The 57391-nt window shown below is 56.8% G+C and carries 52 protein-coding genes (2 of these 52 only partly in view); 36 read left to right on the top strand and 16 right to left on the bottom strand.

Annotation, left to right across the window (positions count from 1 at the left end; translation table 11 throughout):
- From Q6A51_RS08880 to Q6A51_RS08865, 4 genes are all read left to right on the top strand, one after another.
- Positions 1-450, top strand: partial view of a sugar ABC transporter ATP-binding protein gene (locus tag Q6A51_RS08880; RefSeq protein ID WP_304574597.1) — the end only. Its footprint begins 1110 nt before the window's first position; only the last 450 of its 1560 coding nucleotides appear in the window; its start codon lies off the left edge, out of view; the stop codon is at positions 448-450.
- A 19-nt stretch (positions 451-469) separates the two neighbouring features.
- Positions 470-1468, top strand: coding sequence for an ABC transporter permease (locus Q6A51_RS08875; RefSeq protein ID WP_374063356.1), 999 nt, complete (start codon positions 470-472; stop codon positions 1466-1468).
- Between the two features lie 27 nt (positions 1469-1495).
- Entirely contained in the window at positions 1496-2551 is a 1056-nt protein-coding gene (locus tag Q6A51_RS08870) for a substrate-binding domain-containing protein (RefSeq protein WP_025260133.1), read from the top strand.
- A gap of 320 nt (positions 2552-2871) precedes the next feature.
- Complete coding sequence (locus tag Q6A51_RS08865) at positions 2872-5259, top strand: TonB-dependent receptor plug domain-containing protein (protein ID WP_304574596.1); 2388 nt, start codon at positions 2872-2874, stop codon at positions 5257-5259.
- Between the two features lie 158 nt (positions 5260-5417).
- Here the strand turns inward: Q6A51_RS08865 and Q6A51_RS08860 are convergent, their stop codons facing one another.
- From Q6A51_RS08860 to Q6A51_RS08850, 3 genes are all read right to left on the bottom strand, one after another.
- The gene (locus Q6A51_RS08860) at positions 5418-5879 is read right to left on the bottom strand and encodes a DUF3574 domain-containing protein (protein WP_304574595.1); all 462 of its coding nucleotides are present in this window, start codon (positions 5877-5879) and stop codon (positions 5418-5420) included.
- 387 nt (positions 5880-6266) lie between these two features.
- Positions 6267-7703, bottom strand: coding sequence for a hypothetical protein (locus Q6A51_RS08855; protein ID WP_304574594.1), 1437 nt, complete (start codon positions 7701-7703; stop codon positions 6267-6269).
- Positions 7704-7816: 113 nt separating this feature from the next.
- Positions 7817-8728 (bottom strand): AraC family transcriptional regulator, encoded by a 912-nt coding sequence (locus Q6A51_RS08850; RefSeq protein WP_201017039.1) that lies wholly within the window; start codon positions 8726-8728, stop codon positions 7817-7819.
- Positions 8729-8831: 103 nt separating this feature from the next.
- On the opposite strand from Q6A51_RS08850, the gene Q6A51_RS08845 reads away from it, so the two are divergent.
- The 6 genes from Q6A51_RS08845 (at position 8832) to Q6A51_RS08820 (ending at position 14233) form a co-directional block, all read left to right on the top strand.
- Positions 8832-9392: a carboxymuconolactone decarboxylase family protein gene (locus Q6A51_RS08845; protein WP_201000507.1), complete on the top strand. Its 561-nt coding sequence runs from the start codon at positions 8832-8834 to the stop codon at positions 9390-9392.
- 22 nt (positions 9393-9414) lie between these two features.
- A complete protein-coding gene (locus Q6A51_RS08840) occupies positions 9415-10494 on the top strand; it encodes an acyl-CoA dehydrogenase family protein (protein WP_304574593.1) in 1080 nt (359 codons plus the stop codon).
- Positions 10491-11336 carry an ABC transporter ATP-binding protein gene (locus Q6A51_RS08835; RefSeq protein ID WP_304574592.1) on the top strand — a complete coding sequence of 282 codons (846 nt, stop codon included), beginning with the start codon at positions 10491-10493 and terminating at the stop codon, positions 11334-11336. The genes Q6A51_RS08840 and Q6A51_RS08835 overlap by 4 nt, the downstream gene beginning before the upstream one ends.
- Complete coding sequence (locus tag Q6A51_RS08830; protein ID WP_304574591.1) at positions 11302-12501, top strand: ABC transporter substrate-binding protein; 1200 nt, start codon at positions 11302-11304, stop codon at positions 12499-12501. Before Q6A51_RS08835 ends, Q6A51_RS08830 begins: the two co-directional genes overlap by 35 nt.
- Positions 12502-12506: 5 nt before the next feature.
- Positions 12507-13262 carry an ABC transporter permease gene (locus tag Q6A51_RS08825; protein WP_304574670.1) on the top strand — a complete coding sequence of 252 codons (756 nt, stop codon included), beginning with the start codon at positions 12507-12509 and terminating at the stop codon, positions 13260-13262.
- A 131-nt stretch (positions 13263-13393) separates the two neighbouring features.
- Positions 13394-14233 (top strand): transporter substrate-binding domain-containing protein, encoded by an 840-nt coding sequence (locus Q6A51_RS08820; protein WP_304574590.1) that lies wholly within the window; start codon positions 13394-13396, stop codon positions 14231-14233.
- 162 nt (positions 14234-14395) lie between these two features.
- Here the strand turns inward: Q6A51_RS08820 and Q6A51_RS08815 are convergent, their stop codons facing one another.
- A complete protein-coding gene (locus Q6A51_RS08815; protein WP_304574589.1) occupies positions 14396-15787 on the bottom strand; it encodes an MmgE/PrpD family protein in 1392 nt (463 codons plus the stop codon).
- A 200-nt stretch (positions 15788-15987) separates the two neighbouring features.
- Between Q6A51_RS08815 and Q6A51_RS08810 the strand changes: the two genes are divergently transcribed.
- From Q6A51_RS08810 to Q6A51_RS08795, 4 genes are read left to right on the top strand one after another with little or no spacing between them, the layout of a single operon-like run.
- Positions 15988-16650 (top strand): amino acid ABC transporter permease, encoded by a 663-nt coding sequence (locus tag Q6A51_RS08810; RefSeq protein ID WP_201017045.1) that lies wholly within the window; start codon positions 15988-15990, stop codon positions 16648-16650.
- Between the two features lies 1 nt (position 16651).
- On the top strand, positions 16652-17314 hold the full coding sequence (locus tag Q6A51_RS08805) for an amino acid ABC transporter permease (protein ID WP_304574588.1): 663 nt from the start codon (positions 16652-16654) through the stop codon (positions 17312-17314).
- A 15-nt stretch (positions 17315-17329) separates the two neighbouring features.
- The gene (locus Q6A51_RS08800; RefSeq protein WP_304574587.1) at positions 17330-18100 is read left to right on the top strand and encodes an amino acid ABC transporter ATP-binding protein; all 771 of its coding nucleotides are present in this window, start codon (positions 17330-17332) and stop codon (positions 18098-18100) included.
- A gap of 11 nt (positions 18101-18111) precedes the next feature.
- Positions 18112-19017 (top strand): aminotransferase class IV, encoded by a 906-nt coding sequence (locus Q6A51_RS08795; protein WP_304574586.1) that lies wholly within the window; start codon positions 18112-18114, stop codon positions 19015-19017.
- A gap of 69 nt (positions 19018-19086) precedes the next feature.
- Here Q6A51_RS08795 and Q6A51_RS08790 read toward each other — a convergent pair whose 3' ends face one another.
- Together Q6A51_RS08790 and Q6A51_RS08785 are read right to left on the bottom strand one after the other, a co-directional pair.
- Positions 19087-19911: a class I SAM-dependent methyltransferase gene (locus tag Q6A51_RS08790; RefSeq protein WP_201017048.1), complete on the bottom strand. Its 825-nt coding sequence runs from the start codon at positions 19909-19911 to the stop codon at positions 19087-19089.
- Positions 19912-20137: 226 nt separating this feature from the next.
- Positions 20138-20992 (bottom strand): SDR family oxidoreductase, encoded by an 855-nt coding sequence (locus Q6A51_RS08785; protein WP_201017049.1) that lies wholly within the window; start codon positions 20990-20992, stop codon positions 20138-20140.
- 126 nt (positions 20993-21118) lie between these two features.
- Between Q6A51_RS08785 and Q6A51_RS08780 the strand changes: the two genes are divergently transcribed.
- Positions 21119-21520, top strand: a complete 402-nt coding sequence (locus tag Q6A51_RS08780; protein ID WP_304574585.1) for a winged helix-turn-helix transcriptional regulator — start codon at positions 21119-21121, stop codon at positions 21518-21520.
- A 67-nt stretch (positions 21521-21587) separates the two neighbouring features.
- Here Q6A51_RS08780 and Q6A51_RS08775 read toward each other — a convergent pair whose 3' ends face one another.
- Entirely contained in the window at positions 21588-22391 is an 804-nt protein-coding gene (locus Q6A51_RS08775; protein WP_304574584.1) for a hypothetical protein, read from the bottom strand.
- A gap of 101 nt (positions 22392-22492) precedes the next feature.
- On the bottom strand, positions 22493-24607 hold the full coding sequence (locus Q6A51_RS08770; RefSeq protein ID WP_304574583.1) for a TonB-dependent receptor family protein: 2115 nt from the start codon (positions 24605-24607) through the stop codon (positions 22493-22495).
- Between the two features lie 510 nt (positions 24608-25117).
- Here Q6A51_RS08770 and Q6A51_RS08765 point away from each other — a divergent pair.
- From Q6A51_RS08765 to Q6A51_RS08730, 8 genes are all read left to right on the top strand, one after another.
- The gene (locus tag Q6A51_RS08765; protein ID WP_304574582.1) at positions 25118-27229 is read left to right on the top strand and encodes a TonB-dependent receptor family protein; all 2112 of its coding nucleotides are present in this window, start codon (positions 25118-25120) and stop codon (positions 27227-27229) included.
- A gap of 31 nt (positions 27230-27260) precedes the next feature.
- Positions 27261-28526 carry an acyl-CoA dehydrogenase family protein gene (locus Q6A51_RS08760; protein WP_304574581.1) on the top strand — a complete coding sequence of 422 codons (1266 nt, stop codon included), beginning with the start codon at positions 27261-27263 and terminating at the stop codon, positions 28524-28526.
- A gap of 28 nt (positions 28527-28554) precedes the next feature.
- Complete coding sequence (locus Q6A51_RS08755) at positions 28555-29967, top strand: LLM class flavin-dependent oxidoreductase (protein ID WP_304574580.1); 1413 nt, start codon at positions 28555-28557, stop codon at positions 29965-29967.
- Positions 29968-30192: 225 nt separating this feature from the next.
- Entirely contained in the window at positions 30193-31791 is a 1599-nt protein-coding gene (locus tag Q6A51_RS08750; RefSeq protein WP_304574669.1) for an ABC transporter substrate-binding protein, read from the top strand.
- Positions 31788-32780 carry an ABC transporter permease gene (locus Q6A51_RS08745; protein ID WP_304574579.1) on the top strand — a complete coding sequence of 331 codons (993 nt, stop codon included), beginning with the start codon at positions 31788-31790 and terminating at the stop codon, positions 32778-32780. Before Q6A51_RS08750 ends, Q6A51_RS08745 begins: the two co-directional genes overlap by 4 nt.
- A complete protein-coding gene (locus Q6A51_RS08740) occupies positions 32777-33640 on the top strand; it encodes an ABC transporter permease (protein WP_201017056.1) in 864 nt (287 codons plus the stop codon). The genes Q6A51_RS08745 and Q6A51_RS08740 overlap by 4 nt, the downstream gene beginning before the upstream one ends.
- Positions 33637-35358 (top strand): dipeptide ABC transporter ATP-binding protein, encoded by a 1722-nt coding sequence (locus Q6A51_RS08735; protein WP_304574578.1) that lies wholly within the window; start codon positions 33637-33639, stop codon positions 35356-35358. Before Q6A51_RS08740 ends, Q6A51_RS08735 begins: the two co-directional genes overlap by 4 nt.
- 15 nt (positions 35359-35373) lie before the next feature.
- The gene (locus tag Q6A51_RS08730) at positions 35374-36585 is read left to right on the top strand and encodes an acyl-CoA dehydrogenase family protein (RefSeq protein WP_201017058.1); all 1212 of its coding nucleotides are present in this window, start codon (positions 35374-35376) and stop codon (positions 36583-36585) included.
- Between the two features lie 70 nt (positions 36586-36655).
- On the opposite strand, the gene Q6A51_RS08725 is transcribed toward Q6A51_RS08730, so the two are convergent.
- The 6 genes from Q6A51_RS08725 to Q6A51_RS08700 form a co-directional block, all read right to left on the bottom strand.
- A complete protein-coding gene (locus tag Q6A51_RS08725) occupies positions 36656-37396 on the bottom strand; it encodes an ABC transporter ATP-binding protein (protein ID WP_304574577.1) in 741 nt (246 codons plus the stop codon).
- Positions 37393-38235: an ABC transporter permease gene (locus tag Q6A51_RS08720; RefSeq protein WP_201017060.1), complete on the bottom strand. Its 843-nt coding sequence runs from the start codon at positions 38233-38235 to the stop codon at positions 37393-37395. Before Q6A51_RS08720 ends, Q6A51_RS08725 begins: the two co-directional genes overlap by 4 nt.
- Positions 38235-39161: an aliphatic sulfonate ABC transporter substrate-binding protein gene (locus Q6A51_RS08715; protein ID WP_304574668.1), complete on the bottom strand. Its 927-nt coding sequence runs from the start codon at positions 39159-39161 to the stop codon at positions 38235-38237. Before Q6A51_RS08715 ends, Q6A51_RS08720 begins: the two co-directional genes overlap by 1 nt.
- An 83-nt stretch (positions 39162-39244) precedes the next feature.
- On the bottom strand, positions 39245-39439 hold the full coding sequence (locus Q6A51_RS08710) for a hypothetical protein (protein WP_201017061.1): 195 nt from the start codon (positions 39437-39439) through the stop codon (positions 39245-39247).
- Between the two features lie 4 nt (positions 39440-39443).
- Complete coding sequence (locus tag Q6A51_RS08705; RefSeq protein WP_201017062.1) at positions 39444-40550, bottom strand: sigma-54 interaction domain-containing protein; 1107 nt, start codon at positions 40548-40550, stop codon at positions 39444-39446.
- Between the two features lie 12 nt (positions 40551-40562).
- Positions 40563-41756, bottom strand: coding sequence for an acyl-CoA dehydrogenase family protein (locus Q6A51_RS08700; protein WP_304574576.1), 1194 nt, complete (start codon positions 41754-41756; stop codon positions 40563-40565).
- Positions 41757-41762: 6 nt separating this feature from the next.
- Between Q6A51_RS08700 and Q6A51_RS08695 the strand changes: the two genes are divergently transcribed.
- Positions 41763-42092, top strand: coding sequence for a hypothetical protein (locus Q6A51_RS08695; RefSeq protein ID WP_304574575.1), 330 nt, complete (start codon positions 41763-41765; stop codon positions 42090-42092).
- Between the two features lie 80 nt (positions 42093-42172).
- Here the strand turns inward: Q6A51_RS08695 and Q6A51_RS08690 are convergent, their stop codons facing one another.
- Positions 42173-43102 (bottom strand): LysR family transcriptional regulator, encoded by a 930-nt coding sequence (locus tag Q6A51_RS08690; protein WP_304574574.1) that lies wholly within the window; start codon positions 43100-43102, stop codon positions 42173-42175.
- A gap of 437 nt (positions 43103-43539) precedes the next feature.
- Between Q6A51_RS08690 and Q6A51_RS08685 the strand changes: the two genes are divergently transcribed.
- From Q6A51_RS08685 to dapF, 11 genes are all read left to right on the top strand, one after another.
- Positions 43540-44964, top strand: coding sequence for a coproporphyrinogen-III oxidase family protein (locus tag Q6A51_RS08685; protein ID WP_304574573.1), 1425 nt, complete (start codon positions 43540-43542; stop codon positions 44962-44964).
- A 19-nt stretch (positions 44965-44983) separates the two neighbouring features.
- A complete protein-coding gene (locus Q6A51_RS08680) occupies positions 44984-45238 on the top strand; it encodes an acyl carrier protein (RefSeq protein WP_304574572.1) in 255 nt (84 codons plus the stop codon).
- Between the two features lie 11 nt (positions 45239-45249).
- Positions 45250-46185: a chlorinating enzyme gene (locus Q6A51_RS08675; protein WP_304574571.1), complete on the top strand. Its 936-nt coding sequence runs from the start codon at positions 45250-45252 to the stop codon at positions 46183-46185.
- Positions 46186-46243: 58 nt separating this feature from the next.
- The gene (locus tag Q6A51_RS08670) at positions 46244-47398 is read left to right on the top strand and encodes a chorismate transformation enzyme, FkbO/Hyg5 family (protein WP_304574570.1); all 1155 of its coding nucleotides are present in this window, start codon (positions 46244-46246) and stop codon (positions 47396-47398) included.
- Positions 47399-47403: 5 nt separating this feature from the next.
- On the top strand, positions 47404-48744 hold the full coding sequence (locus Q6A51_RS08665) for a hypothetical protein (RefSeq protein WP_304574569.1): 1341 nt from the start codon (positions 47404-47406) through the stop codon (positions 48742-48744).
- Complete coding sequence (locus tag Q6A51_RS08660; protein WP_304574568.1) at positions 48728-49972, top strand: pyridoxal phosphate-dependent aminotransferase; 1245 nt, start codon at positions 48728-48730, stop codon at positions 49970-49972. Before Q6A51_RS08665 ends, Q6A51_RS08660 begins: the two co-directional genes overlap by 17 nt.
- On the top strand, positions 49969-50892 hold the full coding sequence (locus tag Q6A51_RS08655) for a beta-ketoacyl-[acyl-carrier-protein] synthase family protein (protein ID WP_304574567.1): 924 nt from the start codon (positions 49969-49971) through the stop codon (positions 50890-50892). Before Q6A51_RS08660 ends, Q6A51_RS08655 begins: the two co-directional genes overlap by 4 nt.
- Complete coding sequence (locus Q6A51_RS08650; RefSeq protein WP_304574566.1) at positions 50889-52442, top strand: amino acid adenylation domain-containing protein; 1554 nt, start codon at positions 50889-50891, stop codon at positions 52440-52442. The genes Q6A51_RS08655 and Q6A51_RS08650 overlap by 4 nt, the downstream gene beginning before the upstream one ends.
- A complete protein-coding gene (locus Q6A51_RS08645) occupies positions 52439-52669 on the top strand; it encodes a phosphopantetheine-binding protein (RefSeq protein ID WP_304574565.1) in 231 nt (76 codons plus the stop codon). The genes Q6A51_RS08650 and Q6A51_RS08645 overlap by 4 nt, the downstream gene beginning before the upstream one ends.
- Positions 52670-52706: 37 nt before the next feature.
- Positions 52707-53912 carry an MFS transporter gene (locus tag Q6A51_RS08640; protein ID WP_304574564.1) on the top strand — a complete coding sequence of 402 codons (1206 nt, stop codon included), beginning with the start codon at positions 52707-52709 and terminating at the stop codon, positions 53910-53912.
- A 72-nt stretch (positions 53913-53984) separates the two neighbouring features.
- Positions 53985-54782 (top strand): diaminopimelate epimerase, encoded by a 798-nt coding sequence (gene dapF / locus Q6A51_RS08635; protein WP_304574563.1) that lies wholly within the window; start codon positions 53985-53987, stop codon positions 54780-54782.
- Positions 54783-54970: 188 nt separating this feature from the next.
- Here dapF and Q6A51_RS08630 read toward each other — a convergent pair whose 3' ends face one another.
- Positions 54971-55765, bottom strand: a complete 795-nt coding sequence (locus tag Q6A51_RS08630; protein ID WP_201017066.1) for a helix-turn-helix transcriptional regulator — start codon at positions 55763-55765, stop codon at positions 54971-54973.
- 349 nt (positions 55766-56114) lie between these two features.
- Here Q6A51_RS08630 and Q6A51_RS08625 point away from each other — a divergent pair, with 349 nt between their 5' ends.
- Positions 56115-57391: the beginning of a non-ribosomal peptide synthetase gene (locus Q6A51_RS08625; protein WP_304574562.1), read on the top strand. Its footprint extends 8221 nt past the window's final position; only the first 1277 of its 9498 coding nucleotides appear in the window; its start codon is at positions 56115-56117; its stop codon lies beyond the right edge, outside the window.

The following is a 57391-nucleotide window of genomic DNA, read 5'->3' as shown; positions in this document are numbered from 1 at the left end:
CGTGGCGGTTTTATTGATGCTGGCGCAGAGCGCGAAGCGGTGCAGGAGCAAGTGCAAACTCTGGGCATCAAGTGTGCGGGCCTTGATGTGCCGATGGAGACGCTTTCTGGCGGCAATCAACAGAAAGTGGTGCTGGCCCGCTGGCTGCTGGGTAATGCCCATCTGCTGATTCTCGACGAGCCGTTCCAGGGTGTGGATATCCGCGCTCGCCGGGAAATCGGTGCGCGAATTCGTGCCAGCGCCGGGCAGCGCGCCACGCTGGTGATCTGCTCCGATCCCGACGAAGCATTGGAAATCGCCGACCGGATTCTGGTGGTGCGTGACGCCAGTGTGGTGGCCGACTACCCGCGTGCCGGTCTGCAACGCGAGCAACTGGTCGCGCAAATGGCGGGCGTCGCCCCGCAACCTGACATCAACCCTCTGCATCGCCAAGGAGCCACGCTTGCCTGAGTCGACTTCTTCACATTTCCTGAAGCCACGGCCATGGGAGCCATTGCTGCGCTTCACTATTCATTACGGCCTGTTGTTGCTCCTGGCGTTGGTGGTCGTGCTGTTTTCGGTACTGGAACCTGCGTTTTTGCGGGTCGGCAACCTGTTCATCATTCTTCAGTCGGTGTCCATCGTCGCGCTGCTGGCTCTGGGTGTGACCCTGAGCATGTCGGTGGGCGGGCTCGACTTGTCCATCGGTGCGGTGGCCGCCATGAGCCTGATGTGTGCCAGCTACGTAATGGTGGTTCTGGACTGGGGGCCGCTGCCGGCGATTTTCATCAGTCTTGCCTGTGGGGCGCTGGTGGGGTTGCTCAACGGATTTCTGATCGTACGCATGGGCGTTCCGGACATTCTGGCGACCTTGGGCAGCATGTTCCTGATCATCGGCCTGCAACTGATTCCTACCGGTGGCCGCTCCATTGCGGTCGGCATGACCTTGCCCAACGGCGACGAAGCTTCCGGCAGCTTCAGTGCGGCTTTTCTGGCGATTGGCCGTGCGCGGCTATGGGACACGGTGCCGGTTCCGGTGCTGGTCATGCTGGTGGTCGCGCTACTGGTCTGGGGCTTTCTTGAACTGACCCGCTTTGGCCGGGTGTTCTACGCCATTGGTGGCAACGAGCGGGCGGCGCGGCTGGCCGGTGCGCCGGTGGAAAAATACAAACTGCTGGCCTATGTGCTCTCGGCGTTGCTGGCTTCACTGGGCGGCCTGTTGCTGGCGGCCCGGCTGGGACGTGGCGATGTCAGTTCCGGTAATGGTCTGGTGCTGGATGCGCTGGGTGCGGCACTGATCGGTTTCGCCGTGCTCGGTGCCCGCAAGCCCAATGCCTTTGGCACTCTGGTGGGCGCGTTGCTGGTTGCAACATTGCTCAACGGCCTGACCATGCTCAATGCCCCTTATTACACCCAGGATTTCGTCAAGGGCGCGGTACTGGTCCTGGCGCTGATGTTTACCTTCGGCCTCGCGCAACGGGCGCGCTGAGCCTCACTGTCAGAGAAGGAACACTCGATGCATCGACTCATCACACGCGGGCTGCGACGCCTGCTCGCCGCCACGCTGGTCGCTTCCCTGGCCACCGGTGCCAGCGCGGCCGGAATTGCCGGTGCGCCAGCGCCATTCGACAAGGGCGGAGTCAATATCGCGCTGGTGGGGTATCTGTTCTCGGGGGACTTCCCCGAGGCTTACCTGCGTGGCGTCGAGAAACAGTCGGAAGCGCTGGGCATCAATCTGCGCCTGTTCGATGCGCGACAACAGGCGGCGACCCAGCGTGAGATGCTGGAGCAGGCCATCGACCTGGGCGTCGATGGCATCATCGTGCAACTGGGCCTGGCCGAAACCCTCAAGGACACCGTGGCCAAGGCCGTCGCCAAAGGCATCAAGGTGGTTGCCTTCGATATCGACCTGGGCAATCCGCAAGTGACCCAGATTGAACAGGATCACCATCAACTGGCGCGTCTGGCTCTGGATCAGGCACTCAAGGACAACGGCAACGCATTCCAGGCGGGTTATGTGTTCATCGGTGGCTTTACGCCGATGGAGCGTCGCGATGAAATCTGGCGGCAGGTCAAGGCGGATAATCCCGGTATCGTCGAGAAGGCACGTTTCGGCACCCTCAATCCGCCCATCGCCAACTCGGTCGCGGATCAGGCCAGTGCGGTGCTGCGGGCCAATCCCGGTTTGCAGGTGATCTTCGCGCCCTTCGACGAGTTCGCCAAAGGGGCCAAGATCGCAGTCGATGAGGCTGGCCTGGGCAAGCAGATCAAGATCTACAGTGCCGACATTTCCACGGCCGATATCCAGATCATGAAAGAGCCCGGCAGCGCCTGGGCTGCCACGGCTGCCGTAAACCCTGAGGTGGCAGGCGCAATCAGCGTGCGCAGCCTGGCCATGCGTATTGCCGGTGAAGATCCGGGAGCCCGTGTACTGGTCCCGCCAACCCTGATTACCCGCCAGCAGTTGCTGGATCTGGATGTGAAGAATGTCCGCGACCTGGCCAAGAAAGTACCTGCGTTCGGTGAAGCAGCGGGTGTAGCGCGTTCGGCCTGGATTCCGTTGGCTAAATAAAATGAATGTCTTTCGCGAATGAATTCGCTCCCACAGAGTAGGAGCGAATTCATTCGCGAAAAAACCCATGTAACTGTTGCTTTGCCAACAACTAATGTTGAATAAGCAACAGTGTTGAAGGCCGATATAACCTAAGTATTATTGGTTCTTTGGCATTGATTGCCGCCTCGTCTAATGTCCTGTCCTCAAAGGGTTTTATTGGCTCTTTGTGTCTTTTTTGCATTGATCTCGCTACTTGCCAGAATTTAAAAATTACAGCAGAAAACCGCCGCAACTCTTGCTTGTCGGCAGGTATTTTTGCGACTCAAAGGAGCCGTTCCATGTATTACCGTTCACGGTCACTGCTGGCTGCCGCTGTCGTGGCGGCAATGACACAAGTTCCCGCGCAAGCCGAAGAAGCGTCCCCGAGTGCGGACGAGGACACACGCCTTGGCGCCGTACTGGTGACCGGCACGCGAGGCAAGGCCCGTACTGTGCTGGATTCGCCCGTGCCGGTAGACGTATTGACCGCCGATGACCTCAAGTCCGCCGCAGCCGGTGGGGGCGAACTGGGGCAGGCGTTGCAGACGCTATTGCCGTCGTTCAGTTTTCCCCGCCAGTCCAACTCCGGCGGTGCCGACCATGTACGGGCCGCGCAACTGCGGGGCATGAGTCCCGATCAGGTGCTGGTTCTGGTCAACGGCAAGCGTCGGCATACCTCTGCGCTGGTCAACGACTCCTCGAAGATCGGTCGCGGCACCGCGCCGGTGGATTTCAACTCGATCCCCGTCAGTGCCATCAAGCGCATCGAAGTGCTGCGCGACGGGGCCGGTGCGCAATATGGTTCTGACGCCATTGCCGGGGTGATCAATATCATCCTCGACGATGCTCCCGAAGGCGGTGAAGTCTCGACCACTTATGGCGCTTTCCACACGCGCCAGGATGCCATCGGCAAGACCACGACCGATGGCCGCAACTCGCTGACGACGGCCAAGATCGGTGCCCGTCTGGGCGACGAGGGTGGTTTCATCCGTGGTGGCACCGAATACAAGGATCGCGACCCGACCAACCGCGCCGGATTCGACGGTTTTTCCGACACGCCGGGCCAGCGCAACTATGTAATGGGCGACGGCGTGGCACGGGACATCAATGCCTGGTTCAACAGCGAGCTGCCGCTGGGCAACGGCAAAGCCTATTCATTTGGTACTTACAACGAACGGCATACCACAGGTGCCGAGTTCTATCGCTATCCCGGCGATCAGCCGCAGTTTTATCCAAACGGCTATCTGCCGCAGTCACTGGGCGATAACAAGGACCTGTCGGCCACCGTAGGCTTCAAGGGCCTGATCGGCGAGCAATGGGATTTCGACAGCAGCCTTACCCATGGCCGCAACCATTTTGAATCGGCGACCCAGCGCACCCTCAACGTTGCCTTGGGGGCTGATTCGCCGACCCGTTTCGATACCGGAACCTACGAACTGCGCCAGACCACCGGCAACCTGGATTTCACCCGTGAACTGCGCCTTGCCGGCCGCCCGTTCGTGCTGGCGCTGGGCGGCGAATACCGCTACGAAAACTACCTGACCTACGCGGGCGACGAAGCTTCGTATTTCGGCACCGGAGCCGATGGTGCCAACGGCCTGCGCCCGAGCGAAGAAGTGGACCTGGACCGTAATGTCTTCGGCACCTACGCCGAATTGTCCGGCGACCTGACCGACCGGCTGTTTGTCGATGCGGCAACTCGCTGGGAGCGTTATGACGATGCGGGCAGCAAACTCACCGGCAAGTTGAGCGGGCGCTATCGCCTGACCGAGCAACTGGCCTTGCGCGGTGCCGTCTCGAACAACTTCCGGGCGCCGTCGCTGGCGCAGGTCGGCTTCCAGAACACCACCAGCAACTTCGGTACAGGCGGCACGCTGACCGATATCCGGGTGCTGTCGGTCAATGACCCGATTGCCCGCGCGCTGGGTGCCGAGGACCTGAAACCGGAAACCTCGAAGAACTTCAGCCTCGGCCTGACGGCGCAATTGAGTGAGCGTTTCGATGCGTCCTTCGATGTGTTCCGCATCGACGTCAAAGACCGCATTACCCTGTCCCAGCGCATCGGCAGCGACGCGCTGGAGCAGTACATCAACGATAACCTCGGCGTTGTCGGGGTCCATGATGTGAACTTCTTCACCAACGCCGCCGACACCCGCACCGACGGTGCCGAACTGGTCCTCAATTACCGCCAGCCATGGCTGGACGGGCAACTGGGCCTGACCACGGCTTATACCTGGAACCACACCAAAGTCACCAAGACCAAAGGCACGCCGTCACAGCTCAGCAATCTCGGGATCGGCAGCGATGCGCTGGTGGGTGTGGAAGAGCGCAACACCCTGACCGATGCTGCACCCAGGGACCGTTTTGTGCTTTCCGCCAACTGGGCCAGCCAGCACTGGGGCCTGCTTGGCCGCCTGACGCGCCAGGGCAAGACCACCCGTGTGTTCGATTTCGGGGACTCCCAGCCGGAACAGACCTATAACGCGGTCTGGCAACTGGATGCCGAGGTGCAGTACAAATTCACGCCCAGGTTCGATATTGCCCTGGGCGGCAACAACCTGACCGACAATTATCCGGAGCGCTCCAACTCCGAGATCAACTACGGCGGCAACCTGCCGTATGACGTGCTGTCACCGATTGGTACCAATGGCGCGTATTACTACGCTCGGGTGACCTACGGGTTCTGAGCCGCCCTACAGGAGTAATGCAAAAACTGGTGGCCAGTGTGAAAACCGTAGGAGGGGCCTTGGCCGCGACGGTCATGCATCAGAGTTGAGTGTATGAGTGTCGTCGCGGCCAAGGCCTCTCCCACAAGTGAATATGTACGTTGATACGAGGCGATCGCTTAAAAGGAAATTTCTGCCGGTTGTGACAGGCGCAACACTGAAAGATCGCCTGTGATGCGCTTCCAGGCCAGGCGGATAGCCTCGATGTTCTCGCGGTTCTTCGCCGTATTTTCATGCAGGATCACGATTACCCTGGTGTTCAGCCGCTCTGGCTGCGTAGCTCCCTTGTCGCGCCACTGGCCATAGGCATCGAGGGCAGTGAAACCATCAGGGAAACGCGGCGTGACCTCCTTGTCGAGAAACTCCCGCCAGCGGGCCACATTGGCCTGATCCTTCTCGCTGTCCAGCAACCCCAACGAAAAATACAACTCCGTGCGCAGCCAGGTCGCTTGCGGTGGACGGCCACTGTCGCCCTGCAAGGTGGAAGTGCTCGGATTGGTCGTATGAACGGGAAGTGTGGGGGAGGCAGTGCAACCGACCAGCAACATCAACAGGCCAGGTAGTAACAAGCGTGGCAACATCAGGGATTCCTGTAGTGGCATCAATAAAGAGGCTCACTATAAGAAGCGGGGGTAATGGTTAGAAATAATAAAAAACCTGTTTCCTGAATCAAAAAGAATAAGCGAACCAGACTACCTCCCGATTACCAGCGCTGCGCCAGGGACACCGCAATACTTGAAAGGAGCGTAGTGTTTTTCTGCCACGGCAGCGGCGGCAACAAGGACCTATGGCGTAAGCAATGGCAAGTGCTGGTTCCATCTGGTGGCCTGGCACAGGCTCGGACATGGCGTCAGCGACAAACCAAGGCAACCCGAAGCCTGCGCCTGGAACGAACGGCACCTGCCTGACCCTCAGCGTACTGGCAAAACTTCAGCAGACCGGCACCTTTGCCGCACACCATCGCCGTTTCATGCGTTTCTGGAGTAGATATTGAGTAATTTATCTTTGTCGGTGGGTTCAAATTCATCAAGTTTTATGGCTGCAAGATCAGGAGAGAGGACTTTATTGGCCAATTGATACGCATTGTCGGCGCTTGCAATGGAGGTGAAACGGTAGAACGTGTAGTAAAAGTTATGCCAGCTGTAGCTCAGCGTTTCAGTTTCCAATGCCGCTACGTCGATACCTTCGTCAGCCCATTTGGTTATCACCTTAGCGTTATAAACCGTTTGCTTATAACCCTTTTCAGGCACGCCGACTATCAACTGTCCCTTATTGTTTTTCAGGATGGCGGCTGCCGGTACTTCTCCCTTGATCAGTATTTCACGGGTTCGAATAACATCCAGCATAGCCAACTGCCGCTCATCATCCAGAGTGGTGCTGCCTTTGGCCTTGGTATGTGCCTTGCCTGCGTCGATTACTTTAGGCAAGTCTACGATATCGCCCTGCCAGATTGCGAACGCACCGGCTGCGGCAGGCGAGTGAAGGTCGTAGATGTCTTTGGCAGGAACGAAGGCAAGATCAATGATGACGGAGCCGAAAACACTCCTGAACTCCTTTCCCTTCGTTGAAAATACCGATTTGTTGGTGGTGGTAGCAGAGATATATCGCTTGCGCCAGCCGCGTGTATGGCTGATCAGGGTTTTGAGTTCATTCTGTATTCCACGTTGACCCTGATAGTGTTTGTTTTCGTCGCTGGTGAAGTCTTGATTATGAACTGCCTTCATAACCTGCTTTGACTTATCAGCGCTCGACAGGTTCTCCGAGTCAGATTGGTTGATGCCTCTTACCAGGTAACGCCGGACAAAGAAGACTTTGCCGTTCTTCTCGAAACGCACATACTCTCTTGAACCCAGGTCCTGCCGACAATAGACAGCATTTTTGGCCTCTGCTGGCTGGTGCTCTAGTTTTACGAATCCGTCGCTATCGATAAATATCGTACCCACTAATTCCTTATCGGTTGTCCAGGCCTTTTCACCTTTTAATTCAAGTACAATGTCCTGAGTGTTATTTCCATTGACCGGCAAGCATTTGATATTTGCCTTGAGCCGGGACATGTCGTTACGAACACGTTCGTCTACTTCGCTCAAAGCAGTAGCCATGCATTGCTCCAGACGCTCTCTCAGTTGTTGCAGGCTATGCACACCGTTACTGACTCTGGATGAGTGATGCAGGAAAAAGGCTTGAAATAATTTGCTCCGATCAATACGTCCATTAGCGTTCAGTGTACGTAAACGTTCAATTTCCTGATGCAAGGTTTGTTCGTACTGTCTCGCGTTTGTTTTCTTGTCCTCGCTCAGACTATTCAGTGTAACGCTCACTCCTGCCCTGAGAAAACTAAAAAGGGAGCCGGTCGACGAGGGGAGATACATGTTTTTAGAAATCAGATATTGAAATTTTATCGGCATGCCTTACTTCTCCACTAGTTTTCCGATACTGTGCATCGTCTTTCCTGAGACCAGCGCCATACAATAACTACTCTGTTCATCCCAAGCCAGATTTCCAACAAAGAACTATCCCCTCAACCCCCCTCATGCTGCCTGCGATAAGCCCCCGGCTGCACGCCAATCGCCTTATTGAACGCTCGGGTAAACGCCGCAGTCGATTGATACCCCACCGCAGTCGCCACTTGCTCAACCGTCTTGTTCGCCTTGAGGAACTGACAAGCGTGGCGCATGCGCAGGGCGAGGAGTACCTGGCCCGGTGACTGGCCGGCCAGTTCGTTGAAGCGTTTGAAAAAGGCCGAGCGTGAGAGGCCGGTGCAGGCGGCCATGCTTTCCAGGCCCCAGGGTTGTTCCGGGTGTTCGATCATTTTTGCCAGCAGGCCTGCAAACGCCGGGTTTCTGGCCAGGGCAACCATGCCGCCCAGTGCCGGGTTGTCGGCAACGTGCTGGCGCAGTACGTACAGAAACAGCAGGTGGCTGAGGCGTTCGAGGATTGACGAGGAGGGTGCCGGTAGTCGCTGGCATTCCTGCAGGATCAACTGGAACAGGCTGCGAGCGGCATCGGAGGACGGTTCGTCGGCGCGCAGTATCAGCCAGTCGGGCAGCGCCTCGATCAGCAGTGACGACAGGCCCGATTGAAAGTGGAAAAAACCACAGACCAGCCCGACGCCATCGGTTGCAGTGCTGTTCAGTGCCTGCATCTCGATACGCGGCTGGCTGCGGGCGTCTTCAGGCTGTGCTTCGTTCGACAGCCGATAATCCAGGTCGCGCAGCAGAAATACCGCATCGCCGGTATCGAGCCGTTTCGGCTGTTCATGCCCTTCGATATGCAGCCAGCAATTGCCCTGAACCACCAGATGGAAACTGGTCCGCGCCATGCCATGGGTACTGGCATGCCAGCCGCCGCAGTAACGGCCCACGTGGAACAGGCTGGCATCCAGTTCCAGGCTTTCTAATAACCAATCGATAACAGGACTTGATGAAATCATCTAAGGGAAACACTCAGGAGCAAGTAATTGCGACTTTAGAATATGGATCGGAATTCTTATAACCAACAGACTTGGGCCCATCTTGTATCAAGGAGTCCACTCCATGTCTCGTGTCACTGTTCACTCCGTGCAAAGCGCTCCCGAAGCGGCCAGGCCTTTTCTGGAAAAAGCCCAGGCGGCCTCCGGGTACATTCCCAATCTGTTGGGCGTGCTTGCCAATGCACCTGCGGCGTTGGAAACCTACCTTACCGTTTCGGGGCTCAACGCCAAGGCTGAGCTAAGTCTGGCCGAAAGGGAAGTCGTACAACTGATTGCTGCCACGACCCATGAATGCAGTTTTTGCGTGGCAGGCCATACCGCAGTGGCACTCAACAAGGCAAAGCTGCCAAGGGAAGTCGTCGATGCCCTGCGTGAGCGCAGCGAGTTGCCTGAGGAAAAGCTCGAAACACTGGCTGACTTTACCCGCGCCGTCATTGCGACTCGCGGCAATGTCAGCGACAGCACTTATGAAGCGTTCCTGGCCGCCGGTTACAGTCAGGGCCATGCGCTGGAAGTGATTCTGGGCGTCAGCCTGGCGACCTTGTGCAACTTTGCCAATGTCTTTGCCAGAACCCCGCTCAACCCTGAACTGGCCCAGTACCAGTGGCAAGGCCCTGAACATTAATAAGCGGCACGGGAGAAACATCATGCTCGACTCCGAATCAGGCCGATGGCTGGACACACATGCCAATGCGCTTGACCTTGGCAGCCTTGACCCGGAACAGGTGCTGGCGCAACTGGTGGTGGGAGATGTGCTGGGTGTGGGGATTGATGCGGCTCAAGACGGCAGTGGAGGAGACCTGAGCGATGCCGTTGAAGCCGTCGCAGAAGTCGCAGAAGTCGCCGGTCACTCATTGGCCGCCGCGTTTGTGCTCTGGGGGCAGCGGGCTTTTATCGAGTATTTGCTGCACAGTCCCAATGCGGGATTGCGTCAGCGTCTGTTGCCGGATTTGCTCAGTGGTGGTCTGGCGGGAGCTACCGGTCTTTCCAATGCCATGAAGTTTCTGTCGGGCATCGAGACGCTGCAGGTCAGTGCTCATGAACAGGACGGCAACTGGCAACTGAACGGTCGCCTGCACTGGGTCACCAACCTGCGCAAAAGCGGGTTTGTGGTGGCCGCAGCCATTGAGCATGAGCAGGGTGGCAAGCCCTTTATCATGGCGATTCCGCAAGCGGTCAGCGGTTTGTACCGCACGGACGATCTGCAATTGATGGGGCTGCAATCGACCAACACTGCGGCCCTGGATTTCAAGGACGTCCAGTTGAGCAACGACTGGCTGCTGCATGAAGATGCGCGGCAATTTCTGCCAGCGGTGCGGCCGGCGTTTCTGGGTTTGCAATGCGGGATGTCGATTGGTCTGGCCCGACGGGCCTTCAAGGAAGTCGACAGTCATCTGCAAGGCTCGCGTTCTGTGCTGCGTGGCGAGCTGGACGAATACCGTCTCCAGCTGGAAAGCGCCGTGAATGACCTCAAGCGTGGTTTGCTCGATGGACGTTTTCTGACTCAACCCGCCGCGCTGTTTCGCTTGCGCATTGCCTTGGCCGAGTCTGCCGCCAATGCGGTGCAACTGGAGCTTCAGGCCAGTGGCGGCAAAGCTTTCCTTTGTGAATACGGCAGCGCTTTTGCGCGGCGTTGGCGTGAGTCGGCCTTTTTGCCGATTGTCACGCCCAGCCTGGTGCAATTGCGGGCCGAGCTGCGCCGGCAGGCCGAGGAAAACGCCGCATGAGTCGACTTCTGTTGCAGGCATCGGCCATCGTTCTGGGCTACGAGCGGGACAATGGCTGGCAAAACGTGCTTGAGAACTTCGATCTGCAACTGGCCAAGGGCGAGATCGTTTCCATTCTTGGTCCGAGCGGGGTCGGCAAGTCGAGCCTGTTGCGTGTGCTGGCCGGTTTGCAGGCACCTCGCGAAGGCACGGTGAGCCTGCTTGGCGAGCCGCTGCAAGGTCCTCATCCGCGAGTGGCAGTGGCTTTCCAGGACCCGAGCCTGTTGCCGTGGCTGACTCTGGAAAAGAACGTCGCCTTCGGCCTGGACTTTGCCCGTCAGCCGCAACTGACAGACAGCGAGCGTCAGGGGCGTATCGATCAGGCCATTGGTGAAGTCGGCCTGGAGCATGCTCGCAGTTATTACCCGGCGCAGCTTTCCGGTGGCATGGCGCAGCGTACTGCACTGGCGCGCTGCCTGGCACGTCAGCCGCAAGTGTTGCTGCTGGACGAGCCCTTCGGGGCGCTGGATGAAGTCACCCGTGCCGACATGCAACAACTGTTGCTCAAGGTCATCGCCCGGCATGGCACCGCGGCGTTGCTGATTACCCATGACATAGATGAAGCGCTGCTGCTTTCCGACCGAATCCTGCTACTGGGCAAAACCCCGGCGCGGGTTCTCGGCGAGTGGCGCATCGAACTGCCTCAGCCTCGTGCCGAGCTGGTGGATGAACTGGGCGCTCTGCGTATCGATATTCTCAAAACCCTTCGGCGGGCGAGCCGCAATCAGCAACGTAACCCTCAATCGCTGGATTTGCCGGAGAATGGCCATGTGCCTGGACGATTTCACTCACACACGTCGTGACTTTCTGAAACTCAGCGCCATGCTGACTGCAGCCGGTGCCTTGCCGTTGCTCAACAGCCTGGAGGCGAGGGCGGCTGCCGAGCCGGATGCGCCCGTTCGCATCGGTTACTTGCCGATTACCGACGCCACGCCATTGTTGGTGGCTCACAACAATGGCCTGTTCGAGGCCCAAGGCATCAAGGCCGAACGTCCCGTGCTGCTGCGCAGTTGGGCGCAGGTGATCGAGGCCTTCATTTCCGGTCAGGTCAACGTCATTCACCTGTTATCGCCAATGACCGTCTGGGCACGTTATGGCAGCAAGGTCCCGGCCAAGGTGGTTGCCTGGAACCATGTGGGTGGCTCAGGCCTGACCGTTGCGCCGCAGATCAACGAGGTCCGGCAACTGGGCGGGCAGACGGTGGCCATTCCGTTCTGGTACTCAGTGCATAACGTGGTGTTGCAGAGCCTGCTGCGTGACAACGGTCTGGTGCCGGTGAGCAAGGCGGCCACTGCCACGCTGGCTGCCAACGAAGTGAACCTGATCGTGCTGCCACCTTCCGATATGCCGCCAGCCCTGGCGAGCAAGCGGATTGCCGGATACATCGTCGCCGAACCGTTCAATGCCCTTGCCGAAGACCTCAAGGTCGGGCGCATCCAGCGCTTTACCGGCGATCTTTGGCGCAATCACGCCTGCTGCGTGGTGTTCATGCACGAGCATGATTTGAACAACCGGCCCGAGTGGTCGCAGAAAGTGGTCAACGCCATCGTTCAGGCCCAGGCCTGGACCCGAGATAACCGTGCCGAAGCGGCCAAGCTGCTTTCCAAGGACGGCACCAACCGCTACACGCCCCATGCGCAATCGGTACTGGACCGGGTGCTTGCGCCACAGGCCAGCGAGCGACAGGGTTATCTGGCCAGCGGTGCCATCCAGCATACGCAGTGGGACGAACATCGCATCGACTTCCAGCCTTATCCGTTCCCCAGCTACACGGAAGAACTGGTGCGTCGTCTCAAGGACACTTTGATCGAGGGCGACAAGGGTTTTCTCGCCAATCTCGATCCAAAGTTTGCGGCGCGGGACCTGGTGGACGACCGCTTTGTACGCAACAGCATCGAGGCCAGTGGCGGCCTGAACACCTTCGGGCTGGCGAATAACTTCGAGCGTACCGAGGAGTTCGGCTTTTGAGCGAGGTGAAACGTTCAACCACCGGGCATGCGCTTTTAGGCCTGTCCGGTCTGTTATGCCTGCTTGCACTCTGGTGGCTGGGCGTCAGCGTCTTTGGTGAAGCAGGCGGGCTGTCAGAGCGCTTTTCGCCGGAGTCGACTTTTGCCAGCCTGTGGGAACTGCTCGGGCGGGCTGAGCTGTACGAACACATAGGGGTGAGCCTCAAGCGGATTTTCGTCGGGCTGTTGCTGGCGCTGCTGATTGGTGTCCCGCTGGGCTTGCTGATTGGCGGCTCCCGGACGTTGGAGGCAGCAACCAATCCGGCGTTCCAGTTACTGCGCATGATTTCGCCGCTTTCGTGGATGCCAGTGGTGGTGATGCTGATGGGCGTTGGCGACCAGCCGATCTACTTCCTGCTGACCTTTGCCGCCGTCTGGCCGATCCTGCTCAATACCGTGGCAGGCGTACGACAGCTTGATCCACGCTGGCTGCAACTTAGCCGCAGCCTGAGCGCCACGCGATGGGAAACCCTGCGCAGGATCATCATTCCGGGCATCCTCGGTCACGTGCTGACCGGCACCCGATTGTCCATCGGCATCCTGTGGATCGTGCTGGTGCCTTGCGAAATGCTTGGTGTCAGCGCCGGGTTGGGTTACTTCATCCTCGATACCCGTGATCGACTGGCGTACTCGGAGTTGATGGCCATGGTGCTGTTGATCGGTGTGCTGGGGTTCATGCTGGATGCGGCGGCGAGGGGGCTGCATCGGCGGTGGGCGCATTGACCAAGGAATGATGTTTTTTATGCAAAAAAGAAATTAAAACCTGATTATTAATTCTTTTGAGCGAGCTTCCTTAGTTGACATGATCTGCAAGCCCACACGGGTCAATGCCATCGTCAACAGGATCACCCTCAATGAAGTCTCCAGGTTTCTACGCGCACGTCCTTGCCGCTGCGCTGCTATCGATTGTTTCCTTTGCCCAGGCTGCCGAGTCAGGTTCTACCTGGAAGCAGATTCACGATTCAGGTGAGCTGCGCATTGGTGTTGCTCAGGGCGAGCCTTGGTTTTTCAAGGACCCGGCTACCGAACAATGGAATGGCATCGGTTACAACGTGGGTAAGGAAATCGCCAAGGATCTGGGCGTGAAGCTGGTGACTGTGGAAACCACCTGGGGCAATTCCGTTGCTGCGCTTCAGGCCGGGCAGATCGATCTGATGCTGGTGCTGGACCCCACTGAAGAGCGCCGCAAGGCCGTGGATTTTCCCGAGCAGCCGTTCTTCTGGTACGCCCAGGGCGTGTTGTTGCGTGATGGTCTGACGGCCACCACCTGGGAAGATCTGGACCGTGACGATGTGCGCATCGGCGTGACTCAGGGCAGTAGCCCGGATCTGATTCTCAGCAAGAAATTCAAGAAGGCCCATCTGGAGCGCTACACCAATATGGATGAAGGCGTCGCGGCGTTCTATGCGGGGCGTGTCGATGGCCTTTCGTATTTCCACCCGGCGCTGGCGCTGCAACAGGCGAAGGTGCGCAAGGGCACTCTGATTCTGCCAACGCCTATCGTGTCGGTCAGCACCAGTGGTGCGGTGCGCTACGAGGATGACAAGACCTTCCGCGATTTCGTCGGCAAGGAATTCGCCAGGCTGTACGAAAGCGGTGCGACCCAGAAGTACTACGAGGACGCCCTGCGCTTGCGCGGCGTTGACCCAAGCAAAGTGCCACCGGTGGTCAAGGAGCACTGGGTCGGCAATTGAGCCTATAAAAGTAATGCCAGTCAGTTAACACAATCCGTGGGAGAGGCCTTGGCCGCGACAGCCTGGTTTCAGGCGCTGAAAATGTGTTGCCTGTCAGCAGGTCGTCGCGGCCAAGGCCCCTCCCACAATTGATATGTATGCCTTAACTGATCGCCACCAAGTCTATAAAAGGCCTTGCAGCAAAGTCCCGACATCCTCGCAGTTCTCAAGCGCCAATAGCCCGGCCAGGACAGACTCCACTGTCTCGGCGGGGCTGCTCAGTGCAGCGTACTGGCGAAACTTGCTCAGCACTTGAGTTGTACCGAGTGGGCGCTGTCGACAGCCCAACGGGTAATCCAGCCGGTTTCCGATCCGCATCTGTTGGCCAAGATGCACGTGTACCTGGCCAGCAGGGCGACGTGTTTCGCTCATCAGCTTGTCCAGCACAGGGTCCACTTCGGCAACCACTCGATCCGCGAGGCTTTGCACGTGCGGGTCATTGCGCGTCGCGTGGGTATGCCAGTCATATCTGGCAATACCCAGCGCCAGACAGGCCAGGGTATGGGGCAGGCTGAACTGGCTATCGACTTCGGTTGCCGGTCGCTTGTCCATGAAATCACGCGCCTGAGTCGTGCCGGTAAGCACATGTATCCGGGTGATGGCTGACGCCTCGAAAGGTTGCGTCTGCTGCAAGTGCTCGAAGGACTCCAGCGCCGTATGTATCCAGCGACAGGCCGGGTAGTGCTTGAGGCTGGCATTGGCAGCAAGCCAGTCACTGCCCAGTTCTGTTGTCAGTAATCGAGCATCAAAGCGGTCCGAGCCGAGCATGCGCCACAGCCCCTGATCACCATCAAGCACGGCTTTGGCTCCCACCCAATCCTGCTGATGCAGGCGCACGGCTCGCACACCCGCTTCTGCGGCCGGCGCGGTGAAATCCTTGAAGGACACCAGCGGGCGGCTATCCCAGTTGTACTTGCGCAGGCTTGGCAGCGGCGTCAGGGTTCCCGCCAGCCCCATGGCATTTTCCAGCCCGGCAGCGTCAAGCTGTATCAGCTTGCCGTAGGCCACCGCAGCGCCCAGCGCCTGATGCTGGCAGACGCCGTATACCTGGCGAAAACGCTCGATCCCCGGCTGCTGGGCGACGATTACCCGCGCGTTGATTTCATAGGCAGCAATCAATGCTTCCAGCAGTTCACGACCCGACACCTTGCGCTGCCAGATGCCGCTTAGCACTGCTGCCACGAGACTGGCACCCGGATGCCCCATGCCGCGGCCATCGATTTCCAGGCCGTCGTCATGGTCCAGTGCATTGATTGCCATGCCGTTATAGAGCGCCGCACCCACGGGGGCCAGACGTAACGAGCTGCCCAGCAGCGCGCAGGGACCGGGCGCATATTCTTCGGCGCAGTGTTTCTCGAAGGCTTTCGCCAGTTCGCTGCGGGTCGAGGCCAGGCCGCACGCCAGCGCGTCGATCAAATGCAGCTTGATCTGCTCGCGCAAGGCGTCGGGAACGTTGTCCAGTTTCAGGTCGAAAGCGAACTGCGCAAGGGTGCGAGTCATCGATACGTCAGCCATGAAAATCTCGGCGCACAAAACAGCGAAGGCTACCGGTTAAAGGTCTTTGTGGCAGAAGCACCTCAAGATCAAAAAGGCATAAGCAAAGAGATAACGGTTACTTTTGGTCAGGGTTATCCGCCGCTTATCATGCGCGGCCTCTCATCCATGGGAGCGCTGCGATTCAGATCTGAAGGGGCATCCCCAGGAGAGGAACACCGGTGTACACCTGGAATTTTTCGGCGATATGGCCATACACCGGCTTGCTCGTCGACGGGCTGCTTGGCACCTTGCATATCGCCCTGGTATCGCTGTTCTTTGGTGTCCTTGCAGGCGCGTTCATGGCCGTGCTGCGCATGTCGTCCAGCCGGTTACTGCGCTACCCGGCGATGGCCTTTATCGGTTTCTATCGCAATACACCTGCGATCGTGCATTTCTTCTGGTTCTTCTATGCCTTGCCGGTACTGGCGCCGGTCAGCCTGTCGCCGTTCATGGCCGCGGTTCTGGCACTGTCGATTCAATCCAGTGCGTTCTACGCCGAAGTGCTGCGCGGCGGCATTGCGTCCATGGAGCGCGGGCAGTGGGAAGGTGCCAGGGCACTGGGCATGACTCAGGCCCGCATTCTGCGTCGCATCATTCTTCCCCAGGCCTTGCGGCGCATGCTCGCGCCGTTTCTGGAGCGCAGCTTCGAGCTGGTCAAGACCACCGCGCTGGCGTCTTCGCTGGCCTATGCCGAGCTGCTGTACCAGGCCATGCAGATCAATACTCAAACCTTTCGACCTCTGGAGGTCTACAGCGTGATCGCCGTGATGTATTTCAGCGTGCTGTTTGTCGCCAGTCTGGCCAGCCAGCGTCTTGAGCGTCACTTGGCCAGGAGCGCCTGAAATGGATTATCAGTGGGACTTCCAGATCGTCATCGACAATTTGCCGGTGCTGATGCGCGGGCTCAAGGTGACCTTTCAGTTATTCCTCATGGCAGCGGTGATCGGCGTGCCGGTCGGTCTGCTGCTGGGCGTGGCGCGTCTGTCACCACTCAAGCGCATCACCTTGCCGGCGATTGCCTTTATCGAAGTGTTCCGCAACACACCGGTGCTGATTCAGTTGATCTGGATCTACTACGCATTTCCGGTGCTGCTGGGTGTGCGCTTCTCGCCGTTTTTTGCTGCGGCGCTGGCCCTGAGTCTGTATACCGCCGCCTATTGCGCCGAGATATTTCGTGCCGGTCTGCAATCGGTAGTGCGCGGGCAATGGGAAGGTGCCAAGGCATTGGGCATGAGCCGGGCGAGGGCGTTACGGCGAGTGATTCTGCCGCAAGCCTGTCAGCGCATGCTGCCGGCACTGACCAATCGCATGATCGAACTGGTCAAGGTCACGTCACTGGCGTCGACCCTGGCTGTCACCGAGGTGATGTATCAGGGGCGCTTGCTCAGCTCCAGCTACTATCGACCGCTGGAAATCCTGACGGTTGTCGCCTTGCTTTATTTCTGCCTGATCTGGCCGTTCAGCTTCCTGGCCGCGCATATCGAGCGCCGCCTGGCGCTTCGTTGATTGTCGAGAGCTCTCATGACCGAACAACCGTTGTTTCGCATCCGCCAACTGCACAAGCGCTTCGACCAGCCGGTGCTCAAAGGCATCGACCTGGAGGTGCGCCGTGGCGAGCGTATCGCGATCATTGGCGGCAGTGGTTCGGGTAAAAGCACCTTGTTGCGCTGCCTGAACTTCATGGAAATACCTACCAGCGGCGAGATCGAACTGGATGGCGTATTGCTGGGTGAAGATCGAGGCGCAGAGCGGGTTTATGCCGAGGCGCAGTTACGTGCGGTGCGTGAGCGGGTCGGCATGGTGTTTCAGCAATTCAATCTGTTCCCGCATATGACGGTACTGGAAAACGTCATGGAAGGGCTGATCTCGGTGAAGAAGGTTTCGACGGCGCAAGCCCGTGAACAGGCCATCTTCCAGTTGGAAAAGGTCGGTCTGGCCGAGAAACGCGATGTCTATCCAGGACGCCTTTCCGGCGGCCAGCAACAGCGCGTGGCGATTGCCCGTGCGCTGGCCATGGAGCCCGAGGTGTTGCTGTTCGACGAGCCTACTTCATCCCTGGACCCTGAACTGGTGGGCGAAGTGCTGCGTGTGATTCACCAGTTGGCTGATGAGGGCCGAACGTTGTTGCTGGTAACCCATGAACTGGGTTTCGCCTATCACTTTGCCGAGCGTGTGCTGTTTCTCGAAAACGGCGTGATTCACGAACAGGGCACGCCCGACCAGGTGCTCAAGGCACCGCAGCAGCCTCGTACCCAGGAATTTCTTGCCCGCTTTGCCGAGCGCTCTTTCTAACGGAGATATCCATGCTTTCAACCACCAGCAGCCAGGCCTATGCGCCCGATCCGCGCAATGCCGACGTCAAGGTTTACCTCAACGGCGAGTTCGTGCATCGCGATGCTGCAAAGGTGTCGATATTCGATGCCGGTTTTGTCTGCGGCGATGGCGTGTGGGAAGGACTGCGGCTGGTCAAGGGCCGTCTGGTTGCATTGCAGGCGCATCTGGATCGGCTGTTCGAGGGAGCCTTGAGTATCGATCTGGATATCGGCCTCAGCCGTGCCGAAGTCGAAAAAGTGCTCTGGGACACCCTGGCCATCAACGGCATGACCGACGGTGCCCATTTGCGCCTGATGGTTACCCGTGGACGCAAAAGCACCCCCAATCAAGACCCGCGCTTCATCATCGGCAAGGCAACCGTGGTCTGCGTGGCGGAATACAAAGTCGTCGATGTACAGGCCAAGGCCCGCGGCATTACGTTGTTCACCTCGACTTATCGTTGCAGCACGCCGGACGTGTTCGACCTGCGCCTCAACTCCCATAGCCGCCTGAACCTTATCCAGGCCTTGCTGCAGGCGCTGCATGCCGGAGCCGACGAAGCCCTGATGCTCGACAGCCGTGGCTTCGTCGCCAGTTGTAACTCCACCAACTTCTTCATCGTGCGCAAGGGCGAGCTGTGGACCTCATCCGCCCATTGCTGCTTCAACGGCATCACCCGACAGACGCTGGTACGCCTTGCTCGGGAAAACGGTATCACGGTGCATGAAGGCGAATTCACCCTCGCGCAGGTTTATAGCGCGGACGAAGCTTTTGTGACCGGCACACTGGCCGGGATCACGCCGGTGAAAACGGTTGATGGGCGGGTTATTGGTTCGGGGGAGAGAGGGGTTATTGAGCGGTTGAATGGGCTTTATCAGCGTTATCTGGAGGGGTAGGTTAGCTGTGCCTGTATCTGTGGGAGGGGGCTTGCCCGCGACGTCGCCAGCAAGCTACCTGCCATTTGACTACTTCGCCGGCTTCACAAACCGCAACGTAAACCTGTCCGACTCGCCAATCGCCACATACCTGGCCTTGTCCTGTTCACCCAGTTTCAACGCCGGTGGCAGTGTCCAGACGCCCGCCGGGTAATCCTTGGTGTCCTTCGGGTTGGCGTTGACCTCGCTTTGCGCTTCCAGTTTGAAGCCTGCATCGGTGGCCAGTTTCACCACGTAATCGGTGGGCAGGTAGCCGCTCTTCTTGATGCTTTCCAGGTCGGTGCCGTCTTTGGCGCGGTGGTCGACCACACCCAGCACTCCGCCCGGTTTCAGCACCTTGAAGAAGGCCGCGAATGTTTGCGGCGCATCATCGGCAAGTACCCAGTTATGCACGTTGCGGAATGTCAGGACCCGGTCGGCCGAGGCGGGTTTGCCAAATACAGGGGTCTTTGGATCGAACTCGATGAATTCAGCCTTGCCGTAGCGCTCCGGATCGGTCTTGAATTTCTGCTTCAGACCGTCGGCGGCTTTCTTGTAATAGTCACCCGAGGAGGGCGCTTGCAGGGCTGCAATGTAATGCCCGTGATCCTTGAGCAAGGGTGCAAGAATCTCGCTGTACCAACCGCCACCGGGCGTGATCTCGATCACTGTCTGATTGCTCTGCAAACCGAAGAACTTCAAGGTTTCCTGCGGATGACGATAACCGTCGCGCACGCTGTTTTCCTTGGCTCTCCATGAACCCTCCAGCACGCTCTTGTATTGCGCATCACTGATCGAGGTATCGGGTGCAGCCGCCTGGCTGAAGGATGAAGCGAGAAGGGTGGAAAAGCCTAAAGCAAGAATCCTGGCGTTCATGATCGTCCTTAGAATGTGTCTAGTACCGGTATTGACTGTACCGGCAGATCGATCAGGCAAATTAGACTTTATGACACTAAGGATAGAACCGGGCGGGTTGTAAGGCTGTGCTTTACGCAGGGCTGTAGGGCCGGATTCATCCGGGAAGACATTCTTCCTGATCCAGGAGATGCGGCGGATGTACAGGCGGCTTCCCGGATAAATCCGGTCCTACACAGACCGTGCTCTAAGCATTATCTGCAAGCGCACCCAGAACCTGCTGCAGCGACCTGGGGGCTCGACCGGACAAATGCTCCACGTGCCCCGTCACAACATCAAATGCGCCTTGCACAAAATCCTGCTGAATACTGATGACCACGTTGATCACGTCCTCCGGTAAGCCCGCCTGGCTCAGGCCTGCACTAAGTTGCTCCTGGGGCAGTACGACAAAACCGAATGGTTTTCCAGTCAATGACGTCGCTGCCTCGACACGTTCTGCGCTGGTAATACTTTTGGGGCCTGTCGCTGAGTAGATGGCTCCGATGTGGCCGTCACTGGTCAATACGCCTGCGAGTGCTGCTGCAACATCGTCTCGCGAGACATAGGACACACGGCTTTCACCAAGGCCGGTCAGTACCCCGGCGGCGGCCTGCATCCGGACTTCCTGAGCGAAGGCTTCAGCGTAGTAACTCATGCGAACAATCGTCCAGGCTGGCGCGGTCTTGATCAGGTGCTGTTCGGCAGTCCAGTAGGACGCACCGTTGGCAGGTTCTTCCTGCTTGCGAGTGCCCAGCGCCGACACCAGCACGATATGTTTCACACCTGCGGCAACTGCCGCATCGATTGCTGTGACGTGCTGGGTAGCCCGGACACCCGGACGCAAATCCACGCTTGGGATAATCAGCAACCGGTCAAGACCGACATACGCGGATATGAGGGTTTCAGGACGGTCGTAATCGCCCAGCCGCCCCTCCACATCGTTGGGTAATGAATGTGGTGTCCTGGAAATCCCCACCTGTTTCACACCCGGGTTCTTGTCGGTAATGTGCTGCAGAACAGCCCGACCCAGATGACCACTTGCGCCGCTGATACCAATTTTCATGTGCTCTCCAGACTCTATACGTACAAAATGTTCGTGCAATCTGTTTGAATGCAAACGGCTTTGCAAGAACGCACAGACACGTGCGTCAGTAACAAAAATGTTCGTAATGGAGCAGGAAACCCATCTATGTCCTTAGCCAGAAATGACTCGGCAGACGGTCAGCACGATGCCGAAAGCTGCAAAGCGCTGGGTAATATTCTTGACCGCATCGGCGACAAGTGGACGGTCATGGTCGTAGGCATCCTGTCGGACGGCCCAATGCGTTTTAACGCCTTGCAGCGCACGGTTGCCGGTGTCTCGCACCGCATGCTGACCCTGACGCTAAGAGGTCTTGAACGAGATGGATTGGTCACGCGCACCGCCTTCGCGACCGTGCCTCCAAGAGTGGATTACGAACTGACCGACCTTGGTCATTCACTGAGGCCTCAACTGGAACTGCTTGCTTCCTGGGCCAGAACACATCAGGCGACAATCGAGCAGGCACGTAAAAGTTTTGATCAGCGGAGTTTGGCCAAGAACTCGGAATGATGAGGGTTGCTGGCGGATGTGGGGGAGGCGAGTAACAGGCGTCGCCTCGCAGGCACTGTAATCCTGTTCAGTGGTGTTTGATGCCCATGACATATGCAATAACTGCCCGCTGAACCTGCAACAAAAAGCGCTTTTGCTCATAACCCGCAAAGCCAGAGTAGTGAACAGGATCGAAGTTGATTTCTTCTCCCACGTAAAAGGGTGGTGTCGGTAGAAGGACAGGGTTGCCCAGGCTGGTCAGGTGTTTTTCGGTGAGCGACCACTTGGTATCTGAATAGCCGGCAGGCCAGGAGTCTGTGAACAGGACGTCTATCTTTGCATCGGCGCAGGCCGAGAAGATTACATGGGGTTTTTCCTGATGAAACTCTTCGCTGCAAAAGTGGTGTACGACCATTTCCAGCGATTGGGCCAGTTCGTGCCATGAGTTCATGACGTTTGTGGTCGGGCCCCATAGGCCTACTTTGATATTCCGGATATCGCCAAATCGGGAGTGAAGGTAAAAACCGTCTGATAACACTTCGCAGGGATGGCCCACAGCGGACATGGCGTTTATGACCGGTCTTTTGCTGGCCGACGCAAACGCCTGCAGTTTTTCGTGGCTGGATTCGCGGATGACATACAGCGAATAGAAAGGGTCGAGGTAGCCTGCAAGATCGCAAGGCCGCTCTCTGGTTTTCAGGAAATTCGGCAGCTCGATATAATCCAGGCCCAGTTGCCTGAACGCCTGGATAAAGGTCGTGCGGGTACGAATACCATTTCCTTCAAATGACCAGCCGACGTTCCCTTCAATATGCGCAGGCGGCTGTTTGGCCAGTGCCCATATGTCCAGAATATTCTGAGTCGTCAAATCGTCGAGGCTGATGAGGTTCAAGATGTCCTTCCCTGGTGCTTTATGGACGGGCGCCTTCGTCGGCATTCTCAACCTATAGGTTTGATAACTCTCAGTCCAGAGCGCCTGGCAACAGTCAAAGCTTAATACCTGACCTCAAACCCCACATAGGCCCCGATTCCATCCCCCGGATACAACGACGCCGTATCGGCCCCGGCCACGTTGTACTGCGGCGTGACTGCCGAGACATAGGCCTTGTTCGCCAGGTTCTTGAGGTCCAGTGAAACTTTCCAGTCGCCCTTGGGGGCTTCGTAGCCGATGTTTGCTCCCCAGATGGTGTACGACGGCGCATAGAAGGTGTTGGCGTAATCCACAGCGGTGCGCGAGGCCGATTGTACGTTCACACCGGTGTAAACGCCGCCGTGATGCCGGTACTGCAACTCGCCCTGGTAGACATGGCTGGGAATACCCGGCAACTGGTTATCGCCGAACGTTTCGTCGTTGCGGTAGTGGAAGTCGTTCCAGGTGTACACCTGACGCCAGCGCAACTGGTCACCCTGAGGGTTTTCCCAGAGCCGGGTATTCAGCCCGGCTTCCACGCCCTGGTGAATGGTCGGCGAGGCATTGAAGGCACCGGTCACGGCTGCGGAGGTCGAGGTTGCGGCGATGAACTGGACGTTCAGCAGCTCGTCATGAATCCATGAGCGATACAGCGCCAGGCTGCCGTCGAAGATCCCGGCCTTGCCCTTGATGCCTACCTCGAAGGTATTGGCTTTCTGTTCTACCAGTGGGCGGATGTAAGGTGTGGTCGGGCCGGAACCTGAGTATTCCCAGGAAGCCGGTGGATCGATTGAGCGGCTGAAGTTGGCGAACACTTGCAGTTGCGGGTTGAGGTCGTAGCGCAGGCCGATCCGCGGGGCGATGCTCCAGTTGTCGTAGTCTTCATGGGTGAGAAAGGTTGTGGTGTTGGGATTGAGCGCCTGATCGATATTGATCTTGCGCCTCACATTGATGAATGACACGCCGCTGGTGAGCCATAAGCGATCGATCAGGTTGAAGTCATTGCCCAGGGAAATGACCCGGTCGGAGGAGTCCTTGTAGTTGACCTGCTTGAGCGGAACCTTCGATGCCGTCGTCGAATTGACCTCTCCACGCAGATGCTGGGTGGAGGTAAAGGCAATGGAACTGCGGCTTTCATGGCCAAACCAGTTATCGATGCGCTCGTAGCTCGCGAGCAGGTTCAGGTCATGCCAGTCCCAGTAACTGGGGTTACTCGGGCTGTTCGGATTATTGTTGTGGGCATAGTCGTGATAGGCGAAGCCCAGGGTCAGGCGTGCATCGTCGTCGAAGGTGTAGAGGGTTTTGCTGCCCAGCCACAGGCTGCCTGGCCTGCGGCTGCCAGCGCCACTGGACTCGGCCGTGGCACTGGCGCGTCGTGGATTGTTTTTGATTGCACCCAGGGTGGTGGCACTGGGGTCGTCGTGGAACTCGTCGCGGTAGCGCAGCATCAGGCGGGTTTCCAGTTTCGGGCTGAAGCGATAACCCAGGTTGGCAACCACGCCGGAGCTCTTGGACAGGCTGTAGTCGCGATAGCCTTCATTGCGGTAATTGTCGACGTTCAGGTAATAGTCCAGCGGGCCTTCCACACCACCGACACTCAATGCCTGCTTCTGGTAGCCGTAGCTGCCGGCTTCAGCACGCAGACGCAGGCCCGGTGCGGTGTAGCCGCTGTGGTTGACGAAGTTCACCGCGCCACCCAGAGTCAATGCGCCGTACTGAAAGGCATTCGCCCCGCGCAGGATCTCGGTGTAGTTCACACCCGAGGCATTGAGGAATTCATAGGGTGTGCCTCCAGGCCCTGTGATCGGCAGGCCGTCGAACAGGAACTTGATGCCTTCACGAAAGTAACCGGGCGAGGTATTGGCACCGGAGCCCCGGATGGAGATTTTCGCCGCATCGTTACCGCCCGTGGACTGCACAAACACACCGGGCTGGTAGCCGAGGGTATCTTGCAGGTTGGCTGTGCGGCCTCTTGCTACTTCTTCGCTGTCGACCACGCTGGTGCCACCGGGCACTTCGGCCAGCTGGCTTCTGGCGTTTTCGGCTTCAGACTGGCGTGTTCCCTGGACGGTGACTGTCCCCAGCGTTGAGTCAGCGGCGCAGGCCATGGTCGGAATCAGCAAGGCGCATCCCAGCCCCATCGTGAAAGAGGCGTGGCGGACGGCCAGGCGCAATCGGTCCTGTTGTGTGGCGTGCAATTTATATCTCCCAAGTTCGTCGTTAAAAGGTCTCGGCGTTCTATGGGCATAGTCAGGCCAGTCATGGGCCTTCAGCAGGTTCTGTGCCATCTGTTAAAAGCCTGTGAAGTTGGCTGTTTGGCTGTAAGTGTTGATAAGCAGGTGATTAAAAATCGTAAAGTTTGTCGGCTGGATGTTGCAGGCTGAACAGTAGCGGTTATATCCATATTACTTGTTTGCAGTGTGCATGAATTGCACTTGTTTGCAGTGGATTGCTCCTTTGATCTTGCTGATCCAGAGCCTTTGAAGGGTTTTTGATGCTCTAAGGCTGCTCAACTGTTTGCAGCGCAACATCAATCGGTCAGTTTGTACTGTTGGCCAGCTTGTTAAAGGTGTCGATATAGAGAAAAACCAATAAGAAAGTGCTGGCACGACATCTGCAAAGTGAACTTTCATGACTTTTGGTGTTGTTCAAGTTCGGCCAGGTAATGGCTATTTGGATATCTACCTGTAAATTAGGGAGTACTTGCAGTGCAGGCGATCAAGCAACAAACCGGACGCTACTTCCCCCATTTGAGCAGCGCCGCCAGCGTGCCGATCCTGCTGGCCTTGCTCGGTCCGTTTGCCCATGCGGCCGATGAGCCCGGCAGCACAACGCTGGGCAAAGTGACGGTTACCGGCACTGCCGCAAGCGAAGCGCAGAAGGACCGCAAGCGCTTGCAGAAGGTGGCCGGCAATACCGCAGTGGTCGATAACCGTCAGGTCGAGCAGGGCAAGGCAGGCAGTGCCGAGGATGTGCTTGCCCTGCAACCGGGAGTGTTCGCCCAGGCCACCAGTGGCAGTGGTGCCAACAAGATTTCCATCCGTGGTTCCGGCCTGAACACCTTCTATCAAGGTTATGTGCTGGGGACCAAGTTCCTCTTCGACGGTCTGCCGATCACTGGCCCCGGTGGAACCCAGGAAGACTTCCTGGACATGCAGGCCGTGGATCACACCGAAGTGTTGTATGGCGCCAACGCTTCGGAATATGCAGCCCTGTCGCTGGGCGGTGCGATCAATTTCGTCAGCAAGACCGGCCGTACCGATCCGGGCAATTACGCCCGCTTCGAGGTCGGCAGCTACGGTTATCGCAAGCAGCAGTTGAGCACCGGTGGCGTGATCGGTGACAGCGATTACTACATCAATATCCAGCACAACGAGCGCGACGGTTATCAGGATCATGCTTCCAACGAGGCGCGTGGTCTGGCGGCCAACTTCGGGCATGTGTTCAGCCCGAAACTGGAGACGCGCTTTTTCCTCAAGTACCGCGAAGAGGATCTCATCAACGGCAATACCCTGACTCGTCAGCAACTCAGGCACGACCCGCGCAGCAACCTTGTGCCCACCGGACGCCGCAAGGACGGCACCACGTTTCTGGCCAACAAGACCACTTACACTTTCGACGATGGTGGCAAGTTTGAAGTGGGGGCGGCCTACAACAATTACCCGTTGCTCAATGGTTGGCGCTATGCCGTCGAGCCACAGGACTGGCGTTCCAAGGATATAAACCTGACCCTGCGCTATTTCCGTACCGGCGACAGCTTTTTCGGCTTACCCAGCGACAGCAGCATCATCTTCAGCAACACCCGGGCCTATCTGGCCGACGTCAAATCCCACAGCGCCAGCACTGGCGCCAAGTTGCAGGAAACCAACTACACCGGCTCCCGGGACACGGTGCTGAGTTTCGGCAACGAGCTGCAACTGACGGATCGGTTATGGCTGTCTTCGGGGCTTTCGTTCATCAACATCAAACGCAAGGCCGAGATCGAGTCCAGCACCCGCACCAACACCAGCGAATTTCCCGACAGTGTCGAATACACCGAAAACGATATCGCGCCACGCATCGGCCTGCGCTATCAACTGACGCCGGATTTCCAGGTGTTCAGCAATGTCAGCCGCAGCATCGATCCGCCGGTGACCTGGCAACTGGGCAGCACCGGCAATCCCTATCTGTTCGATGCCAGGCCGCAGAAGGCGACCACTTTCGAGGTGGGGATTCGCGGCAGCAAGGGCATTTTCGATGGCAGCCTGACGCTCTATCGCTCCTGGGTTCAGAAAGAGCTGCTGACTGTGGTGGTGCGGCAAGCCACTGCGACTCAGGATCAGCTCACCGCCACCTCCAATGCCAGCCCGACCATCCACCAGGGTATCGAGGCCGGTTTGAGCGCGCTGCTCTGGTCGGGTGCCAACGGCGACACTCTGGACCTGCGCCAGGCCTACACCCTCAACGATTTCCATTACCGCCACGACGACACCTTTGGCGATAACGAACTGCCCAGCTTGCCGCGCCAGGTTTATCAGGCCGAGCTTGCCTATCGCCAGCAAAGCGGCTTTTACGCCTCGCTCAACCTGCGTGCGGCGTCGAGTTACTACATCGACTACGCCAACAGCTGGCAAGCGCCGTCCTACGTGCTCTGGGGAGCCAAGGTCGGTTACCAGGCACCGAGCAAGAAGTGGGAGGTCTTCGCCGACCTGCGCAACCTCACTGACGAGCGTTACGCGACTGCCGCCAATACGGCCTACAACGCCAACGGTCAGGACTCGGCGAATTTCTATCCGGGCGACGCTTTCTCGGTGACTACCGGGGTGGCGTTCCGGTTCTGAACGCCGTTATCCACGAATGCAAGGAACTGCCATGAGTCATGAGTCTGAACTGCCTGTTACCGATGCCGAACTGGAAGCGCGCTTCGCGCCGGTCATTGCGCGGATTGCCGCTGGCGCCGTAGAACGCGAGCAGCAACGCCAACTGGCCCATGAGCCGGTTGGCTGGCTGCGTGAGGCCGGGTTCGGCGCGTTGCGGGTTCCGCGCCGTTATGGCGGGCTGGGCGCAAGCCTGCCTCAACTGTTGCACTGGCTGGTGCGCCTGGGCGAAGCCGACTCGAACCTGCCGCAAATCCTGCGGGCGCACCTGGGGTTCGTCGAAGGACGGCTGTCATCTCGTGAACCCGGCTCCCAGGCCTACTGGTTCGCCAAGGTCGCCGCAGGCGAGTTGTGGGGCGCGGCGATGGCTGAACGCAGCGACAGCTCCATCAACACCGTAGCCTTGAAAGAGCGGGTTCCCGGAGATGCCAGCGCGGGTTATCACCTGGACGGGCAAAAGTATTACTGCACCGGCACGCTCTATGCCGACTGGGTGGCAGCCATCGCCAATGAGGGTGATGACTTTGTCAGCCTGTCTGTGCCGACCAGGGCGCAGGGCGTCGAGGTGCTGGATGACTGGGACGGTTTCGGCCAGCGCCTGACCGGCAGCGGCACGACAGGCTTCACTGCCGTTGAGGTGCCGGCAGAGCACATTCTGCGCCGCTTCAAGAAAGGCGAACTGCGCGCAGAGTCCTACCTGACGGCTTTTTATCAGGCCGTGCATCTGGCAACCCTGGCTGGTATCGCCCGTGGGGTATTGGCCGATGCCGTGGATTTCGTTCAGGGCCGCACTCGTGCCTTCGGGATTCCCGGCCAGACCCGTCCGGCCGAGGATCCGTTGGTGCAGCGGGTGATCGGTCGCCTGTCGAGCCTGGCCTTTGCCGCCCAGGCACAGGTCACGGCCATCGGCCACAGCCTGCAAGCCGTGTACGAGGCCGAACAGGCAGGTGTGGTTGTCGAGCAGCTTTATACCGAAGCGGAAGTACAGACCTATCAGGCTCAGCAGATTGTTCTGGCTCAGGTGCTGGAAGCCAGCACTTTGCTGTTTGAAGTCGGAGGGGCTTCGGCCACCAGCACCCGGCGCAATTTCGACCGGCACTGGCGTAACGCACGCACCCTGGCCTCCCACAACCCGGCGATCTACCGCGAGCAGGCGCTGGGCAATTACTACCTCAACGGTGTCAGCCCGACAGCGGCCTGGCGAGCATTGCATGCCGAGGCTGAGGGGCAGGGCGCTGTCGACGAAGCCAGCGCGGTCTGAACGCTATATACAGCTCAAGGAGAGCGCTATGCCCAAACAATTGCACGTCAACCTGTTCGAGATGAACTGCGTCAGCCATATCACTCATGGCATGTGGGTTCACCCGGACAATAATCGCCATCGCTTCAACGATCTGGACTACTGGACCGAGCTGGCTCAACTCTTGGAATACGGCACTTTCGACGGGGTGTTTCTGGCCGACGTGGTGGGGGTTTACGATCGCTTTCGCAATGGCCCGGAAACTGCCCTGCGCGAAGGTTTGCAGGTGCCGAGCAACGATCCGATGCTGCTGGTCCCGGCCATGGCAGCGGTAACCCGTGAGCTGGGTTTCGGCGTGACCTTTTCCACCACCTACGAGCCGCCATTCAGTTTTGCCCGACGCATGAGCACCCTCGATCACCTGACCAAGGGGCGGGTCGGCTGGAATATCGTCACGTCCTATCTGCCCAATGCAGCCCGCAATTTCGGGCTGGACCAGGAAGTGCCCCACGACCATCGTTACGAGATCGCCGACGAATACCTCGACGTGCTCTACAAACTGTGGGAAGGCTCCTGGGACGACGATGCGGTGATTCAGGACCGTGAGCAGCGCATCTACACCGACCCGGCCAAGGTGCGTTATATCAACCATGTCGGTGAACACTTCAAGGTCGCCGGCCCGCACCTGTGCCAGCCGTCGCGTCAGCGTACGCCTGTGCTGTTCCAGGCTACGGGTTCGCCGGCAGGTTCGGCTTTCGCAGGGCGTCATGCGGAAGTGGTGTTTACCGGTGGCATCACCCACGAGGATGTGCGGCGCAATATCACCACCATGCGCCGCAACACCGAAGAGCAGGGCCGTGATCCGGCAGGTATCAAGTTCATTGTTCAGGCGGGCGTGATCGTCGGGCGCACCGATGCCGAGGTGTCGGCCAAGCTCGATAGCTATCGCCGCCTGATCAGTGCCGATGGCGGGATGGCACACGCCCAGATGGGTATCGATCTGAAGGCGTATCCACCCCATGAGCGGCTGTCCAGCATCATCAAGCGCGGCGATATCGGCTGGGGTTCGCTCAATCGCTTTGACCCGGATACCACGGTGGGTGAAATGCTCGGCAGTTTTTCCGGGCTGCAAGAGGATCGCTACTTTGTCGCTGGAACACCGACGGTGGTCGCCGACGCGATCGAACGCTGGCTGGATGTGGACGGCATCGACGGCATCAACCTGCGCCAGTACCTGTCGTTCGAGACTGCCCGGGATTTCATCGACCTGGTAGTGCCTGAACTGCGCCGTCGTGGTCGTTTTCGTGAGCGCTACACCCCCGGCGAAACCTTGCGCGAGCGGCTGTTCGGAGCAGGGCAGGCGCGCCTGCCAAACAATCATCCGGCAGCGCGCTACCGCGACCCGGCAGCATTGAGTCAGCCCTTGCAGCCGCTGCGCTTTGCGGCGGCAGAACCGTCATGAATCAACAAGCAGCGGCTGTTGCAACAGCAACAGCCCATGGACACTTTGTTGGTCATCCACCACTGGCCTTTGTCTTTAAGTCAATGAATTCAATGGTTTGAGAGTCGGCACGGGACCTGCAATACCCCGGTAACCGCCCATGCAAAGCCATCGGACCTGTCATCCCCGGGAGCGATCTTGAAATTCGATATCCGTCCTTTTATCCCTTTATTTGCCGCCTCGACATTGGCCCTGGCGTTGACTGGCTGTGAGCGTGCCGAGAAAGTCGCGACCCAGAGCGATCAGCCGGTGCATGGCGGTACGCTGGTGTACGCCACTGACCGCGAACCCACCTGTCTCGATCCTCATGTGGCGGGCGACATGCCCCAGGTGTTCGTCGCCCAGCAGTATCTTGATTCGCTGGTGTCCATGGACAGCGAAGGCCGGATCGGTCCATGGCTGGCCAAGAGCTGGGAAGTCTCGGCCGATGGCTTGCGCTATACCTTCCATTTGCGCAATGACGTGCATTTCACTGACGGCACGCCATTCAACGCGGCAGCCCTGAAAGCCAACCTCGAACACATTACCAATCCCAAGACCCAGTCCAGCACCGCCGGTGGCTACATTCGCCAGTATCGCAGCACTGAGGTCGTGGATGACTACACCGCCATCGTGCATCTGGCTACGCCCTATGCCGCGTTTCTGGAAGTACTGGCCCAGGGTTTCCTGGGCATCCAGTCGCCCACGGCGCTGGCCCGCAGCCGCGATGCCAACTGCGAAAGCCCGGTGGGCAGCGGGCCGTTCAAGGTGGTCAAGTGGGAGCGGCAGAGCCACGTCCAGCTGGCACGTAATCCCGACTACAACTGGGCACCGCCCACGGCCCGCCATCAGGGGCCGGCGTATCTGGAAGGTATTGTCTGGAAGTTCATCCAGGAGCCTTCGGTACGCTTTGCCTCGCTGCAGGCCGGTGAAGTGGACGTGATCGAGGCTTTGCCGCCGGAGTCCCATGAAGCGGCGCGGCGCAATCCTGACTTGAAACTGATCATCTCCCAGCGTCCGGGCAACCCTACCAATGGCACCTTCAACATTCGTCGCGCGCCCTTTGACGATCTGCGGGTGCGCGAGGCATTTGTGCGTAGCGCCGATGTCGAGGGCGCGCTCAAGAGTGTTTATTTCGGCGAATTTCAAAGGGCTGGCGGCCCTCTGAGCGTGGCGACGCCGTTCTACAGCCCCGACTTCGAGCGTGTTCAGGACTACGACCCGGCCCGCGCCACGCGATTGCTCGACGAGGCAGGCTGGACCGGTCGTGACGCCGAGGGTTATCGCACCAGGGACGGCAAGCGTCTGCGGGCTGTCGTGCTGATCGGCTCACGTACGCCACCGTCGGAAGTGACCTTGTGGGAGCAGGTCCAGGCGACGACCCGTCAGGTCGGCATCGATCTGGTTATGGATCAGATGAGCGACGTGCAGTCCACGGCGCGTCAGGCCGCCTGGGATTACGACATCCGCATCGGCTACTGGAACACCAATACCCCCGATGTGCTGCGGATCATTTTCAGTTCTGCGTTTGTCCAGCCTGCCGGGGTTGGTGGCTATCACCAGAACACCGCCGGTTATGCCGATCCCGGATTCGACGCACTGATCGAAAGCGCTCTGGCCACTCAGGACCCCGAGCAGCGCCGCAAGATTTATTACGAAGCCCAGAAGCAGATCGCTGCGCAATACCTGGAGCTGACCACCTATCCGCAAAGCACCCGGCTGGGTATCTACAAGACCGCCCATGGGGTGCGTCTGGAACCGTCGCTGGCGGTGACTTATCTCTATGACTCATGGGTGACGAAATGAGTGCAAGCGCAACGCCTCTGGATGCGGTTGATCCGCGCCGCCAACGCCTGACTGCTCTCGGGCGCCGTGCTGCCATTCGTCTGGCGGGCGGCGTGCTTGTGCTGTGGGCCGTGGCAACCCTGACTTTTTTTGCCCTGCGCCTGATGCCGGGCGATCCGGTACTGGCCATTCTCGGTGGCCCGAGCGGCAACCCGACAGCCGAAACCATCGAAGCCACGCGCCAGGAATACGGCCTCGACAAGCCGTTGCCGGTTCAATATGCGGTCTATCTGGGCCGCTTGCTGCAGGGGGATCTGGGCAACTCCTATTCCCAGCATCAGCCGGTGACCCGCGTGCTGGCCGAGCAGGGCGGTGCAACTCTGGAACTGACCCTGGCATCACTGGCGCTGGCCTGGGTACTGGTCCTGCTGTTGACGGTCATCACTTCCGGGCGCGGACGACTGATCGGTGGCGCGGCGTCATTCGTTGAAACCCTGAGTGCCGCCTTGCCGCATTTCTGGCTTGGAGTGGTGCTGCTCGCCGTATTTGCCTTTGGCCTGCGCTGGTTTCCACCGGCGGGTAGCGACAGCCTCGCAAGCCTGGTGTTGCCTGCGTTCTCACTGGCCATTCCGCTGGCGGGTTTCATTGCTCAGGTCACCCGTGAATCCCTTGAAATGACACTCGATCAACCTTTCGTGCTGACAGCCCGCACCCGAGGCTTGAGTGATCTGGCGGTGCGCTTCAGACACGCCTTGCGTCATGCGCTGCTGCCGGGAGTGTCGCTTTCAGGCTGGGCTATCGGTGCGTTGATCAGTGGTGCGGTGGTCTGCGAGGTGATCTTTTCCCGTAAGGGTGTCGGTCGCCAGTTGTATCAGGCAGTACAGGCCCAGGACTTGCCTTTGGTTATCGGTATCAGCCTGGTGGTGGCTGCCGGCTATGTACTGGCCAATATTCTGGTGGACCTGCTTTATCAATGGATTGACCCACGGCAACAGGAGCCGAACTCATGAGCGACCTGACTCTTGACCAGACTTTCAGCCCGTTGCGCCGTCAACGGCGCCTGCACCTGCCGCCTTTGGGCGCAAGCCTGGCGTTGCTGTTTCTTGCTGCGCTGATACTGGCGGCACTGGCACCGCAGTTGTTCACTCGCATCGATCCGCTGGCCATCGTGCCTCGCGAGGCGTTTCAGGCGCCGGGCTGGGCGCACTGGCTGGGAACCGATCAGTCAGGGCGCGACATTTTTGCCCGGATTGTCTATGGCACCCGCGAGAGTCTGTTCATCGGTGTGGCCGCCACGGCACTGGCGATGAGCATTGCCATTACCCTCGGGCTGCTGGGTGGTCTGGGTGGTGCGCGGGTTGATCGCTGGGTGGGCTGGCTGCTGGAAGTGCTGTTTGCCTTTCCGAGCCTGGTGCTTGCCTTGTTGTTTGTGACGGTATTCGGCAGCGGCATCGGTCCGTTGATTGTCGCCACCGGGCTGGGGGCTGCGCCCGGTTATGCCCGAATGGTTCGCGGTCAGGTTCTGGCGGTGCGTAATGCCGGCTATATCGAAGCGGCGCGGGCGTTGGGGCATCCGGTTTCACGCATCGTGCTGCGTCAGTTGCTTCCCAATGCCATGCGCCCGTTGGTGGTGACACTGACCATGGGTGTTGGTCAGGCGATTGTCTGGGCTTCGGCATTGAGCTTTCTCGGTATGGGCGCGCAACCGCCAGCTCCCGAGTGGGGAACCATGCTGTCCATGGGCCGTGATTTCATCGCCAATGCCTGGTGGCTCACGTTCTTTCCGGGCCTGTTCATTGTGTTGACCACGCTGTCCACCACCGTGACCGGCCGCTATATCCAACAACGTCTGGAGGGTCGCCTGCCATGAGTGACAAGACCTTGATTGTCGAAGGCCTGAGCATCGCTTTTGAAGGGCGAAAGGTGGTTCAGGATTTGTCCTTTACTCTGGCGCCAGGGCGTTGCGTGGCGCTGGTGGGTGAGTCCGGCTCGGGCAAGAGTGTCAGCGCTCGTAGCCTGGTTGGCCTGGCGGGCAGTCGCGCTGAAGTGGCGGCTCGGCGGCTGAGTTTTGGTGAGCACGACCTGCTTTCTCTCAGCGAGCGGCAGTGGCGTGGTGTGCGTGGCAAGGACATCGGCTTTGTTCTGCAGGATGCTCTGGTGTCCCTCGACCCGCTGCGTCCGGTGGGCAAGGAAATCCTCGAAGTGCTGCAAACCCATGGTTTCGGCAATCGGCAACAGCGTGGCGCCCGGGTGCTGGAACTGCTGGAGCGGGTTGGCGTGCCGGATGTGGCGTTACGCGCCCGCCAGCGGCCCGGCCAGTTATCCGGTGGCTTGCGCCAGCGGGCGTTGATTGCCAGTGCATTGGCCATGGATCCGGCGCTGGTGATTGCCGACGAGCCTACCACCGCCCTGGACGCCACGGTGCAGGCGCAGATTCTTGAAGTCTTCCAGCAAATCAAGGCCCGTGGCGCTTCGTTGCTGATCATCAGCCATGACCTTGCGGTGGTCGCGCAACTGGCGGACGACGTGGTGGTGCTGCGTCACGGCGAGGTGGTAGAGCAAGGGCCGATGCAGCAAGTCCTGAGCAAGCCGCAGCATTCCTACACCCGTGAGTTGCTGGCCGCCGTGCCATCCGAACATCCGCGAGGGAGCCGTTTGTCTCCCGAGCGTGCAGGCGTGATACGCCCGACACCGCCTGTCAAAAGTGGCGAAACGGGGCAGGTGCTGTTGCAGGCTCAAGGTCTGGGCAAGCGTTATCTGGGACCTGATGGCCAGCTTCGTCAGGTGGTGCAGGACGTCGGTTTCGAGCTGCGCGCCGGGCAGACACTGGGCATTGTCGGCGAGTCCGGTTCGGGAAAGACCACGGTAGCCCGCATTGCCCTTGGCCTGTTGCAACCCGATGCCGGGCAAGTGCTGTACCGCGGCCAACCCTGGAACCTGCCCGGCAATGCCATCGATGAAAAACGGCGACGGCCACTGCGGCGGGAAATCAGCGTGATCTATCAGGACCCGCTCGGCTCCTTCGACCCGCGCTGGAATGTGATGCAGATTCTCGATGATGCATTGCATGTCGCGGGCGTCGAGCCAAGCCAGCGTCCAGCGCGGATTACCCATCTGCTGGGGCAGGTGCGATTGCCACCCGAGCTGGCCCGGCGACGTCCCTTGCAGTTGTCCGGTGGTCAGCGTCAGCGGGTGGCCATTGCCCGAGCGATTGCCAGCGAACCGAAGCTGATCATCTGCGACGAACCGGTTTCGGCGCTGGATGTTTCGGTGCAGGCGCAAGTGCTGGACCTGCTGGCTGATCTGCAACAGGAACTGGGATTGGCCTATCTGTTCATTTCCCACGATCTGGGGGTGATTCGTCACGTCAGCGACAACGTGCTGGTGATGCGCCACGGCCAGGTCGTCGAGCTGGCGCCGGTGGAACAACTGTTTACCCGGCCCGCCCACGAATACACCCAACGTCTGCTCGGTTCGGTGCCGCGACTGCCCGGTAGCGGCGCGGAACTGGTGGTGCCGCCGCTGGACCCTGAACACGAAGCCTTTGACGTTTTCGATGAATCACGTCTCTGGAAAATTGCCATCTAGGCCTGAGGACTGCTCATGACCACTTTTCAACGTTTGACCCCGCAGGCGCCGGCCGCCACTGTCAGCGAACTGCAAGCTCGTATCACCGCGCTGCTGCCAGGCATTGCTGCTGGTGCGGCCCAGCGTGAGCGCGAGCGGCAATTGCCTTTCGAGGCCATCGCCCAGCTTGCTGCTGCCGGTCTTTATACTGTGCGTATTCCGAAAAACCATGGAGGACCGGGCGGCAGCGTACGGGATGTCATCGAGCTGCTGCTGCGTATCGCTTCGGTGGACTCCAACGTCGCCCAGGCCCTGCGCCCCGGTCTTGCCTTTGTCGAAGGCCTGCTGGTTTCCACGACTGAAGATGCCGAGGCCGAGCGCCAACGCTGGTTTGCCCGTTACCTTGAAGGCGCAGTGATCGGCAATGCCGGTTGGGAACTGGGTGGAGCCAATGGAGCGATTGCTGCACGGCTGGTGCGCGAAGGCGATCATTACCGGGTCAATGGCAGCAAGTTCTACAGCACTGGTGCATTGTTTGCCGACTGGGTCAGCGCTGTTGCGCTGGATGAAGATGAACAGCCGGTTTCATTCATTCTGCCTCGTGATCGCGAAGGTCTGGTATTGCTCGACGACTTCGATGCCATGGGCCAGCGTCTGACGGCCAGTGGCACGACTCATCTGCAGAACGTGCGGGTCGAGGCCAGTGATATTCGTACCCGCACGGTGGAAGAAGGCAAACGCACCATCGTCACGCCATTCCTGCAACTGTTTCTGGGCACGGTACAGGCCGGTATTGCCCGTAATGCACTGGACGATGCGGTACGTTTTGCCAGGGAACACGCACGCCCAATCAAGCACAGCAGTGCCAGTCGTTCGGTGGACGATCCCTATGTGGAATTGGCCGTGGGCGATATTTCCGCTCGGGCCTATGCTGCCCAAGCGCTGGTGCTCAAGGCCGCCGAGGCAATCGATCGTGCCTGGGCCGCGCAACAGGCGCATGCAGAGGTCGAACAGGCTGCTGTGGAAGTCGCACAGGCGCAGTATCTGGTCGCTGAACTTGCGCTCAAGGCTGCTGAAACCTTGTTTGATGTGGGCGGAGCATCGACGACAGGCCGTAGCCATAATCTTGATCGCCATTGGCGCAATGCACGCACCGTGGCCAACCATAATCCGCGACACTGGAAGGCTGCCGTGGTGGGAGCCTGGCAGCTCAAGGGCACAGAGCCGCCGACCTCAGGGTTGTTCTGAATTTCAATACCCCGTCGCGGCCAAGGCCCCTCCCACCTAAGCAGTGGGAGGGGCCCTCCGCGACAAAATATCAAATCACCCGCGCATCATGCAGTGACTCCAGCGCCTGGCTGCGCAGCTTTGCCAGGGTTTCGTCTCTGCGGTCGCGGGGGTAGGTGAGAGGTACGGTCAGCTCCCTGATGACAGTGCCGGGGCGGTTGCCGATCACCAGCACCCGATGGCTCAGGTACAGCGCTTCATCGACATCGTGGGTCACGACCAGCAGGCCGATATGGTGACGTTGGGCCAGATCCAGTAGCAGGTCCTGAAGCTTGAAGCGAGTGAAGGCATCGACCGCGCTGAAGGGTTCGTCCAGCAACAGAAGCTGCGGCTGGCCGTAAAGCCCGCGTGCAATGGCCACGCGCTGGGCCATGCCGCCCGATAACGCCTTGGGCAGCGCGTCGGCAAAGCCGGTCAGGCCGACTTCGTCGATCAGGCGGGTGACCCGGGCACGGTCGTAATCCTTGTCCTGACTGAAGCCGATATTCTCGGCAACCGTCAGCCAGGGCATCAAACGTGGTTCCTGAAACACGAAACCGACCTCATCGGGGCGGTTACGCAACTGGCCGCGAAAGTCCTGATCCAGCTGTGCAACCAGGCGCAGCAGAGTGCTTTTGCCGCAGCCGCTGGGGCCGAGCAGGCTGACGATTTCCCCCGGTTGCAGGCGCAACTCAAGCTGACCGAGAACGGCGGTATCACCGAAAGCCTTGTGCTCGACATGCAGGTCCAGCAGAGGCGCCTGATCTGTAGTCGCGTGATGAAGCTGAGTCATGGTCGGGCTCCAGAGTCTGCACCGTCGAAGGTGTCACGCCAGGCCAGCCAGCGTTTTTCCAGGCCAGCCAGCAGGCCGTCGCTGATTTTACCGAGCAGCGCCAGAACAATGATTGCCGCCAGCACCAGGTCTGGCCGAGACGTTTCCCGGCCATCGCTGAGCAGATAGCCCAGGCCACGAGTGGCTGCGATCAGTTCAGCGGCGACCAGGAACATCCAGCTCAGGCTCAGGGCGCTGCGCAGGCCGGTGAACACGCCCGGAAAGGCGGCAGGCAAGAGAATCCGCCGGGCCAGGCGCGTGCGGCTGAAACCATACATGCGCCCGACTTCCACCAGCTTGCGGTCGATATTGCGAATCGCTGCGACCCCGTTGAGGTACACGGGGAAGAACGCACCGATGGCAATCAGCGTGACCTTGGAGGTTTCACCAATTCCCAGCCACAGCAGCAAGAGTGGAACCCATGCCAGGCTTGGGATGGCCCGCAGGCTGGCGAAGGTCGGCTCCAGCCAGGCTTCGGCCTCGCGGCTGAGGCCTACCCAGGCGGCAAACAGCAGCCCCAGGAACGAACCGATGAAGAAACCGGCCAGCACCCGTGACAGGCTTGCTCCAATGTGTTTCCACAACGCGCCATCGGCGAGCTGGAACAGGGTCTGTGCCACCTCGCTGGGAGCTGGCATCTGGTAGGAAGCTATCCAGCCCAGACGCACCACGGTTTCAAGCAGCAGGATGATCGCCAGAGGCAATGCCAGGCCTTTGGCCCGGCGTCGCCACTGAGGAGCACGACTGGCGGATTGCTCTGCCGGACTTGCCCCGGCGAGGGCTTTGCTGGAAGTGCTCATCACTCGATACTGGCCTTGCCAAAGGATGGATCGATCAGTTGATCGATGACCTGATTGACATCGACACCGCGCTTGACCAGTTCCTCGGATACCAGAATCGGTGCGGCAGCCTTGGAGGCGACGATATCCTTGTCAGTCAGTTGTGGCGCAGACAAATCAGTACGGGTCAGTTGCAGCTTGGCAACATCCAGCGGCAGTTTGGACTCATCAGCCAGCAGCTTGGCGAATTCTTCCGGATGGGCAATGGCCCAGTGACGTGCCTGCTCATAGGCCTTGATCACGGTAGTGATGGTTTGTGGATGGACCTTGGCGAAAGCCTCGGTCACGCTGATCACGCCATAGCTGTTGAAGTCCTTGTTGCGGTACAGCAGACGCGAACCGGCCTGCAATTCGCTGGCGGCCATGTGCGGGTCAAGACCGGCCCAGGCGTCGACATCGCCTTTCTCCAGCGCGGTGCGTCCGTCCGGATGCTGGAGGTGCAGGAGTTCCACGTCATTCTTTTCCAGGCCCGCCTTGGCCAGTGAGCGCAGGGTGAACAGATACGGGTCTGTGCCCTTGGTCGCGGCGATCTTCTTCCCTTTAAGATCGTTCACGCTCTTGAGTGGCGAGTCCTTGCGCACCACCAATGCAGTCCATTCGGCACGGCTGTAGACATACACCGACTTGATCGGGCTGCCATTGGCCCGTGCCAGCACCGCCGAGAGGCTGGCCGACGATCCGAAGTCGGCGCCACCGCTGTTCAGGTACTCCAGCGAGCGGTTGCTGCCCTGGCTGAACACCCAACTGACTTTCGAGTTCGGCAACGCCTTTTCGACCCAGCCGAAGTGCTTGAGCACCAGGCTGACAGGCGAGTAGTAGGCGTAATCCAGACGCACTTCCTCAGGCGCATTTTCAGCGCGGGCAGACGGGTTCAGGGCCAGAGCCATCAGGCCGGAGCAGGCCAGAAGCTTCAGGGAACGAGGGAGGCGGGGCAAGGCCAGATCAATCAGACGCATCGCGTGGTATCCAGTCAGGGTTGGGAAGTAATGACGGGATTGCAGGTGTCATGCCATGTGCTACAGGCCACGGCCAGTGGGCGTTGCGCGCAATCGAGGCCGAAACGGGGCTGTGTAATCGAAGGCATAATGCTGAACAACTGTTGCTGGGTGGACAGTTGCAGCAGAGGCAAGCCGCTCGGGTAGCCCGTGCCGGGCGCCCAAGCCATGGCTTCAGATCGATAGCTGTACGACGCGATTGTCCAGTGCGTGGTTCTGGTTGCGGCGTTTGTTCACCACCAGTTCGCCAATGGCGATCAGGCGGGTACGGGTCACGTTGCGTGAAAGACCGAGCAATTGCGCGGTATGAACCTGATTGTAGTGGCAGTGATGATAGGCAGAGCGTAGCAGCGCATTCTCGACGTGCTCATGAAGATTGCCCGACTGCTTCTCGTAAAGCCTGTTGAATGCTTTCTGCAGCAGATCGTCCACTGCATTGCCATCATGGCTCGGCAACTGTTCGTCCTGACGCTCCAGACGCAGGTTGGACAGGCGCAGGTCTTCAGCCTGAACCTTGCCGTCGCAGCAGGTCAGCAGGCTATGGTGAATCACGTTCTCCAGCTCACGGATATTGCCGGGCCAGCTGTAGCTGACCAGCTTGGACTGGGCCTCTGGGGTGAGTTCCACCTGCCCGTAACCCAGGCGTTCGCTGTAAGTGCGCATGAAGTGGCGGCTCAGGGGCAGGATATCGCCGGGACGTTCGCGCAAGGCGTGCAGCGACAAGGTCACCACGTTCAGCCGGTAATACAGATCCTCACGAAAATGCCCGGCATTGATGGCTTTTTCCAGTTGCACATTGGTGGCCGCCAGGACCCGCACATTGATCGGGATGCTCTTGCGCGACCCCAGCCTCACCACTTCGCGCTCCTGCAAGACACGCAGCAGCTTGACCTGAATGGCCATTGGCAAATCACCGATTTCATCGAGGAACAGCGTGCCGCCGTTGGCCTCCTCGAACCAGCCTGCCTTGGCGCTCAGGGCGCCGGTAAAGGCGCCTTTCTCATGGCCGAACAGCTCGGCTTCCACCAGTGATTCGGAGAAGGCGCCGCAGTTGACCGCCACGAACGGACCGTTGCAGCGACCGCTGAGATTATGCAGGTGTCGCGCAACCAGCTCCTTGCCGGTTCCGGTTTCGCCGATGATCAGCACGCTGGCTTCGCTTGGGGCGATCTGTTGCAGATGGGCCAGCAGGGTCTTGGATTTCGGGTCCTCGAACACCTGGGCCGTGGCGCGAATGGAGGTCGCGAGGGATGGAGAGGGCGGAAGTGTCAGCAATTGCATAAGGGCTCTCGCTCAGGAATAGAAGGTCGGTGTCGGACGCTTGCCGTTCAAGGCCCAGTCGCCCAGCTCGTGTAGCTTGTAATCCAGCGGATCGTGCAGGGTCTGTGTACGCAGGTTGCGCCAGAAGCGGTCCAGACGCAGGGCGGCATGGGTGGCTCTGGCCCCGGTCACTTCAAACAGGCGGCTGCACAGATCAAGCCCCGTGCGAGTGGCCGCAACCTTGGCGCTGCTGATGGACAGCGCAAGGCGCGCACGTTCTTCGCTGCTCAGTTCCGGGCCTTTGTTCCAGGCTTCGTCGAGCTGCACACAAGCGCGTTCGACCAGGGCGCGTGTCCCTTCGAGCGCTGCCCAGAATTCGCCGTAATGACGCAACACATAAGGGTCTTCACTGATATCCCGCGCCTGGGAAGTGAACCACGGGCGACTTTCCTTGAGGGTGTATTGCCGGGCTTCCTCAAAGGCACCTTCACTGATGCCCAGAAACAGGTTGGTGAAGTGCAATTGGGCAATCAGCGGGCGCAGGCAGGCAAACGGTGTACTCAACGGGCCTGGATCAAGCAGCAGTTCCGATTCTTCAATACGTACCCGCTCGAAAGTGGCGCTGCCGCTGTCGGTCTGACGCTGGCCCATATTGTCCCAGTCGTCGTGCAGAGTGATGCCGGTGCGACCACTGGGGATAGCGGCAATTACCAGCTTGCCGCCAGCATTTTCATCCACCGCCGAGGCAATGAGCATTTCCGAATCGCTGGCCCCTGAACAGAAGCTCTTGCGTCCGGAAAACTCACGCCAGCCATCAAAGGTTTTCATTACGGTGCGGGTGTCGAGGGGGTTCAGCGCGTTACCCCAGAACCAGCTCTGTCGTGCCGTCTGCTCGAACCACGGGTGCCATTGCTCGGGACTGGCGAACAGTCGAACCGTGGCCAGCATCAGGTGGTGGAAGCCGAATACATGTGCAATGGAACTGTCGACCCTGGCGAACTCACGCACTACGTCGAACGTTTCCTGCCAGTTGGCACCCAGGCCACCAAAGCGGGTCGGGATACTCAGGGCCAACAGCCCGCTGCGACGCAGGGCGTCGCGTTCGGCCAGTGGCGTTCCACCGTTCTTGTCGCGCTCGGCGGCATTGATGGCGAACTCTGCCGCCAGGTTGCGGGCCAGTAGCAGCGGAGAAGTAAAGGAGGCGGGCACAGGTGATGTCACAGGCATCCCCTCATGCAGATCGGCTCAAGCCAGTTGTCTGGCAGCACCGTATTGGCAGTCAGGATAAAAGGGCAACAGGTCCCGCCTGAAACAGCGATGACCTTCAAGAGTCCGCTCATGTTCGATTCCTTTGTGATGAAGCTCCGTGATCAGAGCTGCGTCGCTCAGGTCGCAAGTCCTGTGCCAGAACTTAACAGGCTGATTTCAATCGGGTTTATGGTTTTTGGCGGGGTGGTGGTGTTGCTTGAGGGCGTGCTCTGTTGCTCAGGTGTTGGTGGGGCAACAGTGGTGGGGGTGTATGGTTATAAACAATTTGCAGGAGGGGTAGCGCACTCTGAGTGAGTTCAGGGGGCCGTACAGATTTGACCCTCTCAGGTTGGCCAACCCTGGCGCATGAATGCAACTCCAAGGCTGGCCCAGCTTCATGGGATGGATGAAGTGTTCCGGGGTTGTACGAGGGCGCTTAGTTCATTCGATGTAATGCGTATGCAGTCGACAAGATGGTCGACAATCAACGAAGCGCCCGGTTGTTGAGGCCGGACGATACTGATACTAAACGGGACCGATATAGAAAGAGGTCTGATAACCAAACCTTGTGAAAGGTAAGTGTTGGCCACCAATGGATTGATGATGGAAATTCCGATGCCGTTCAGTACCATTTGGCAGATGACTGCGGCATTGTCTACCTCGATAATACTGGCACGAAAGACACCCAGCTTGGCAAATACACTGTCCAGTTGATGGCGATAGGGATCGTTGGGAGCCAGATGTACAAAGGGGTAGCTGCTCAATAATCGAGGATCAATTACTGGCTCTGTTGATAGCGGATGGCCCGGAGGAAGAATGCACACCTCATTCACATCCATCAGATGCTCGAGGGTGGTACCCATCGGCGCAACCATTCCTTCGATCAGGCCGACGTCATAGGCTTGACTGGAAAGTAATGGCTCAATATCCGGAGAGTCGTGGGTGGTCAGACTCAGGTTTATATCAGGGTAGCATTCGATAAAGCGGGCCAGGCTTGCGGGTAAAATAGTTTGTGAAAGAACAGGCAGACTGATGATGTTCACTTTCTCCCGCACCCCCAGTTTGATTGATTGAATTGCAGCGTTGATACGCGCCAATCCTTCATAGGTCTTCAATATTTCAGAATGCAGAGCCATGCCTTGTGCCGTCGGTTTCAGGCGTCCTTTCGAGCGCTCGAACAAACGCATACCGACGCTTTCTTCAAACTTGGAAAGCTCTCTACTGACAGTGGGTTGCGATGTTTCCAGTGCGAGTGATGCGCCGGTAACAGTGCCTGTAACCATGATGGCTTTAAATATTTCAATGTGCCTGAATGTAAAACTCATTTTTCATCCGTACATGCGAGTTGGTTCGGTTTTGTTCGGAACCTGGTGTTTTTATTGATAACAAAACATCCGAAAGTGACAGGGGCTCAATCGCGGAGTGTTAATTCATAGCGCTGTCCATAGGGTTAGGTGTGTTTTCCAGAATGAAAACCTGTGCGGTGACTGTTCTCTTGAGGTTTCTCTCCTCTGTGTGAAGTTAAAGAGTTTTTGCTGAATAGTCTTCCTGGATTTTAGTTCGCTTTACTGGTCTTTTTGGCAGGATGCACTGTCGGACAAAGGAGGCATGGTTTCTTTTTGATATCAAAATTTAAAGGGGTTATTCATTTTTGATATAGATTGACAGTTGCATGTTTAATATTTGAATATCGCACCGCTCCAGACGTTGTGCTGAAGATCTGCCCAAGGATTTTGGGTTAATAAAATACTAGGGAGGTCGTATGTACGCCACGCCTGATAGTTCGCTGTTTACAGAGTTAATGGAGGAAGCCACGGGGCGGATGAGCGATGCTTATCAAAATATTCCAGCGCACTTCTGGGTGGGCCGGAATGCTTTCAGTCATCGTTTCGACAATCTTCGACAAATGGCTACGCGAAGCGCGGCGGCTAATCCTGTCGAGGCAAAGGCACCGCTGGCGGTGTCTGAGGAGTTGCTATCTGCAAAGCGGACAGCACTCTACCTGGGCGTGCCTTGGTGTATTCAAAGTTGCTCGTTTTGTGATTTGGCCTATTCCAGAAGCCCGAGAGCGGAAGAAAAACGCGAGTACATCGAGGTCATTCTTCAGGAACTGGATCTTTACAACGATATAGGCCTGAGCAAGGTGCCAGCAGGAAGTTTGTATTTTGGTGGTGGTACGCCATCAATTCTTGATAACGAACTGCTGGCATCTTTTGTTGATGGCACTTTGCAGCGTACTAATCTTGCCGGCAACGCAGTTATAACGTTGGAAGGCAGTCCAGCCACGCTCACTGATTCAAAACTGAAAATACTGAGTTCGCGTGTCAACCGGATCAGTCTTGGAGTCCAGTCGACTGACACAGAGTTACGTCAGCGTGAAGGGCGGATCCTGCCAAGAGATAAATTGCTCGACAGAATATCTGCAACTCTTGATCACGTTGAACTGGTCAATACCGATGTGCTCTACGGGATGCCAGGGCAATCGCCTGAATCTGTATATTGTACCTTGGTGGACCTAGTCAGGTTGAATGTTCCGTCCATTACTTTCTATAGAAACGAGTTGTTCCCAGGTACCAAGAGTTATCGACTTGCACAGCAAGAGCCTTGGTCCAGCATTGAAGAGTTTAATGCAAGAAAAATGTACTTCCTTGGCAAGGTTTATCTGGAGTCCTGCGGTTATAGCGAAACCCCGTTAGGCTGGTTTGTGAAGAGCAAGCAGACAATGGCTATCAGTTCCTGGGAGAAAATGATCGATAGCTGGAGCAGTGTCGTACCGTACTTTGGTTTGGGGATGGGAGCTTTTTCAACCGCCGCAGCCCACTGGATCCAGAACAGTGAGTCACTCAAGGACTGGATGGAAAGTATACGCAGCGGTCGACTGCCACTTGCCAGCGGTACATTGTTCAATGAACAAGAACGTTTCATGGTCAAGTTTATGCGTTATATCCGGGTTTTCAGCAGGGTGAAACGAGAGTTTCTACTCTCGCAAAGCGGATCTAATCGTTCGGCGGTGGAATCGTTGATCGGCTTCTGGAAAAAAGCAGGTTTAGCTATTGATGAAGCCGAGTGGCTTGTCTTTACGCAAGCAGGGGAATCACTCATACATTGGCTTATTGATGATCTGACGCAAGCATTTGTCAACGGCGTGCTCAGGTCCGAAAAAAACATCCTTGCAGTCAATATTTAATCGAGGGAACAGAAAGGTCATGCATGTTACAACTCTGCAGATGACTCAGGAAATAAATGGAATTCTTTTTGGTATTACCGAAAAAGATAATTTCGATAAAGGGAGCGACTTGTTCGAGCAGGGGGTCAATTCTTTGCAGATGGCGATTCTCATTGATGAGTTGAATAAGATTTTCAATCTGGGCGTCAGCCTGGAGATTCTCGCTGAGGGGGCATCTATAGATGCCATCGTCACGTCACTTAATAAAAAGATCAATCTACAGAAGAACGGATAAGGATGTCGAAGATGATCAACGATATGACTCTGCAACTGAGCGACGAAGAAGTGGAACGTTTCAAGGACAGTGGCTATCTCGGCCCTTATCGGGCTTACTCAGAAGATGAGGTCGATAGCCTTTGGCGCCGCGCCCGACTGAAGACTTTCGACTACTCAATGTCTGTTTTCGGTAAGGTCGAGAACGCCAAGGACCCCATTTCAAGCTATGACCGCCATCTGGATATTGACGAGTTGGCAGACCATGTCTGTCATCCGGCGATCGTCAAAAAGCTTCAGGGCCTGCTGGGCAAGGATGTGGCGTGCTGGCGTTCCGAGTTCTTCCCGAAATATCCGGGAGATGAGGGCACTGACTGGCACCAGGGCGATACCTTTGCGGGGCTTAACGGCGGCAAGGATGCTCTTCGCTGGCCTGAGGGGGCCGCTGAAGGCGGCACCATCACTGTCTGGACAGCATTGTCCGATGTAACCCTAGACATGGGGCCCATGGGGATTATTCCGGGCACGCAACACACGCGCTTTTACGATGAAACCAAATCGGCAATCTATGCTGAAGACAAGTTCGGACTGACGAAGAACAATGTTCGCCGAGGTTTTTACGGGTATGACTATCGGGATCTTCAGGTTGATCCTGACTGGAGTCCGGATGAGTCGAAAGCTATTTACTTCACCATGAAAAAGGGGGAGTTCATTATATTCTGGTCTACATTGTTACATGGATCTCTTCCGCACCTTGGCAAAACCACGACACCACGTCTGGGCTACGCAACACGGTATGTGCCGACATCAGTGAAAGTCTATCCGGATGCTGACACTTTGAGCGAGTTCGGCAGGACAGTAAGCCTGGAAGGTTATGGCACCGTTATTGTAAGTGGTGAGGACCGATTTGGCCATAACCGCGTTCGTTCACAGACCACCCGTGGTAAACAATTCAAGCGAATTCCTTAAGGCTGGTTGTTTTAAGCTGGTTGATCATATTTGCATAATAGCGATATGGAGATGATTAATGAAAAGTCTCATTCCTTCATGGCGTGATTCTCTCTCGCTGACTTTTGCCGGGACGCGCCATCAGTTTCTGGGAACACAATGTACACCAGAACATTTTAGTGTCTGTTTATCAGAGCTTGTGACACTCTCTGGTTCCGGTCATGCGGGAGATGGTGTGCTTCGTTTATTTGTTGCTGTCAGCGATCAAAGGCAGCTCAATGAAATCAATGGGCAGTTGGCAAGTGATTTTGCCACGCTCGTGTCACGCACTGAAGTTGTTATCCAGCCGCCGCTGCTTGGTCAGGTACAGATCAGTGCATGGCGAATCGAGCCATCCTCCACTACTTCCAAGGTATCAGAAAGTAAAACTAATGGCCTGGAATGGCATTTTTCGGCTAGCAATCTTTATGATGTGAGTGACACACATCTCCTCACATCCTATACCCGCCAATTCTACGGCTGTCTGGCTGACAGTAAAGAGCGGGGACATTCGGTAGATGATTTGCTCAGGACCTGGATTTATATTGGCAGCATCACTCATGGCCCTCACGATGAAACCCGGTATCAGATCGTAAATGCTGCTCGTAAAGATGTATTTCGTGAACTAAGGCTGGGGGCTGGAGAGGGAAAGTCGAGATTCCCCGCCAGCACGGGAATCGGTACCCAAGGCTCGTCGATAAACCTGGGGTTTTTGTCCTGCCGGATCAATGCTACGAATGAGTATCGCGCTGTTGCCCTGGAAAACAGGCGACAAACAAGTGCATTTCATTACCCTAAAGAAGAAAGTCTGGTTGCGCCACTGTTCTCGCGTGCCGTAGCGATTCTTGGTGCGGCAGAGGCGATGGTATTTGTGTCAGGAACGGCCAGTATCATCGGCGTAAAGAGTATTCATCTATCCAGCATTGAGCAGCAAACCAGACAAACGATCGACAACATATCAAACCTTCTATGTGCTCGTTTACTGTCTGACTACGACAGTTACCCCGTCACAACCGGACTTGATAGCATTGTCTGCTACACCGTATATCTCAAACACCGGGATGACTTTGCTGCCGTCAGGGATATATGTGAATCGAGGCTGCCTGAGCGTGCAATTGCTACTTACGTCGAAGCCGATGTCTGCCGCAGTGAACTGCTTGTCGAGATCGAAGCGACAGCTGTTATGCCAGGATGACTGCAATGGCCATTACAGATAATGCAACATTTTTCGAGAAACCTTTTCCAGCAGACTGGTTTATCCCGTTCGATCTGAGCGGAAGGATATTCATCGGTGGGCTCAGGGAGAACACAGAGTGTTATTATCTGATCGACTTTTCACAGAGGACGATCAAGAGTTGTATCATTCGTGTTGATAGCTATGTTTCGTCCTTTACACGTTTTATAGAGCAACATCTGGCTCCTCGTCATTTTCCATATGCTTGCCATTCCAGTGAGGCTGTTGCGTATAGTTTTGTTCAGCCGCATGAGGCGCTGGAGCTGGAGGACGGTCGAATTGTAGTCGGGATGCATAACTGCAGTTATGCACGAGAGATCGACTTCTCACAGCGTCAGGTAGGACATGTGTCGGAGCAGGATGGGTTCATTCCCAGAATGATGTCTGCGCAGAACTCGCTGGATCGTGTAACTGGAAACTATTTATACACGATGACAGATATGGTGCAGCGCATGCGTGCCTACAGTAAAGGGACACTTGAACTGGACACAGAGTTGTATGCCGTGGATACCTCCTGGAAATATCCGAAAAAACTGGCATCATTGCAAACGCTTGAGGCCATTCACGAGGTTAAACAGAGTCCTGACCCACGTTACATCGTACTTACAGAGTTCTGTCTGGCCGCGAAACTTGCAGCGCCGGTGGTAGACGCCGATCCATTTGCAGATTCCTCCCTATGGCATGAGTACGAAACTGCCGGGCTGCCTGTCAACAGGATCTACCTTGTCGACAAGGTATCCGGTGTAACTGCTGCTAAAGAAGTTCATGCCAGTACTCCTGGGCATATCGAGTTTTCGCGAGCGAATCCCGAGCACTTCTATTTGTCGTGCCACAATCTGTCCAAGGCGCATGGCAAACTGATATTGCATGGTGAGGCAACGCTACTGAGCGGAGCGATCCACGCAGGAGAGTTAAAATTTTCCAGTCGTTATCGTCCAGAAGGGCTGTACCGTCTGACCAGTCACAAGTTATTCAGCTACCGTGATGAAAACTACATTGTGCTCAGTGCCTATCCCAACAAGTTTCACATCCTCCGTGAGGAATCTCTGCAATTGCTCAGGAATGTTGAGCTCTTTGATCATCAATCTATTGCGTCATCGGGCCTGCATTTTTGCACCTTGCTCGGGCATATGCCGATCTGGATAGAAACATCGGATAATGGGCGGTATGTCCTGTTGGTGTCCAATGAGCTTATTTATATTTATGACATGGAAAGTGGTGTGCTGAGTCATTTAAGCGGTTATAGCTATCATGGTTTGTTTTCAGGCACAGCACACCTGACCAATCTTAATGATGAGCACTATTGAAATTTTATCGGGCATAAATATGCAATCGATTGGATTTAATGATTTTTATCGCACTACCAAGCTGTCCCCAGACAGTGACGACTTCTTTAGTTGGGTTCGTACATTTAAGTCGTCATCGAGTGGCCAGTCTTTTCTTGACTTTGGTGTCGCCGATGCCTTTTTGCCGCTCGCGGATAAGTTATCCAGTAGCTTGTCTGCGCTGGCAGTCAGTCAGGATCACCATGGTTATGTCTACGGCCATCCAGAGTATGAGGCTGCCTGCTTAAAGCGTGCGACCCGCTATGCCGGAGCAGATCTGTTTCTGCAGGTACTGCCAACCAGTGGCGCAAAGTCGGCGCTTAATCTCCTTTGTCTGGCATTGATCAATCCAGGTGATGTGATATTGGTAACGACTCCTGCCTATCCGATTTTTTCCATCATGGCTCAGCGTTTGGGCGGCAAGGTCATTGAGCTGCCTCTGTTGCCGGAAAACGACTTCATGCCTGATCTTGAGGGTCTGGATCGCGCGCTACTGAGAGAGGCGAAGATCTTGGTGGTGAACTATCCAAACAACCCAACAGGAAAAATCGCCTCCCAACAAGAGTGGGACCTGTTGCTGGAGATATGCATCTCTCACGGTATTCTGCTGATCAATGATGCGGCTTACTCGGACCTGCTGACAGAAACTCACCCTCGTGGGAGTTTATTTCGCGATAAGCGCGCTGCAGGACATTGCATTGAAGTGCATTCGTTGTCCAAGTCCCTGCAGATTCCTGGTTGGCGCCTTGGTTTTATCCTGGCGACACCGGAAATCATAGAGCCCTTGCGTATTCTGGCTTTGCTTCAGGAGAGCGGACAACCCAAGGTCCTGTTGGACGCGGTGACCCAGGTAATCGGTGATCAGCAGATCATGGAGGAAGTATCTGCGTGTGTCGCCGAACGGAGGGATATATTGGTTAGTATCCTTACGGAGCAGGGTTTTAACATCGCGAATTCCAATGGTGCATTTTTTGTTTACGTGCAATGTCCTTCAGGAGTGTTTGGCGGTACAGCGTTCTCCAGTTCCAAGGAATTTTCACAATACCTTGCTAGCGAGCTGGGCATTCTGACCATTCCCTATCAGATTTCAGGCAGAAGTCATGTTCGATTTTCTGTAGCATTCAAAGGTGATGCGAACGTTATATTTGATCAGTTACGACGGCAGCTATCCAGTGTGCGCTTTATCTTCTCCAAGGGCGCTACACCATGAAAGTGTTTATCCATAATGTGAACAGCTTTCTTGGCGAGCAGCGATTCCCACACAGTGAAGTTAAGGACTTTGAGCAGAGGCGCCGAGAGTACGGACTGCCTGATATGCCGCACATGATGGGCTGGCATAACCTCCATCGTACTTCTGGCGATGCTCTGAGTCTGGCTGAACATGTGATAGAAAAAGTTCTGTTCGAGTCATCGGCAGCGCAGGATGTGGATCATCTGATTGTGTGCTCCAGTCGTTTTTCCGGTGATTTCATGCAGGGCAATGATCGACTGGATGAAATGATGAACCGTTGTGCCATTGGTAATGTCCCAGTGACTGGCTTGACCCTGAGCGGGTGCAACAGCCTGTTTAACGGCTTACAACTGGCGAGTGCGATGATCGAGTCGTCGAAGGCGCAAAAGGTATTGCTGGTCGCCGCTGATGTGTCGGCCGATGAGACTAAACGTTTCGACAAGAACTGCATGTTCAGCGATGCAGCCAGTGCAGCGATTCTGACGAGCACAGAGCCTTCTTCACTCGTACTGCTGGACACTTTTTGCGGATTTGGGCGCTCAACGGGAAATGCTTCTTTTTTTCGGGGTGACCTGCCTGCAATCAGTAATCAATTGATACGGATGCTGGACAAACATGGCCTGCAATACTCTGATCTCGCCAAGGTGATAACTCCGAACTTTTATCTGCCTGTCGTCAATATGCTCATGAACAGTCTGGGGCTGGCGACGTCCTTGCGGTTTTTCGGCCAATCGACTCTGATGGCGCATTGCTTTGCCAGTGACTACTTCATGGCGATTGAGGAGATCGCGGCCGTTCAGGCGTGCACGGATGAATACTATCTATTACTGGGATATGCGGATCTTCATCAGGGCATCGGCCTGATCCGCAAATCCGCATACAGGGAAGTGTCACCATGAGTGAGCCATTGACAACAATCTTTGGTGGGCAAGCCTATCCAGTGGACTTTTCGCTCGTGGAGCACATTGAGAGGATCATCGAAAAGCAAGGTGCAGCTACGGCAGTGTTCAATGCTCAGCAGCACTTATCCTATCTCGATATCAGGGGAGAACTGCTCAAACTGCATACTTGCTTTCTTGAAGTCGGATTGCGCCCCGGTGACGTTATTGGTGTCCATCTGGAACTGCAATTGCGCTATCCACTCATCGTCTTGGGAGTCCTGCTGGCGGGTTTGGTTTACCTGCCGATAGCGACAACTCTTCCTGTTGAGCGTAAACAACAGATTTGTGACATTGCCCGGCCTACGCTCCTTGTCACCGATATGCCAATCCCGGATGTTGCAGCAAAATGCTGCACGCTTGCCGAGTTGTTTGCATGTGACGTGATGCCGAAAACGTTCGGTCTTTTTCCAGAACCTTCGTCTGATGCCACTGCTTATATAATATTTACTTCCGGCACAACCGGAGTGCCGAAGGGGGTCAGTATCACGAGAAAAGGATTCCTGAACAGGTTGCAATGGGCGCGCGACTATTACTCCCTGAATGATCAAGATGTGACCGCGCTGAAGACGCCTTTTTCCTTTGATCCTTCAATACAAGAAGCTGTGCTTCCTTTCTTTTCAGGAGGGACTGTATTTGTGCCGGATCCTGGGTTGGTCAATTTTCCCAACTATCTTTCAGAGTGCATTAGCCGTTTTGCTATCACCATGCTTATCATGGTGCCCAGCCAACTCAAACATCTATTGTCGAGTTCGTCGATCCAGACCTGCCATCGTCTGCGACATATTGTTTGTTGTGGTGAACCTTGGGGGGTCGATCTTGTTTCCGCGCTTCATGAACGCCTGCCTGAGTGTCGCATCTACAACGGCTATGGTCCGACGGAGGCGACCATCGGTACTTTGGTGTTCAACCCACCGAGAGGTTACGAGCAGGCTGTGATTCCTATCGGTAAGCCAATTGCCGGGACACATGTTGCGATTGTCAATGATGATATCCAGTCTGTTGCGCAGGGAGAGGCCGGTGAATTGATTATTGGCGGCATTTGTGTAGGGAATGGCTATGTGAACAATGAGTCACTGACAGCCCAGAAGTTTCAGACACTTGAGGTGAAAGAGGTTGGACCTGTGCGGTTTTATCTGAGCGGTGATCAGGCCAGGTTACTGCCTTCTGGTGAGGTCCTGTTTCTGGGGCGTAAAGACAATCAGATAAAAATCAATGGAGTGCGTATTGAGCTTGAAGAGATTGAACTGGCCTTGCGCAGTTGTCCAGGGGTCAGAGATGCAGTTGTCATCAAGCAAGCAGGAAAGACTGGTGATCAATTGCATGCTTTTCTGATCTCTGACGAACAACTGGATGTGGGGTCAATTACAGACGCTTGCGCAAACCGCATCAATCGCGCGACCATTCCTTCACGTTTCACGCGGGTCGACAATTTCCCGGTTACACATAATGGCAAGGTCGATCGTCAGGAGCTGGCCATGCAGGCTTCCTTCAAAGGTAATTTGCCATGAGTACAGAAGACCTCTCTGCCCTGTTGTATCGTTTGTTCCCGGAACTGGGCAAGCCTCTAGAGCCGTCCTCAGCCCTGCAGACTCAAGGCATCAACTCCATGGGGATGATCGTGTTGATTACCCACCTTCAAGACGAGTTCGGGATTGTCTTCGATTACGATACTCTGTCAAAGCCGCATGAGTTTACGTTTGCCACTCTCCAGGCCCTGTGTAGTGATGGTCGGTAGGTAAGAATATTACATTCAATGGATCTGGATGCCCCCCATGTCTGCTGCTTCACTGTCTGGCCTGTTTTCACCACTTCGGAAATTATTGTTTGGCTCGCTGCTGTACGATCTTTGCAAGGGAATTGCCAGTCCGTTGATGGTACTGCTGCTCACTACGCAATATGGCTTGAACAGCTGGCAGTCGGGTGCACTGCTAGGGAGCGCGATACTGATTGCCACTTTTCTATCGTTGCCGGCTGGACTGCTCTTTGATAGGTACAATCGACTGCATCTGGTCATGGGTGCTTTGCTGGTTATGGGCGTTTCGGTGGGGCTCTTGCACTTTGCGCAGGTAGTGATGCTGGTTGGTGCTCTTCTTGTTTTCATGGAATTCGCTGCAGCGTTTTTCAGTATAGGTCTCAAGACATTACTTGCTGATTATCTGGAGGCCCATAGACGGGTCTCTGCGTTTTCCTATCGGTATGTATTGACAAACGTAGCCTTTGCTATAGGGCCGTTGTTGAGTATTCAACTGGCTGAGCATTCCCTTGCCTTGGCATTGCTTGTAGCCGCAGGAACAAGCCTCGCAGCTATTTTTGTTTTCAGTTTTCTGGCCAGGTACCAGCCTGCACGCTCGCAGAGTCCTGAATATCCATCATTTTCCCAAGTATTCAAAGTGCTCGGAAAAGATCGTAATCTGGTTTTGTATACCGTAGGCTCCTTCTTCAACACCATTGTTCATGGTCGTTTTACCTTGTTTCTGTCTCTATTGTTATTACATAAATACCCTGCTGCGCAAGGTATGGAAATTCTTTCTGTCCTGCTGCTCACCAATGCACTTGTCGTTATTCTTCTGCAAAAAATCGCCAGCCGTTATATACATACAGCTTCGCTGAACAAGGCCGTGTTCTCGGGAGCGTTGTTATTTGCCATTGGGTTGATTGGTTTTTCAGTGGCGGATCACCTGTTTGTCTGGTGCCTTTCGATGGTTATCTTCACATTGGGGGAGATTTTCATACAGCCTTCGGAGTATTTGTATATCGACTCGATCAGCCCTCTGGAGTTAAAGGGCAGCTATTTCGCTGCTCACAACCTGGCTAACCTTGGGGCGGCGATCAGTCCCGTATGGTGCGGTGTGATGCTCTCTAACTTCGGTGCCAGCGGTCTTTGCTATTCACTGGCTGCCTGTATTCTTTCAGGTGGTGTTCTGTGTGCCTTGCGACCACGCCTTGACCTGTATTCTCCTGTGTCTTCGTCCGTGTAGTCGCGGCTGTGTTATGTTTTGTGGCGCATTGGCTACTCAATCATTATTTTTCAACCTTTCGGATTTCTGATTATGCAGTTCGTCAAATACCACGCTGCGGGAAATGATTATCTTGTCTATCAGGCAGCAGCGCCTTTTCGCTTTTCCGAACATGACATTTCCATAATTTGTGATCGTCATCGTGGCCTGGGCAGTGACGGTATATTGGTTCCTCTGCTTGATGCAGGTGAAATGCTGTCATTGTGTATCTACAATACGGATGGTTCTCAGGCCGAAAAAAGTGGTAATGGCCTGCGTATTTTTTGTCGTTACCTTTGGGATCAAGGCATTGTCGCAGACACGCCTTTCCAATTGTCTACAAAAGGAGGTGTGGTCAACTGTCAGGTGCTTGCTCAAGGCAAATCTATCTCTATTGCCATGGGGCAAGCCCGCTTTCCGGATAATGTCGAGTCTACGATAGTTATTGACGATACCGAGTTCCAGTTGAATCCGGTATCCATGGGCAACCCTCATTGCGTGATCTTTGTCACGCAACCGACGGAAACTCTGGCAAGGAACTTAGGGCCGATTATCGAGCATCTTTCTATTTTCCCGAACCGTACCAATGTTCAGTTTGTACGGGTCATTGACCGGCAAAATATTGAAATGCATATCTGGGAGCGGGGAGTGGGTTATACCTTGTCTTCAGGTACGAGTAGCTGTGCCGCTGCTGCGGTATCACGCAGACTTGGTCTGGTCGATGCGAAGATTGCTGTCAGGATGCCTGGAGGTGTGATCACAATAGAACTCGACGATGATTACGAGGTACTGATGCAAGGTCCGGTATGCAAGGTTGGAAGCTATTCACTGGATACTGAATGCCTTGTTTGAGCAGGATCAAGGACAGGCACCCCGAGCGTATCTGCTGGGGTGCGACCGATTCTGTTCTTGCTTTCCCATGCACAGGGCGGAGAGATGGCTGTGATTGGCTTGTTGCATGACCGATACACTACGGTCATGCCTTTGGCACAGGTACCTTGAAGTCCCGCGAGAGCATTATTGTGTCGATCACTGAACCTTCAGGCACCCGCCATCCACCTTGCCAGGCCATGTCGCCCACTGATGCCCAGCTTCACGGTGGCGCGTTTGAGATAGGTTTCCACCGAACTGGCCTTGACTCGCAGTCGCTGTGCCATTTCTGGCACGGTGCCGCCGGTCAGCAGGCCCAGGCAGACTTCCTGCTCGCGTGCTGACAGGTTGATCGCATCCTGTGCAAGTCGGCCGCTGAAGGCCTGGTGCATGGATGCGGCTTCTGCTTCTTGCTCGGGTTCGATGCGTGCCGTGCTTGCTCCACGGACGACTGGCTGGGCGAGGAGTTGGCTATGATGCTCGACCAGTGGCAACAGGGTTTCCGAAAGGCTCTTGAGCAGCGAAAGCTCGGACAGGGAAAACGGTCGCAAGGTTGGCAGGCGATAGAAGCAGATCACCCAGCGCTGATCGCCATTGCTTGAGACCAGGTTGCACTGGTGGGTGATGTTCTGTGGGTTCTGTTTGTTCGAGGGCACCTTGAGCTGGATAAGCAAGGGTGCCTCCATCTTCAGGATGCTTTGCAGGAGTGGGTGGTGTCGGCTATCGGTTACAGGAAAATCATGTTGCAGGCCTGCATTGCCGAGACGGTTGATCTGGCTGATGCTTTGCTGCGGCGCGTTCAGGGTCCATTCGCAGAGATCGAGTCCGTGAATGGGCACCAAGGCATCGACAAGCTGTAGCATCTGCCTGGCAAAGGCACTGTTGCCGGTGCTGGAAATCAGTTGACCCAGTTGCTGATAAAAACGCGGGTCATGGTTGTGCTCATGACTGGTTGTCAGTTTCATACTTCTATCTTCCCTGATTCTGACTGTACTAAGGGTGTTCCAGTGGCCGACACCTTATGTTGACGCCTGAATAATGACGCTGGTAATGCCGGTATTCAACCCAAGGCGCTGTTTTGTGTCTGTAGTGGAAAACCGGGACAAGCCAATTAATAGCTGTGAACTTTATTTTACAAGGGCGGTCATTGCATTTTGTGACGAGCGGTCGAGGCTACTACTTTATAGGGCTGAAACGGCTGTCAAGGTTTTTTTGTATGGTGGCTCTAGGCCATTGTAGGGGTTTTTGGGGACATACAGGTTCGGCAGGGCGGTGCTTGAATCCGCGGCTTAACTGCCTGGAAGGACCTGGACCATGTCTGCCGCCGATGTTTTCCCCCTGACCGCCGCCCAACGTGATGTCTGGCTTGACCAGATCAGCCGCGGTGATTCCCCCCTCTACAACATCGGCGGATACCTGAACCTTACCGGTCCCCTGGATCCGGTGACGTATCAGCGCGCTCTTGAACATCTGGTTGCATCCCACGAGGGAATGCGCACCGTGTTGCTGCCGGGAGCCTCGGCAGATGGCCTGCCGTTGCAGACCTATGCCGAATCGATGCCTGTGCCGATGCCCTTGCATGATTTGAGCGACCAGCCAGACCCTGTAAGCGCGGCACACGCGCTGACCCTTGAGTATATGCAGCGCCCCTGCACGCTGGATGGCAGTCCACTGTTCAGGTTCTGCCTTGTGCGCCTGGGGGAAGACCACCACTGGATGATCAGCGTAGTTCATCACCTGATTATCGATGGCTGGGGCTTCGGGCAGATGATCAAGTCCCTGGGCGAGCATTACACCGCACTGGCTGAAGGCAGCAGCCTTGATTTCAACGGCCCGGACTACCGCGATTTCATTCAGGAAGACGCGCGTTACCACGACTCGCCACGCTACGAGCGAGACAAGGCCTACTGGCTGGAAAAGTACAGCAACCTGCCGGAACCGCTGCTGGTATCGCGCTACCACAACCGCCGGGCAACCGACCCTGCACCGTCCCATACCTGGGTGCAGAACTTTCCAGAGACGCTGCACACACGCATGAAGCAGTTCGCCGAAAGCAACGGATCTTCGGCGTTCCATGTGCTGCTGGCGGCCTTGCATGTCTATTTCACCCGTACCGCACAGCGCAAGGACTGGGTTGTCGGCCTGCCATTGCTCAACCGCATCGGGGCACGTTTCAAGGCGACCATGGGCCACTTCGCTCAGGTCAGCGCAGTGTGCATGACCTTTGACGAACAGTTGAGCTTCGGCGGGCTGGTCAACGAGGTGCGTGACACGCTCAAGCGCGACTTCCGCCACCAGCGTTTCCCTCTGAGCGAGCTGAATCGCAACCTGGGTGTCGCTCGCGAGGAGCGGGGTCAGTTGTTCGAGGTCTCGGTATCCTACGAGCAGGAAGATCATGAATATCGCTATGGCGAGGCTCAGGCACAGACGGTAAAAGTCTCGAATGGCTACGAAACGACGCCACTGGCCATACATCTGCGCACCAACCGCTTCAATGACAACGCCTGGCTGCACCTGGTCTATCACCGTGCCTGGTTTGATGCAGAAGAGGCCGAGGCTATCGCCGGTCGTCTGTTGCAGGTGCTGGAGCA

Source organism: Pseudomonas serbiensis, from assembly GCF_030580745.1.
Taxonomy (GTDB): domain Bacteria; phylum Pseudomonadota; class Gammaproteobacteria; order Pseudomonadales; family Pseudomonadaceae; genus Aquipseudomonas; species Aquipseudomonas serbiensis.
The sequence above is the reverse complement of the archived record's forward strand: the minus strand, read 5'-3'. Positions and strand labels throughout refer to the sequence as shown.

What these genes read in the sequence shown, in the direction of transcription:
- Q6A51_RS08870 (WP_025260133.1), top strand. Translation starts at nt 1,496, where the DNA reads ATGCATCGACTCATCACACGCGGGCTGCGACGCCTGCTCGCCGCCACG.
- Q6A51_RS08865 (WP_304574596.1), top strand. Translation starts at nt 2,872, where the DNA reads ATGTATTACCGTTCACGGTCACTGCTGGCTGCCGCTGTCGTGGCGGCA.
- Q6A51_RS08860 (WP_304574595.1), bottom strand. Translation starts at nt 5,879, where the DNA reads ATGTTGCCACGCTTGTTACTACCTGGCCTGTTGATGTTGCTGGTCGGT.
- Q6A51_RS08855 (WP_304574594.1), bottom strand. Translation starts at nt 7,703, where the DNA reads ATGCCGATAAAATTTCAATATCTGATTTCTAAAAACATGTATCTCCCC.
- Q6A51_RS08850 (WP_201017039.1), bottom strand. Translation starts at nt 8,728, where the DNA reads ATGATTTCATCAAGTCCTGTTATCGATTGGTTATTAGAAAGCCTGGAA.
- Q6A51_RS08845 (WP_201000507.1), top strand. Translation starts at nt 8,832, where the DNA reads ATGTCTCGTGTCACTGTTCACTCCGTGCAAAGCGCTCCCGAAGCGGCC.
- Q6A51_RS08840 (WP_304574593.1), top strand. Translation starts at nt 9,415, where the DNA reads ATGCTCGACTCCGAATCAGGCCGATGGCTGGACACACATGCCAATGCG.
- Q6A51_RS08835 (WP_304574592.1), top strand. Translation starts at nt 10,491, where the DNA reads ATGAGTCGACTTCTGTTGCAGGCATCGGCCATCGTTCTGGGCTACGAG.
- Q6A51_RS08830 (WP_304574591.1), top strand. Translation starts at nt 11,302, where the DNA reads ATGTGCCTGGACGATTTCACTCACACACGTCGTGACTTTCTGAAACTC.
- Q6A51_RS08820 (WP_304574590.1), top strand. Translation starts at nt 13,394, where the DNA reads ATGAAGTCTCCAGGTTTCTACGCGCACGTCCTTGCCGCTGCGCTGCTA.
- Q6A51_RS08815 (WP_304574589.1), bottom strand. Translation starts at nt 15,787, where the DNA reads ATGGCTGACGTATCGATGACTCGCACCCTTGCGCAGTTCGCTTTCGAC.
- Q6A51_RS08805 (WP_304574588.1), top strand. Translation starts at nt 16,652, where the DNA reads ATGGATTATCAGTGGGACTTCCAGATCGTCATCGACAATTTGCCGGTG.
- Q6A51_RS08800 (WP_304574587.1), top strand. Translation starts at nt 17,330, where the DNA reads ATGACCGAACAACCGTTGTTTCGCATCCGCCAACTGCACAAGCGCTTC.
- Q6A51_RS08795 (WP_304574586.1), top strand. Translation starts at nt 18,112, where the DNA reads ATGCTTTCAACCACCAGCAGCCAGGCCTATGCGCCCGATCCGCGCAAT.
- Q6A51_RS08790 (WP_201017048.1), bottom strand. Translation starts at nt 19,911, where the DNA reads ATGAACGCCAGGATTCTTGCTTTAGGCTTTTCCACCCTTCTCGCTTCA.
- Q6A51_RS08785 (WP_201017049.1), bottom strand. Translation starts at nt 20,992, where the DNA reads ATGAAAATTGGTATCAGCGGCGCAAGTGGTCATCTGGGTCGGGCTGTT.
- Q6A51_RS08780 (WP_304574585.1), top strand. Translation starts at nt 21,119, where the DNA reads ATGTCCTTAGCCAGAAATGACTCGGCAGACGGTCAGCACGATGCCGAA.
- Q6A51_RS08760 (WP_304574581.1), top strand. Translation starts at nt 27,261, where the DNA reads ATGAGTCATGAGTCTGAACTGCCTGTTACCGATGCCGAACTGGAAGCG.
- Q6A51_RS08755 (WP_304574580.1), top strand. Translation starts at nt 28,555, where the DNA reads ATGCCCAAACAATTGCACGTCAACCTGTTCGAGATGAACTGCGTCAGC.
- Q6A51_RS08745 (WP_304574579.1), top strand. Translation starts at nt 31,788, where the DNA reads ATGAGTGCAAGCGCAACGCCTCTGGATGCGGTTGATCCGCGCCGCCAA.
- Q6A51_RS08740 (WP_201017056.1), top strand. Translation starts at nt 32,777, where the DNA reads ATGAGCGACCTGACTCTTGACCAGACTTTCAGCCCGTTGCGCCGTCAA.
- Q6A51_RS08735 (WP_304574578.1), top strand. Translation starts at nt 33,637, where the DNA reads ATGAGTGACAAGACCTTGATTGTCGAAGGCCTGAGCATCGCTTTTGAA.
- Q6A51_RS08730 (WP_201017058.1), top strand. Translation starts at nt 35,374, where the DNA reads ATGACCACTTTTCAACGTTTGACCCCGCAGGCGCCGGCCGCCACTGTC.
- Q6A51_RS08725 (WP_304574577.1), bottom strand. Translation starts at nt 37,396, where the DNA reads ATGACTCAGCTTCATCACGCGACTACAGATCAGGCGCCTCTGCTGGAC.
- Q6A51_RS08720 (WP_201017060.1), bottom strand. Translation starts at nt 38,235, where the DNA reads ATGAGCACTTCCAGCAAAGCCCTCGCCGGGGCAAGTCCGGCAGAGCAA.
- Q6A51_RS08715 (WP_304574668.1), bottom strand. Translation starts at nt 39,161, where the DNA reads ATGGCTCTGGCCCTGAACCCGTCTGCCCGCGCTGAAAATGCGCCTGAG.
- Q6A51_RS08710 (WP_201017061.1), bottom strand. Translation starts at nt 39,439, where the DNA reads ATGGCTTGGGCGCCCGGCACGGGCTACCCGAGCGGCTTGCCTCTGCTG.
- Q6A51_RS08705 (WP_201017062.1), bottom strand. Translation starts at nt 40,550, where the DNA reads ATGCAATTGCTGACACTTCCGCCCTCTCCATCCCTCGCGACCTCCATT.
- Q6A51_RS08700 (WP_304574576.1), bottom strand. Translation starts at nt 41,756, where the DNA reads ATGCCTGTGACATCACCTGTGCCCGCCTCCTTTACTTCTCCGCTGCTA.
- Q6A51_RS08695 (WP_304574575.1), top strand. Translation starts at nt 41,763, where the DNA reads ATGCAGATCGGCTCAAGCCAGTTGTCTGGCAGCACCGTATTGGCAGTC.
- Q6A51_RS08690 (WP_304574574.1), bottom strand. Translation starts at nt 43,102, where the DNA reads ATGAGTTTTACATTCAGGCACATTGAAATATTTAAAGCCATCATGGTT.
- Q6A51_RS08685 (WP_304574573.1), top strand. Translation starts at nt 43,540, where the DNA reads ATGTACGCCACGCCTGATAGTTCGCTGTTTACAGAGTTAATGGAGGAA.
- Q6A51_RS08680 (WP_304574572.1), top strand. Translation starts at nt 44,984, where the DNA reads ATGCATGTTACAACTCTGCAGATGACTCAGGAAATAAATGGAATTCTT.
- Q6A51_RS08675 (WP_304574571.1), top strand. Translation starts at nt 45,250, where the DNA reads ATGATCAACGATATGACTCTGCAACTGAGCGACGAAGAAGTGGAACGT.
- Q6A51_RS08670 (WP_304574570.1), top strand. Translation starts at nt 46,244, where the DNA reads ATGAAAAGTCTCATTCCTTCATGGCGTGATTCTCTCTCGCTGACTTTT.
- Q6A51_RS08665 (WP_304574569.1), top strand. Translation starts at nt 47,404, where the DNA reads ATGGCCATTACAGATAATGCAACATTTTTCGAGAAACCTTTTCCAGCA.
- Q6A51_RS08660 (WP_304574568.1), top strand. Translation starts at nt 48,728, where the DNA reads ATGATGAGCACTATTGAAATTTTATCGGGCATAAATATGCAATCGATT.
- Q6A51_RS08655 (WP_304574567.1), top strand. Translation starts at nt 49,969, where the DNA reads ATGAAAGTGTTTATCCATAATGTGAACAGCTTTCTTGGCGAGCAGCGA.
- Q6A51_RS08650 (WP_304574566.1), top strand. Translation starts at nt 50,889, where the DNA reads ATGAGTGAGCCATTGACAACAATCTTTGGTGGGCAAGCCTATCCAGTG.
- Q6A51_RS08645 (WP_304574565.1), top strand. Translation starts at nt 52,439, where the DNA reads ATGAGTACAGAAGACCTCTCTGCCCTGTTGTATCGTTTGTTCCCGGAA.
- Q6A51_RS08640 (WP_304574564.1), top strand. Translation starts at nt 52,707, where the DNA reads ATGTCTGCTGCTTCACTGTCTGGCCTGTTTTCACCACTTCGGAAATTA.
- dapF (WP_304574563.1), top strand. Translation starts at nt 53,985, where the DNA reads ATGCAGTTCGTCAAATACCACGCTGCGGGAAATGATTATCTTGTCTAT.
- Q6A51_RS08630 (WP_201017066.1), bottom strand. Translation starts at nt 55,765, where the DNA reads ATGAAACTGACAACCAGTCATGAGCACAACCATGACCCGCGTTTTTAT.